At 31.9% G+C, this 57671-nt stretch carries 53 protein-coding genes, 1 other RNA gene and 2 pseudogenes (1 of these 56 running past the window's edge); 8 read left to right on the forward strand and 48 right to left on the reverse strand.

Going from position 1 to position 57671, the window contains the following annotated elements:
- Positions 1 to 126: 126 nt before the first annotated feature.
- The 10 genes from HGPT_RS06725 to HGPT_RS06760 all read right to left on the reverse strand — a co-directional run bounded on the left by HGPT_RS06725 (position 127) and on the right by HGPT_RS06760 (position 6400).
- Positions 127 to 651 carry a ClbS/DfsB family four-helix bundle protein gene (locus HGPT_RS06725; protein WP_019139079.1) on the reverse strand — a complete coding sequence of 175 codons (525 nt, stop codon included), beginning with the start codon at positions 649 to 651 and terminating at the stop codon, positions 127 to 129.
- Positions 652 to 683: 32 nt separating this feature from the next.
- Positions 684 to 1466 (reverse strand): putative ABC transporter permease, encoded by a 783-nt coding sequence (locus HGPT_RS06730; protein ID WP_019139080.1) that lies wholly within the window; start codon positions 1464 to 1466, stop codon positions 684 to 686.
- A 136-nt stretch (positions 1467 to 1602) separates the two neighbouring features.
- A complete protein-coding gene (locus tag HGPT_RS06735; RefSeq protein ID WP_019139081.1) occupies positions 1603 to 2130 on the reverse strand; it encodes a LuxR C-terminal-related transcriptional regulator in 528 nt (175 codons plus the stop codon).
- A complete protein-coding gene (locus HGPT_RS06740; RefSeq protein ID WP_019139082.1) occupies positions 2127 to 3137 on the reverse strand; it encodes a LacI family DNA-binding transcriptional regulator in 1011 nt (336 codons plus the stop codon). Before HGPT_RS06740 ends, HGPT_RS06735 begins: the two co-directional genes overlap by 4 nt.
- A 10-nt stretch (positions 3138 to 3147) precedes the next feature.
- Positions 3148 to 3573 (reverse strand): diacylglycerol/lipid kinase family protein, encoded by a 426-nt coding sequence (locus tag HGPT_RS10095; RefSeq protein WP_245544175.1) that lies wholly within the window; start codon positions 3571 to 3573, stop codon positions 3148 to 3150.
- Entirely contained in the window at positions 3557 to 4042 is a 486-nt protein-coding gene (locus tag HGPT_RS10100; RefSeq protein WP_245544176.1) for a diacylglycerol/lipid kinase family protein, read from the reverse strand. The genes HGPT_RS10095 and HGPT_RS10100 overlap by 17 nt, the downstream gene beginning before the upstream one ends.
- A 59-nt stretch (positions 4043 to 4101) precedes the next feature.
- Entirely contained in the window at positions 4102 to 4596 is a 495-nt protein-coding gene (locus HGPT_RS06750; RefSeq protein ID WP_019139083.1) for a hypothetical protein, read from the reverse strand.
- Between the two features lie 18 nt (positions 4597 to 4614).
- Positions 4615 to 5172: a YtxH domain-containing protein gene (locus HGPT_RS06755; RefSeq protein ID WP_019139084.1), complete on the reverse strand. Its 558-nt coding sequence runs from the start codon at positions 5170 to 5172 to the stop codon at positions 4615 to 4617.
- Between the two features lie 111 nt (positions 5173 to 5283).
- Positions 5284 to 5469, reverse strand: a non-coding RNA gene (ssrS, locus tag HGPT_RS08915) — 6S RNA.
- Positions 5470 to 5503: 34 nt separating this feature from the next.
- The gene (locus HGPT_RS06760) at positions 5504 to 6400 is read right to left on the reverse strand and encodes an RluA family pseudouridine synthase (protein WP_019139085.1); all 897 of its coding nucleotides are present in this window, start codon (positions 6398 to 6400) and stop codon (positions 5504 to 5506) included.
- Between the two features lie 75 nt (positions 6401 to 6475).
- Here HGPT_RS06760 and HGPT_RS06765 point away from each other — a divergent pair, with 75 nt between their 5' ends.
- A complete protein-coding gene (locus HGPT_RS06765) occupies positions 6476 to 7276 on the forward strand; it encodes an NAD(+)/NADH kinase (protein WP_019139086.1) in 801 nt (266 codons plus the stop codon).
- Between the two features lie 38 nt (positions 7277 to 7314).
- On the opposite strand, the gene HGPT_RS06770 is transcribed toward HGPT_RS06765, so the two are convergent.
- The 4 genes and pseudogenes from HGPT_RS06770 to HGPT_RS06785 form a co-directional block, all read right to left on the reverse strand.
- The gene (locus HGPT_RS06770; RefSeq protein WP_019139087.1) at positions 7315 to 8913 is read right to left on the reverse strand and encodes a CTP synthase; all 1599 of its coding nucleotides are present in this window, start codon (positions 8911 to 8913) and stop codon (positions 7315 to 7317) included.
- A gap of 8 nt (positions 8914 to 8921) precedes the next feature.
- Complete coding sequence (locus HGPT_RS06775; protein WP_019139088.1) at positions 8922 to 10994, reverse strand: glutamine synthetase III domain-containing protein; 2073 nt, start codon at positions 10992 to 10994, stop codon at positions 8922 to 8924.
- Positions 10995 to 11114: 120 nt separating this feature from the next.
- Positions 11115 to 12332 (reverse strand): sensor histidine kinase, encoded by a 1218-nt coding sequence (locus tag HGPT_RS06780; RefSeq protein WP_019139089.1) that lies wholly within the window; start codon positions 12330 to 12332, stop codon positions 11115 to 11117.
- Positions 12332 to 13023: pseudogene (locus HGPT_RS06785) on the reverse strand (response regulator transcription factor). The gene HGPT_RS06780 and the pseudogene HGPT_RS06785 overlap by 1 nt, the downstream one beginning before the upstream one ends.
- Positions 13024 to 13104: 81 nt before the next feature.
- On the opposite strand from HGPT_RS06785, the gene HGPT_RS06790 reads away from it, so the two are divergent.
- Positions 13105 to 14028 (forward strand): YihY/virulence factor BrkB family protein, encoded by a 924-nt coding sequence (locus tag HGPT_RS06790; protein ID WP_019139090.1) that lies wholly within the window; start codon positions 13105 to 13107, stop codon positions 14026 to 14028.
- Here HGPT_RS06790 and HGPT_RS10105 read toward each other — a convergent pair.
- From HGPT_RS10105 to HGPT_RS06840, 11 genes and pseudogenes are all read right to left on the reverse strand, one after another.
- Positions 14025 to 14342: a ComF family protein gene (locus tag HGPT_RS10105; RefSeq protein WP_019139091.1), complete on the reverse strand. Its 318-nt coding sequence runs from the start codon at positions 14340 to 14342 to the stop codon at positions 14025 to 14027. The two genes, HGPT_RS06790 and HGPT_RS10105, sit on opposite strands and share 4 nt — an antisense overlap.
- A 22-nt stretch (positions 14343 to 14364) precedes the next feature.
- Positions 14365 to 14628 carry a hypothetical protein gene (locus HGPT_RS10110; RefSeq protein ID WP_019139092.1) on the reverse strand — a complete coding sequence of 88 codons (264 nt, stop codon included), beginning with the start codon at positions 14626 to 14628 and terminating at the stop codon, positions 14365 to 14367.
- A complete protein-coding gene (gene recD2, locus HGPT_RS06800) occupies positions 14609 to 16804 on the reverse strand; it encodes an SF1B family DNA helicase RecD2 (RefSeq protein WP_019139093.1) in 2196 nt (731 codons plus the stop codon). Before recD2 ends, HGPT_RS10110 begins: the two co-directional genes overlap by 20 nt.
- A gap of 105 nt (positions 16805 to 16909) precedes the next feature.
- Entirely contained in the window at positions 16910 to 17212 is a 303-nt protein-coding gene (locus tag HGPT_RS06805) for a PspC domain-containing protein (RefSeq protein WP_019139094.1), read from the reverse strand.
- Between the two features lie 63 nt (positions 17213 to 17275).
- Positions 17276 to 20702: pseudogene (locus HGPT_RS06810) on the reverse strand (pyruvate carboxylase).
- A 131-nt stretch (positions 20703 to 20833) separates the two neighbouring features.
- Entirely contained in the window at positions 20834 to 21127 is a 294-nt protein-coding gene (locus tag HGPT_RS06815) for a type II toxin-antitoxin system RelE/ParE family toxin (RefSeq protein ID WP_019139095.1), read from the reverse strand.
- Positions 21120 to 21455 (reverse strand): AbrB/MazE/SpoVT family DNA-binding domain-containing protein, encoded by a 336-nt coding sequence (locus HGPT_RS06820; RefSeq protein ID WP_019139096.1) that lies wholly within the window; start codon positions 21453 to 21455, stop codon positions 21120 to 21122. Before HGPT_RS06820 ends, HGPT_RS06815 begins: the two co-directional genes overlap by 8 nt.
- 219 nt (positions 21456 to 21674) lie before the next feature.
- On the reverse strand, positions 21675 to 22067 hold the full coding sequence (gene rpsI / locus HGPT_RS06825; protein ID WP_019139097.1) for a 30S ribosomal protein S9: 393 nt from the start codon (positions 22065 to 22067) through the stop codon (positions 21675 to 21677).
- Between the two features lie 12 nt (positions 22068 to 22079).
- Positions 22080 to 22508 (reverse strand): 50S ribosomal protein L13, encoded by a 429-nt coding sequence (rplM, locus tag HGPT_RS06830; RefSeq protein WP_019139098.1) that lies wholly within the window; start codon positions 22506 to 22508, stop codon positions 22080 to 22082.
- A gap of 104 nt (positions 22509 to 22612) precedes the next feature.
- Entirely contained in the window at positions 22613 to 24118 is a 1506-nt protein-coding gene (locus tag HGPT_RS06835; protein ID WP_019139099.1) for a 4Fe-4S dicluster domain-containing protein, read from the reverse strand.
- Positions 24119 to 24131: 13 nt separating this feature from the next.
- The gene (locus HGPT_RS06840; protein WP_005957852.1) at positions 24132 to 24404 is read right to left on the reverse strand and encodes an NAD(P)H-dependent oxidoreductase subunit E; all 273 of its coding nucleotides are present in this window, start codon (positions 24402 to 24404) and stop codon (positions 24132 to 24134) included.
- 116 nt (positions 24405 to 24520) lie between these two features.
- Between HGPT_RS06840 and HGPT_RS06845 the strand changes: the two genes are divergently transcribed.
- On the forward strand, positions 24521 to 25180 hold the full coding sequence (locus tag HGPT_RS06845; protein WP_245544177.1) for a Crp/Fnr family transcriptional regulator: 660 nt from the start codon (positions 24521 to 24523) through the stop codon (positions 25178 to 25180).
- On the opposite strand, the gene HGPT_RS06850 is transcribed toward HGPT_RS06845, so the two are convergent.
- The 8 genes from HGPT_RS06850 to HGPT_RS06885 all read right to left on the reverse strand — a co-directional run bounded on the left by HGPT_RS06850 (position 25165) and on the right by HGPT_RS06885 (position 37626).
- Positions 25165 to 25671 (reverse strand): phosphatidylglycerophosphatase A family protein, encoded by a 507-nt coding sequence (locus HGPT_RS06850; RefSeq protein WP_172633951.1) that lies wholly within the window; start codon positions 25669 to 25671, stop codon positions 25165 to 25167. The genes HGPT_RS06845 and HGPT_RS06850 overlap by 16 nt on opposite strands.
- 14 nt (positions 25672 to 25685) lie before the next feature.
- Positions 25686 to 26183, reverse strand: a complete 498-nt coding sequence (locus tag HGPT_RS06855; RefSeq protein WP_019139101.1) for a hypothetical protein — start codon at positions 26181 to 26183, stop codon at positions 25686 to 25688.
- Between the two features lie 8 nt (positions 26184 to 26191).
- A complete protein-coding gene (locus HGPT_RS06860) occupies positions 26192 to 27313 on the reverse strand; it encodes an FAD:protein FMN transferase (RefSeq protein ID WP_019139102.1) in 1122 nt (373 codons plus the stop codon).
- Positions 27314 to 27443: 130 nt separating this feature from the next.
- Positions 27444 to 32945: a G5 domain-containing protein gene (locus tag HGPT_RS06865; protein ID WP_019139103.1), complete on the reverse strand. Its 5502-nt coding sequence runs from the start codon at positions 32943 to 32945 to the stop codon at positions 27444 to 27446.
- 809 nt (positions 32946 to 33754) lie between these two features.
- Positions 33755 to 34762 carry an electron transfer flavoprotein subunit alpha/FixB family protein gene (locus tag HGPT_RS06870; RefSeq protein WP_019139104.1) on the reverse strand — a complete coding sequence of 336 codons (1008 nt, stop codon included), beginning with the start codon at positions 34760 to 34762 and terminating at the stop codon, positions 33755 to 33757.
- A 14-nt stretch (positions 34763 to 34776) separates the two neighbouring features.
- Entirely contained in the window at positions 34777 to 35577 is an 801-nt protein-coding gene (locus HGPT_RS06875) for an electron transfer flavoprotein subunit beta/FixA family protein (RefSeq protein ID WP_019139105.1), read from the reverse strand.
- Between the two features lie 18 nt (positions 35578 to 35595).
- Positions 35596 to 36738, reverse strand: coding sequence for an acyl-CoA dehydrogenase (locus HGPT_RS06880; protein WP_019139106.1), 1143 nt, complete (start codon positions 36736 to 36738; stop codon positions 35596 to 35598).
- A gap of 453 nt (positions 36739 to 37191) precedes the next feature.
- Positions 37192 to 37626 carry a universal stress protein gene (locus HGPT_RS06885; RefSeq protein WP_019139107.1) on the reverse strand — a complete coding sequence of 145 codons (435 nt, stop codon included), beginning with the start codon at positions 37624 to 37626 and terminating at the stop codon, positions 37192 to 37194.
- A gap of 344 nt (positions 37627 to 37970) precedes the next feature.
- Here HGPT_RS06885 and HGPT_RS10115 point away from each other — a divergent pair, with 344 nt between their 5' ends.
- The 3 genes from HGPT_RS10115 to HGPT_RS06900 are packed head-to-tail and all read left to right on the forward strand — an operon-like array spanning position 37971 to position 39550.
- Positions 37971 to 38324, forward strand: a complete 354-nt coding sequence (locus HGPT_RS10115; protein WP_019139108.1) for a TetR/AcrR family transcriptional regulator — start codon at positions 37971 to 37973, stop codon at positions 38322 to 38324.
- Positions 38317 to 38529: a hypothetical protein gene (locus HGPT_RS10120; RefSeq protein WP_019139109.1), complete on the forward strand. Its 213-nt coding sequence runs from the start codon at positions 38317 to 38319 to the stop codon at positions 38527 to 38529. The genes HGPT_RS10115 and HGPT_RS10120 overlap by 8 nt, the downstream gene beginning before the upstream one ends.
- Complete coding sequence (locus tag HGPT_RS06900) at positions 38516 to 39550, forward strand: DUF2871 family protein (protein ID WP_019139110.1); 1035 nt, start codon at positions 38516 to 38518, stop codon at positions 39548 to 39550. Before HGPT_RS10120 ends, HGPT_RS06900 begins: the two co-directional genes overlap by 14 nt.
- A gap of 373 nt (positions 39551 to 39923) precedes the next feature.
- On the opposite strand, the gene HGPT_RS08750 is transcribed toward HGPT_RS06900, so the two are convergent.
- From HGPT_RS08750 to HGPT_RS06915, 4 genes are all read right to left on the reverse strand, one after another.
- Complete coding sequence (locus tag HGPT_RS08750; protein WP_019139111.1) at positions 39924 to 42362, reverse strand: InlB B-repeat-containing protein; 2439 nt, start codon at positions 42360 to 42362, stop codon at positions 39924 to 39926.
- Between the two features lie 349 nt (positions 42363 to 42711).
- Positions 42712 to 43224: a PP2C family protein-serine/threonine phosphatase gene (locus HGPT_RS10125; protein ID WP_245544178.1), complete on the reverse strand. Its 513-nt coding sequence runs from the start codon at positions 43222 to 43224 to the stop codon at positions 42712 to 42714.
- Between the two features lie 73 nt (positions 43225 to 43297).
- Positions 43298 to 43828, reverse strand: a complete 531-nt coding sequence (locus tag HGPT_RS10130; protein WP_245544179.1) for a PAS domain-containing protein — start codon at positions 43826 to 43828, stop codon at positions 43298 to 43300.
- Positions 43829 to 43884: 56 nt separating this feature from the next.
- Entirely contained in the window at positions 43885 to 45015 is a 1131-nt protein-coding gene (locus HGPT_RS06915) for a THUMP domain-containing class I SAM-dependent RNA methyltransferase (protein WP_019139112.1), read from the reverse strand.
- Between the two features lie 120 nt (positions 45016 to 45135).
- Here HGPT_RS06915 and HGPT_RS06920 point away from each other — a divergent pair, with 120 nt between their 5' ends.
- Positions 45136 to 45489 (forward strand): desulfoferrodoxin family protein, encoded by a 354-nt coding sequence (locus HGPT_RS06920; RefSeq protein ID WP_019139113.1) that lies wholly within the window; start codon positions 45136 to 45138, stop codon positions 45487 to 45489.
- Between the two features lie 110 nt (positions 45490 to 45599).
- Here the strand turns inward: HGPT_RS06920 and HGPT_RS06925 are convergent, their stop codons facing one another.
- The 5 genes from HGPT_RS06925 to HGPT_RS10140 form a co-directional block, all read right to left on the reverse strand.
- Positions 45600 to 46772 (reverse strand): iron-containing alcohol dehydrogenase, encoded by a 1173-nt coding sequence (locus HGPT_RS06925; RefSeq protein WP_019139114.1) that lies wholly within the window; start codon positions 46770 to 46772, stop codon positions 45600 to 45602.
- An 8-nt stretch (positions 46773 to 46780) separates the two neighbouring features.
- Positions 46781 to 48313: an ABC transporter ATP-binding protein gene (locus tag HGPT_RS06930; protein WP_425357428.1), complete on the reverse strand. Its 1533-nt coding sequence runs from the start codon at positions 48311 to 48313 to the stop codon at positions 46781 to 46783.
- Positions 48270 to 48527, reverse strand: a complete 258-nt coding sequence (locus tag HGPT_RS10135) for a hypothetical protein (RefSeq protein ID WP_245544181.1) — start codon at positions 48525 to 48527, stop codon at positions 48270 to 48272. The genes HGPT_RS06930 and HGPT_RS10135 overlap by 44 nt, the downstream gene beginning before the upstream one ends.
- Complete coding sequence (locus HGPT_RS06935; RefSeq protein WP_019139115.1) at positions 48514 to 50226, reverse strand: ABC transporter ATP-binding protein; 1713 nt, start codon at positions 50224 to 50226, stop codon at positions 48514 to 48516. The genes HGPT_RS10135 and HGPT_RS06935 overlap by 14 nt, the downstream gene beginning before the upstream one ends.
- A 211-nt stretch (positions 50227 to 50437) precedes the next feature.
- Complete coding sequence (locus HGPT_RS10140) at positions 50438 to 50731, reverse strand: ATP-binding protein (RefSeq protein WP_342626073.1); 294 nt, start codon at positions 50729 to 50731, stop codon at positions 50438 to 50440.
- 264 nt (positions 50732 to 50995) lie between these two features.
- On the opposite strand from HGPT_RS10140, the gene rd reads away from it, so the two are divergent.
- Positions 50996 to 51157 (forward strand): rubredoxin, encoded by a 162-nt coding sequence (gene rd, locus HGPT_RS06945; protein ID WP_019139117.1) that lies wholly within the window; start codon positions 50996 to 50998, stop codon positions 51155 to 51157.
- 127 nt (positions 51158 to 51284) lie between these two features.
- Here rd and HGPT_RS06950 read toward each other — a convergent pair whose 3' ends face one another.
- The 6 genes from HGPT_RS06950 to trkA all read right to left on the reverse strand — a co-directional run.
- Positions 51285 to 52145 carry a polyphosphate kinase 2 family protein gene (locus tag HGPT_RS06950; RefSeq protein WP_019139118.1) on the reverse strand — a complete coding sequence of 287 codons (861 nt, stop codon included), beginning with the start codon at positions 52143 to 52145 and terminating at the stop codon, positions 51285 to 51287.
- Complete coding sequence (locus HGPT_RS06955; RefSeq protein ID WP_019139119.1) at positions 52145 to 52918, reverse strand: alpha/beta hydrolase family protein; 774 nt, start codon at positions 52916 to 52918, stop codon at positions 52145 to 52147. The genes HGPT_RS06950 and HGPT_RS06955 overlap by 1 nt, the downstream gene beginning before the upstream one ends.
- 122 nt (positions 52919 to 53040) lie before the next feature.
- Entirely contained in the window at positions 53041 to 53712 is a 672-nt protein-coding gene (locus tag HGPT_RS06960; RefSeq protein ID WP_040542847.1) for a uracil-DNA glycosylase, read from the reverse strand.
- Between the two features lie 4 nt (positions 53713 to 53716).
- Positions 53717 to 55084: an NAD-binding protein gene (locus HGPT_RS06965; RefSeq protein WP_019139121.1), complete on the reverse strand. Its 1368-nt coding sequence runs from the start codon at positions 55082 to 55084 to the stop codon at positions 53717 to 53719.
- Entirely contained in the window at positions 55084 to 56538 is a 1455-nt protein-coding gene (locus tag HGPT_RS06970) for a TrkH family potassium uptake protein (RefSeq protein WP_019139122.1), read from the reverse strand. Before HGPT_RS06970 ends, HGPT_RS06965 begins: the two co-directional genes overlap by 1 nt.
- Positions 56528 to 57671 carry the 3' portion of a Trk system potassium transporter TrkA gene (gene trkA / locus HGPT_RS06975; protein ID WP_019139123.1) on the reverse strand. The gene runs 257 nt beyond the window's last position, so the window shows 1144 of its 1401 coding nt (coding positions 258-1401); its start codon lies off the right edge, out of view; it ends in the stop codon at positions 56528 to 56530. The genes HGPT_RS06970 and trkA overlap by 11 nt, the downstream gene beginning before the upstream one ends.

The raw sequence follows: 57671 nt of genomic DNA on the forward strand, positions 1-57671 counted from the left end.
TTTTTTAAATCTTTTTTTGTCTTAAAAATTAAAAACAGCTGTCTTTTTTGACAACTGTTATATGATACTATTTTCTTTTTTGTCTGTCAATAGTATTTACTATTATTTTTTTATTTTTTGTTTTTTCTATTTAAGTTTAGATAATTTCTTCCACTTTCTTATTTTTGTCCTAAAGGTCTTAAAGGGTGCCACAGTATTTACATGTATAAACTTATAGACTTCCCAGACTGCAGTTTTTGTTGCTCCATCAGCCCATTTTCTCATGTGTGGTCTAAATAGTTCTTCTTCAGTCATAGTATCTATAAGTTTCTGGATCTTATTTATATTTTCGTCTAATATGTTTTTAAGTTCTTCTAAGGACAAATGGGAATAAGTTTCATTAAACCATTCATATAATTTTCCAAGTTCATTCCATTTAAACTTATCCGATGGAGTTTTTACTTCCAAGCCTTTTTTCTCATCTTCTTCCCACTTTAACAAAAGGCTTGTCCATCCCACTTGGTAAGATAGATTTTCAGCAGGACTTCTATCTACTCCATCAAATTTTTGATCCTTTAACTTTTCATCAATATCACTAAATTCTTCAATATACTTTTTATAGGCTTTAGTGATTTCTTCTTTTAATTCTTCTTTACCTGTGTATTCTTTCATATTTATCCTTTATAGGTGTTCGTTATCTCTAATTAATTTTTTATTTCCGCAAATTCTTCTTGCGCTTCTTCTATATTCTTTTTCAAGTTAGGAAAGGCCTTTAATATTCTCTTTTCTTCTAGTCTTTCTCTTCTTTCTCTAAGCTCCTTAACTCTTTCTTCAAGTTCTATATATTCTGCTTTCTTCTTTAATTCTTCTTGTCTATTTTCTATTTGAACAGTTCTGTCGTAGACTCTAACTCCAATTCTGTCAGAAACTTTCTTTATATCTTTACTTATTTTATCTATTGCCCTAAATTCTTTGTTTAGTCCTATAAGTGTATTTACTGTTGCTATTACATCTATTAACATAACTATTGCTAGGACTATATCTATATATTTTAAAGCAGTCAATGGTATTAAATTTACTAAATCACTTATAAGTGGATGAACTGCTTCATATAATAAAAAGCAAAACATACCCCATATCACTGAAAATTCAAGACAGACATATCCACCTATATTTAGTTTCTTTTGAGAGTAATCCCACCATCTTTCGTGGAATATTTTTTCTAACAAGAATCCTGCAACTAGTTCTATCAAGGTTGCGATTAGCATTGAGCCAAAAAATAAAACAAATTTATTTTTTTCAGCTATATCTGTTAAGAAAATTATTACTGATATTGCTCCAAATCCATATATAGGACAGTAGGGACCAGCTAAAAATCCTCTATTTATAAATTTCCCCACAGTTACGGCATGATAAGCCACTTCTACCACCCAGCCTATGAAGGCGTAGATAAAGAAGTACATAAAAAACAACAAGTATTTTTCCATTTTTCCTCCACTTCTAAATTCTCATTAGTGCCTTGATTTTACTGATATATTTCTTAAATTATTTAGACTTTCAATTTTCTATTTTTAATTTTTTGTAATAAAAAATATGTTAGCCTTACTAACATATTATAAACTATTAATCTTTTATTTGACTGTATTTTTTTACAATTTCTCTTCTGCCACTTACATTTAATTTTTTGTAAAGGTCTGTGAGATTATTCTTTATAGTCTTTTCACTGACAAAAATTTCTCTGGAAATTTCTTTATTTGTCTTTCCCAAAATTATTTCCTCTAACAAGTACTTTTCTCTTTTGTTAAGAGTCTTTATCTTTTCAAATTTTTCGTTTCTTTCTCTCTTTACTTTTTTAAGTCTTTCTTCTATATATAGATATCCTCTCAATGTCTTATCTACAGCTTCTAGAACTTCTTCTTCTGATGCCCAAAAACTCAAAAAGGAACACTCTATTATCAGTGGAAGATTTTTTTCATCTACTAAAGCTATTTTATCTATGTTTAGTTCTTGATATTTTAAGTCTTCAAATATAAGAAGATCAAAATCCTTATCTTTATCTTCATAAAAATCAAGGACTTCATATCCCTCTAGGATATTCTGAAGTCCTCTTTTTATAATTTCACTTTTTGTCTCGAGAGCAATTTTTATCATTTTAAACTTTTTACACTTTCTCTTTCAAGAATTTCTGATGGAAGGACAAGATTTTCTGATAAATCACTTTCCTTTTTAGCAATTTTCTTTAAGATTTTTCTAATTGAAACTGCCCCAATATCGTAGTAAGGAACCTTAACTGTTGTAAGTTTTGGTCTATAAATATTTGAAATATATGATCCGCCAAAACCTGTAACAGAAATATCATCAGGTGTCTTGTAACCATTGTCCAATAAAATATTCATAAGATGAATAGCAAGAGTATCATAAGATGTAAAGACGGCTGTAATATTTTCTTTTTTCACAGTTTCAAGAATGTTAGCTTCTTCATCTTCTACATCACTTGCTTCTAAACCTTCAACAAAAAGATTTGTTTTCTTTAAACCAGCTTCTTCCATAGCCTTGTTGTATCCTTCGATTTTTTTCTTTTCAAAAGTTCTGTCGAAGTCTTTTCTTATAGCAAGAGAAGCAATATTTTTATGTCCCTTTTCTATTAAAAGCTTAACCATTTCGTAGGATGCTTTTTCATAGTCAATTTCTGTTGAGAATTTTTCAATTTCATAGAAATTAGAGATTATTACATAAGGAATCTTACTTTCTTCGAGTTTATATTCAAGTTTAGGATTATGTAAATTTGAAATTACAATTATACCCTCAACTTGTTTTTGTGCCAAAAGGTTGGCAAATTTCATTTCAGATTCAACATCACCATAGGAGCTTGATAGAAGTATGTCGTATTTGTACATTCTTCCAATTTCTTCTACTCCTCTAAGGATTTGAGAAATAAAATTAGATCCAATGTCTTCTACAATTACACCTATTAAATTTGATTTTTTTGTAACTAAACTTCTCGCTACTTCATTTGGTTTGTAGTCTAAAACGTCAATAGCGTGTAGGACTCTTCTTCGTGCCTCAGGGCTAACAGGTTTTGAGTCATTTATTACCCTTGATACTGTAGAAATGGACACATCTGCCATTTTTGCTACGTCTTTAATTGTAGATGCCATAGTTTCCTCCTTATGGTACTATTATTTTTAATTTATTTTCTAAAACTTTAAAAGTCATAGGAAGTGTTGAAGCCTTTTCTCCGTCCACATCTATCGTAAGTTCTTCATCACTAGATATTTTTATATTTTTTGTCTTTAAGTACATTACCTTGTTGTGATCCACATGTCGTCCGCCCATTAGAGATGTAAAAAGTTCTGGTACATCAGAAATCTTAATTCCCTTAAAAATTAAAACATCTAGATATCCATCTGAAATATCAGCTAAAGGTGCCATTCTCTTAAAACCACCAACTGAAGTTGAATTAGTAATTAAAAATAAAAGCCCTTCTACTGTCCCAGTAAATTCTTCACTTTCAACATAAAAATTTAAACTTTTTTGATATCTGAAAATTTTCTTTTCCAAAAGTTCTCTGGCGCCTTCAAGATAATATGCCATATCTCCTAGAGTTGCCTTTTTTTTCTGCAGGAACTGTGTATGCAATTTCTGTTAACATTCCACCAGCAGCAACATTTATAAAGGCTCTATCTCCAGCAAGCCCAAGATCAATTGTCTTAGTCTTATAATTTTTTATCATTTTATAAAAAGCATTTGCAGATGTTGGCAAACCTTGGGCATTTGCAAAATCATTTACAGTCCCACTTTGAAGAATTCCAAGTGGAGTATCCCTTCCTGAAAGATAGATTCCATTTACAACTTCATTTACTGTTCCATCTCCACCAGAACATATAATAAAGTCTTCGCCAGAATAATTATAGGCAAACCTAGTTCCATCACCCTCTTCATGGGTGAACAAGAGCTCAATTTCATACTTGTCCCTACTCATTAACTTTATAAGATCTAATATTTTGCCAAGCGCTGTCCCTCTACCTGAATTGGGATTAGCAATAATTTTAACTCTCTTCATCTTTTCCTCTGTCCTAATATAAAAATAAAAGGAGACGAAGCAATAACTCCGTCCCTAGATTATCTTAGAAAGACTTCTTTAACAGTCTTTGCAACTTCTCTTAAAATATAAAAATAGTCGATGGCGTTATTTGAACTAAGTGAAATAGTTTTTGCTGTATCAGAAATAACATCTGATATATTCATAACTGTATTTGACACTCTTAAAGAAGTATCATCGACTTGTCTTGTAATACCATTGACAGTGTCTGAAACAGTTCCAACTGTTGACACTAATCTTTCAACTTCTGGTTTTACATCATTTACAAGTTTTGTAGCATCAGTTGAAATTGAATTCACATTTGTAGAAATGTCCTTGGCATTATCCATAATTGTAGGGACAGTCTTTATAGTGTGATCAATTTCTCCTTGGTTTCTCTCAACAATTTCATTAACATTTTTTAAAACTTTAAATACATTAATAAGCACTAAAAACAGTGCCACTAGTGCAGCTATTCCAGCTACATAAAGTAAGAAACTAAGTAGGCCACCTATAGTAAATGCTTGATCTAACATACTATATACCTCCTATTCTTATTTTCTTTTTTCTTTTTCTACCTTATATTTTGTTTCTTCAACAGAATCTTTTACATTGTCAGCAGATTTTTTTGCTTCTCTTTTAACGTCTTTAGCGCCTTCTTTTACATCTTCTTTAACGTCTTCTGCAGTTTCTTTAACTTCATCTGTTGTATTCTTTACATCATATTTAATATCTTCAGCACCAGCTCTAACAACTTCTCCAATTGCTTTAGCTTTTGCCTTTGCTACTTCAACATCTTCGTCAAGTTCATATTTTTTAAGTGTAGCTTTATCTCTTAAATCAGCATAAGTTTTTTTAGCTTGTTCGCCAGCTTGGTAAGCCTTAAATTCAATAGTGTCTTTTGCGTCATTAGCTGCATTTAATGCTTGGTTAGCTGCTTCTTTAGACTTATTTGCAATTTCTTCACGAGTTTTTTTACCTTCTTGTGGTGCAAATAAAATACCACCTAGTGCTCCAAGAGCAAGTCCAGTACCAACTTTTGAAATTTCTCTAAGTCTTCTTCTTCTAACTGCTTGATTTCTTTTTTCTTCTAAATAATCGAATAATCCCATAATAATTCTCCTTTGTATTGTTTATTTTATAATATCTTACCCCACAATACTCAAATTAATCACATCATTTATGTATTTTTGAAATAAAATAAAAAATCTAAAATAATAATAGTAAAATCCGCAATGCCGACACCTAGTTAATTCACACCCGCCAGTTACCATGGTGGGTAAAAAAACTTGATAGCGTATTCTGACTTCCGCTCAAAGACGGCTTGTCATAGGACGCTTATACACAGTTTCCCGTGTGAAATTTGTCGGTTGAATTAAGTAGGCATTCTTCGCACATCGCAGAATTTACTTAATTAAATTATAACGCAATGAAAGTGCTTTTTCAATAAGTAGAGGGGAAAAATGAAAAATCCTTGGGAAGCTTTGCACAAATTTCTATCTCTTTATTATTTCTTGGAAGCTTGAATTTTAAAGAATAAGAATGAAGGGCCTGTCTATTTATTAAATCAGATTTAGATCCATAAAGACTATCTCCCAAAACCGGATGAGAAATGTGTGCCATGTGAACTCTTATTTGATGAGTCCTTCCAGTATGAAGAGTAAGAAGAAGAAGGCTCATATTTTCATATTCTTCTAAAACCTTATAAGATGTGAGAGATTTTTTTCCTATTACATAATTAACTTCTCTTTTTATACCATCTTCACTTGTTGCTATTGGTCCATCAATTGTGCCTTCTTTTTCATCAAGAATTCCTTCAACTATTGCAATATATTTTTTCTCAACATTTTTCTCGAATTCACTTGTCACTTTATCTTGAGCAAAAGCATTTTTGGCTACAAGGACAATTCCAGAGGTGTCTCTATCAAGTCTATTTATGAATCTCACTTTTCTTTTTATATCATTTTTTTCAAAATATCCCAACATATAATTGAGAAGGGTTCCCTCACTGTCGTCCTTTGCTGTATGAGTAACCATAAAGGGCTCCTTATTTACAAGAACAAGATCTTCATCTTCATATAAAATATCAAGATCTTTATATTCTACTTTACCATTGGGCTCTTCATCTTGAAATCTAAGGGATACAATATCATTTCTTTTTAAAACTTTATTTTTCTTATTTAGCCTAGAATTTAGATAAATATTTTCAGCTTTAACAGACTTTCTAATTAATCTTGAAGAAACTCCCTTTTCCTTTAAAAAGTCATTAACTTTTACTTTGTCAGCTGAATTTCCGCTGAATTTAAAATTTAAAAAGTCTTTGGAATTTAATCTATACATTTTACACCTCTAGTCAACGTGACTTTATTCGTTTATAATATAAATAATAGAGAAAAAAATCAAGGGGGTTTAACCTTGTCAAAAATTATAAATATTCTTACAAATGCAAATTATGAATCTAAAAAAACTGCCACAAATTTGCACAAAGTTTTAACTCAATATGGATACGAACCTTTCAACGGTTTTAAAAAAAATGCAGAACTCTCTATTTGCATAGGTGGTGACGGATCTTTTATAAAAGCCATTCACAAAAATGATTTTCCTGAAATGCCCTTTGTCGGCATCAATACAGGACATCTTGGTTTTTATCAAGAGATAAAGCCAGAGGAAATCGAAGAGTTCGTAAAAGATTACAAAAACGGAAACTACAAAGTTGACGATATAAAACTACTTAGATCTGACATTTATACCAAAAATAAGGTCTACAAATTTTATTCTGTAAATGAAGTTGTATTAAAAGCAGCACATTCAAAAACTATTCACATGAATGTTTTTATTGACAGAAATCATGTTGAAAAATTTTCTGGAGACGGCATCTTAGTTTCAACTCCATCGGGATCCACTGCCTACAACTTTTCTTCAGGAGGAGCGATAGTATATCCAAGTCTTCACGTCTTGCAGATGACTCCCATATCTCCAGTTAACTCTGCAGCCTACAGGTCTCTTGGTTCTTCAGTAATAGTGCCTGGAGCTCACACAATTTCCCTAGTCGTCGAAAAGAGATATAAGGATTCTAATCTGCTTTTAGTTGACGGCTCAGAATATTTTTTCAACAACTTGCACAGAGTAAATATTAGACTGTCAAACAAAACAATAAAAAAACTTGTCTTTTCAAATAATTCCTACTGGGATAATTTAAAAGACAAGTTCCTATAAGAAAAGTCCTAGTTCAAAACTTAGGACTTTTTATTTTTTTATTTATTTTTCTTTTTTATTGCTGCTTTTATAAAGCCATTAAATAGTGGATGAACTTTTGTTGGCCTTGACTTAAATTCTGGGTGGAATTGACATGCAAGGAAGAAGTCGCTGTCCTTTAATTCAATTATTTCAACAAGGTCCTTATCTTCATTAATGCCTGAGAATACAATACCAGCTGATCTAATCTTTCCTCTGAAGTCATTATTAAATTCATATCTATGTCTGTGTCTTTCCTTAATTTTTTCTTCTCCATAAAGATCATAAACAAGAGAATCTTTTTCTATAGTACAGTCATAATTTCCAAGTCTTAATGTTCCACCAACATTTTTTATATCCTTTTGATTTTCTAAAAGGTCAATTATTGGATAATTTGTATTTGGATTTATTTCTGTTGAGTTTGCATCTTTTAGACCAAGTTTGTTTCTAGCTATGTCAATAAGAGCAACTTGCATTCCATAACAAATTCCAAAATAAGGAATATTATTTTCACGAGCATATTTACTTGCCAATATCATTCCTTCAGTTCCACGAGAACCAAATCCACCTGGCACAATTATTCCATCAAGTCCTTCGAGAACTTTGTCATCTTTTTCAATATCCTCTGAATTTATCCACTCAATATTTACCTTGTAGCCATTTTCACATCCTGCATCAGTTAAAGCTTGAGTTACAGAAAGATATGCATCATGAAGACTGACATATTTGCCAACAAGACCAATAGTTATTTCGCCCTTTACGTCCTTAAATCTTTCCACCATTTCTTTCCACTTGCCTTTGGAAGCTGGTCTATCTTCTAAATCAAGTTCTTTTAAAATATAATCATCTAAGTGTTGATTGTGGAAAACTAGGGGAACTTCATATATAAGTTCAACATTTGTAGATTGAATTACTGCTTCTACTGGAACGTCGCAGAATAGAGAAATTTTTTCTCTTAAATCATCTGTAACAATGCCATTGGATCTTACTATTATTACATCTGTTTTTATTCCATTTGACATAAGTTCCTTAAAGGAGTGTTGAGTTGGTTTAGTCTTTAATTCATCTGAACCAGGAATATTTGGAACAAGAACTGTGTGAACAAATAATACATCAGATTTTTTGTTTTCTGAGTGAATTTGTCTTATTGCTTCTAAAAATGGAAGAGATTCGATATCACCTACTGTTCCACCAATTTCAGTTATTACAACATCTGCTCCTGATTCCTTTGCAGCTTTATAAACTGCATTTTTTATTTCGTTTGTTATGTGAGGAATTACTTGCACAGTTGCACCATCGTAGTCTCCTCTTCTTTCCTTGGCAATAACTGTTGAATATACTTTACCAGTTGTAATTGATGCTCCCTTAGTAAGTTCTTCGTCAATAAATCTCTCATAGTGACCAAGATCAAGGTCAGTTTCTGCTCCGTCCTTTGTAACAAAAACTTCTCCATGTTGGTAGGGACTCATTGTTCCTGGGTCAACATTTAGGTAAGGATCGAATTTTTGCATAAATACAGATAAACCTCTGTCCTTTAAAAGTCTTCCTATACTTGCTGCAGAAATTCCCTTTCCAATTCCTGAAACAACTCCACCTGTAACAAATATAAATTTAGTCATAGTTCCTCCTAGCTTAGTGAATTAAAAATATCTTCGTAAGACGGCAAAGTCATGTTCTTTCTTGAGATTAATTTTTCCATTTCATCTGCAATTTTTCTAGTAGCAAATAATTTTGTGGCAATATTTCTCTCAACATACTCTGCCTTTTTATAAATATCATCTATTTTATTTGAATGTTCAAGAAGAAGCTCTATTTCATCTTCTGATTCAAGTAAGTCTGTAATCATCTTATCTATTTTATCATACTTGGCACTTAGTTTTTCATTGTTTTTAAATTTTAAAATTTCTGAAATGTCTTTTAATTCAGCCATTCCCATGGGAATAATATCTTTATTTATCATAGATGACATGACTTTTGCCTCAAGATTATGATAATTTACAACTTCTTCAAGGTTAACATCATAAGACGCTTTAATTTCCTTTTCTGTGTAAATTCCTCTCTTGATAAAAATATCATTAAAATCAAAATCCCTTAGAGAAACTAAAGCATCAAAGTAAGTCTTGTGATTTGCAAGTCCCCTTCTCTTGGCTTCCTCTTTCCAATCCTCAGAATAATTATCTCCATCACAAATTATTCTGTCGTGATTTTTCATAACATTTCTTACAAGTTCAAGAGTTTTTTCTCTAAGTTTTAATTTATCATCTTGAAAATCTTTCAGACTTTCATAAAAATTTGAAAGAGAATCAGCCATGGCACAATTAAGAGCAATATTTAAATCTGAACCTGTCTTTGAAGAACCAAGCATTCTAAATTCAAACTTATTGCCAGTAAAAGCAACTGCTGCAGTTCTATTTCTGTCACTTGAATCCATAGGAACGCTTAAAAGATTGTAGCCCCTAAAAATATTGTTGTCTTCATTTTTGTATTCAATATCTTCTTTTATATCCATAAATAATTCTTCCAAGTCAGAACCTAAAAATAAAGAAATTATTGCCGGTGGAGCTTCATCTGCACCAAGCCTAAAATCATTAGAAGTTGAAGATGCGCTTACCCTAAGTAGACTTTGGTACTTGTCTGTGGCTTCAATAATTGCTGCAACAAATAATAAAAAGACATTGTTATTATAAGGTTCATCCCCTGGATCAAAAACATTTAATCCATAATTTGTGACAATAGAATAATTGTTGTGCTTACCTGATCCATTTACTCCATCAAAGGGTTTTTCATGAAATAGACATACCAAATTATTTTCTAAGGCAGTTTCCTTTAGAATATTCATGAGGAGTTGATTATCATCAATAGCAACATTTACATTTTCAAATAAAATTGCCATTTCAAATTGATTTGGGGCAACTTCATTGTGCTCTGCTTCAGAATAAATGCCTAGCTGGCAAAGTTTCTCATCAACATTTTTATAAAATTTTTCTACTCTTGCTGGTATTTGACCAAAGTAATGATCTGATAATTCTTGTCCCTTTGGTGACAAAGCTCCAACAATAGTCCTGCCTATATTTTTAAGGTCACTTCTCTTTTTACAAATTTCCTTATCAACTAAGAAAAATTCTTGTTCAAGACCAACCTTGACTCTCATCCTGTAAGCATACTCATCTTTTTCAAACAAGTTTACAATTTTTGTGCCTTCATCACTTAAAATTTTTGTAGAATCAATTAAGGGTCCTCTCTTGTCAAGTTTTTCTCCCTTATAGGACATAAAAATAGTGGGAATATAAAGAACATTTCCAATAATAAAAGAATTTGCTGTTAAGTCCCAATAAGTGTAACCTCTTGCTTCAAAAGTAGACCTCATTCCACCACTAGGAAAAGATGAAGCATCAGGTTCGCCCTTTACAAGTTCCTTGCCAGAAAATCTATTAATTGGTTCATTATCAGAAGTCCTAGACAAAAAAGCTTCATGTTTTTTTGCAGTGTGACCTGATAGGGGCAGGAACCAATGGGCAAAATGAGTCGCACCATTTTTCAGTGCCCAATCCTTCATGGCGTGGGCAATAGCGTCTGCCGTTTCTCTGTCCAGGTCTTTTTCATTCCTAAGGGCATCCTTCCACTTTAAGTAAATTGGATAGGGTAGTGATTCTTTCATCTTCTTCTTATTAAAACTTTTAATTCCAAATTCTTCTATCATACTTCCCCCTATTTAAAAATAAAAACAAAAAAATGGCAATTAATTAAAATTGCCATTATGAAAAACCTGTGGTTTCTTTTTATTTTATTTCAAATTAAGTTCTTTGTCAATAAAATATAATTAGTCAGAATCTCTCAAAAGTAGGACGTGAACATCAAACCACTGACCATGAATTGAAACTTTTACTTCGCCTCCAAGGATTTCTGCAAGGTTTTTTACTATGTTAAGTCCAAGACCTGACCCTTCAGAATGTCTTGATCTGTCTGCCTTTAAAAGTTCTTCAAAAAGTTCATCAGAATTCATGTTTAATTTTTCATCTACAATATTTTTTACATAAAATTCAATTGTAGATTCAGTTTCTATTACTCCTGCAAGGACTCTTGTGCCTGCTCTTGCATGTTTAGCTGCATTAGAAAATAAGTTTTCAACGATTCTTACAAATAAATTTACATCAGTATAAATTAGAATTTCATCATTTGCTGACTTATAAGAAAAATCCAAGTCCTTCTTTTTGAAAAGAGAGTCGTAATCTCCATAAATTTGCAGAATCATTTCATTTAATTCCACCAAAGATTTCTCCACAGAAAGATTTCCCGTACTAGTTTTTGATGCAAAGACTAAATCCACTATTAAATCCTTTAATCTTGTAGAATTTCTCTTTAAAATCTCCACAAACTTTTTTGCTTCGTCATCAAATTCATCTTTTTTAGACAAGAGATCTGCATAATTAATTATAGAAGTAAGGGGTGTTTTTAAATCGTGAGAAATATTGGTAATTAAATCTACCTTAAATCTTTCAGACCTAAAATTTTCCTCAAGTCTTATTCTGTCACGTCTTTTGAAATCTTCCATTAAGACAGTAATTTTATCTAGATATTCATTTTCAAAGGGTTTTGGAATTTCAAAATCATAACCATAGAGAATTGATTCCACAAGTTCAATAGATAGGGTATTTTGAGCAAACTGAACTTCCATAATAATAACTGCACGAAGAATTATAAAGAGAAGTACATTTAAGAGGATAATATCTCTTGTTATTAAACTATAAAAAAGTATGTATAAAATTATTAAAGTTACATTTAAGGTCCCAAAAAGTCTAAAATTTTTAAATCTTCTGTATTTATAGAGGTTGTAAGTAAAAATTGTATCTATAAGTTTTTTTCTTTTTATTTTTAAGAAAATAAATAAAATAGTCACAGACCAAGATAGAATAAAATACTTATTTAGGTTAAAAAGTTCAAAAATAATTACAGAGGATACAAAAATATTTTCCACAAAAACCCTATCAGTTAAATCTATTATTAGACTTTTTAAAAAATCCCAAAAATCTGATATCATCACTTTGCCTCAATCTTGTAACCCATGCCATAAACTGACTTTATAAGATCTGGCTTTCTTGGATTGATTTCAATTTTGTCACGCAAGTGAGAAATGTAAACAGAAATAATTTTCCTAACATCAATAGCTTCCTCTTCCCAAACTCTCTCATAAATTTCATTAGAAGAAAAAACTCTTCCAGGATTTTTTACAAGTAGATATAAAATTTTGTATTCATAGGGAGTTAAGCTAACTTTTTCGTCTTCAACATAAACTTCTTTTGATTCATCATAAATGCTAAGCCTTCCAATTTTTAAATCACCTTTTTTTATATCAGATGCTCCTAGAGAAAAATATCTCCTAATAAGAGAATTAACTCTTGCAGTGAGTTCTACTGCATTAAAAGGTTTTGTTATATAGTCATCTGCACCTACATTTAAGCCCACAATTTTATCTGTAACTTCACTTTTTGCTGAAAGTACAATAATTGGAATATTAGTAGTTTCTCTCATCTTCATAATCAGAGAAATCCCATCCATTACAGGCATCATTATGTCAATTATGGCAAGGTGGATTTCATTTTTTCCATTATTTCTAAAGCTTCCTGTCCATTTCCTGCAGTAAAAACTCTATAGCCTTCTGCCTTTAAATATATTTCTATTGCATTTAGAATATCTCTTTCGTCATCTGAGACTAATATGTTATAGTTCATAGTATCACCCTTATTTCTATTTTATCATTTAATTAATTGTTATCATATGACATTTAATATATAATACAAAAGAGGTGTTTAATGAAAGTTATAAATAATTTTATAGACAAAGCAAAAGACAATAAGGTCTTTACTTTTTTTGACAAACTAATATATAGGGTTTTAGACCATGACACACTCTCTTATGGAGGAAGCCTAACTTATTTTTTAGTTTTATCAATATTCCCCTTTTTGATTTCTTTAATTAATGCTATTAATTTTTCAGGAATCTTAGATCCGGAATATATTTATTCTCTCCTAAAGGTCTTGCCAAGTGAAATTCAAGAAATCGTCGGAAATTTTTTAAATGAACTTCACATGTCCTCTTCCGGCTCATTTTTCACTATATCCTTTGTGGCAGGTCTTTTTACTGCCTCAACAGCAGTTTTTAAGCTTATTAAAATAATAAACTCATCCTATGGATTTGATGAAAAAAGAGGCTTCGTAAAATTAAGACTAATTGCTCTTTTCTTTACATTCTCTCTTATAATAATGTTTTTTATGCTAATATTTACACAAATTTTTGGCGAAATTATTTATCAAAATGTAATGAATTATTTGGGCATAGGAAATAATTATTTTGACAAAATTTGGAGAATAGCAAAAAATGCCATACCTCTTATTTATATGTTGGTAACTTTTATGCTTTTGTATAAATTTTCTCCCTCAAATAGTAGAGAAAATATGGTGACTTTTAAGGGAGTTCTTCCTGGAGCTATTTTTTCCACACTGGGACTTATTATAGTTTCTATTGTATTTGGATTTTATGTATCAAACTTTGGAAAATACTCCATAACTTACGGATCCCTTGGAGGTATTATAGTTTTTCTTATTTGGATATATTTATTGTCAATAATTATCTTAATTGGTGCAGAGATAAATGCAACTCTTTATTCCATGAAAAACTTTAAGAGTTTAAGCCTTTGGCCAAGACACGATTCAATCTTTAAAAATCTACAAATCTAAGCAATTTCTGTGGCTGCAATTAGTGCAGTCACTTTTTTTATGCCAGCCTTTTTCGCCATTTTTGTCAGTTCAGCAATAGTTGCCCCAGTGGTTATGACATCATCAACTATAATTATTTCTTTTGGAGATGATTTTACGACAAAAGCATCTTTTAAGTTATCTTCACGTTCTAATTTCTCAAGACCCACTTGAAATTTTGTATCCACTACTTTTTGAAAAACATCTATGCAGTCTAAATCCAAAGACTTTGCTATTTTTCTAGCCAAAATCTCTGACTGATTGTATCCTCTTTCCCTCTCTTTTTTCCTGTGCATGGGAACAAAGCTTATGACTTCTTTATTTAAATTTTTTTCCTAGAATTTTTTCAAGCATTATTTCTGAAATTATTTCTCCATAAGAAAGCTTGCCCTTAAATTTAAAATCTATTATTAATCTTCTCATAAGACCAGAATAAGTTGATGCAACTATTAAATCATCAAGTCCATCAATATCATAATAATAGTGAGGATCTTTATTTATTAAATTCATACACTCATCACACAAGCCATATTCTTCAGTTACTCTTCCGCAAAGAGGACAGCTAATTTCTCTTAATTTCATTTTGTTCCCTCAACTTCTTAGAAAGATTAGAATATCTTTTTACTGTCCTGTTGTTTTCAATCATCTTAACTAGATAATCACTTATTCCCACGAGTACAACTGCCTTTGATGCCCTGGTTATAGCTGTGTAAATTAAATTTCTGGTAAGTAGCATTGGTGCTGCCCTGTATACTGGAATTACAACTACAGGAAATTCACTTCCCTGTGACTTGTGTATTGTCATGGCATAAGCAAGTGCAAGCTCGTCTAAGTTGTCTTTTGAATATTCCACACTTCTTGCATCGTCAAAAATAACAGTGACTTTTTTATTTTCTTTATCAATTTTTGAAATATAGCCTAAATCACCATTAAATACACCTTTTTGCTTGTCTTCATAAAATTCATTTTCAAGTTTTGATTCCAATTCATAATTATTTTTTGTCTGAAGAACTCTATCTCCAAGCTTAAATTTTTTCCCAAGAAATTCTATATATTCTTGACTTTCATTTAAATGATCTTGAAGAACCTCATTTAAATTAATAGTCCCAAGTCTTCCCTTTTTAGTAGGTGTTAAAACTTGAACATCAGAAGTCGAAACATTAAAATAATTTGGCAACCTAGTTTTTACAAGGTCCTTTATAATCCCAAGACCCTTTACCTCTCCTCTTTCGGAAATCATAAAAAAGTCGCCAACATTTAAAATAGGCATATCTCCCTTATTTATTAAGTGAGCATTTTTTACTATCATTGACTCTTCGGATTGCCTAAAAATTTCTTCAAGATTTACCGATTCTATAACTCCAGAATCTAAAATATCAGCAAGGACATTTCCTGCTCCTACAGATGGAAGTTGGTCTTTATCTCCTACTAAAATTAATCTTGTGGGACTTTCTATTGATTTTAAGAGAGTTTCCATCAAAATAATATCCACCATAGAAACTTCATCTAAAATCAAGACATCACAATCAAGCTCTTCAAGGCTTGAAAAAGCAATATTTTCTCCAAATCCAATTTCCAAAAGTTTGTGAATTGTAAAGGCTTCTCTTCCAGTTTGCTCCTTCATTCTCTTTGCTGCTCTTCCTGTTGGTGCAGCCAATTTTATTTCTTTATCCATGGACTCAAAAATATCAATTAACACTTTTAGAGTTGTTGTCTTTCCAGTTCCTGGTCCACCAGTTATAACAAAGACTCCCTTATTTATTGCATCTTTTACAGCTTTTCTTTGAGTTTTTGACAGCTTAATATTTCTAAATTTTTCAGTGTCTTTAATTTTTTTATCTATATCAATTTCTTCATCAATTTCTTCCTCAAAGGAAATGTTTAAATCATTTAACTTACCAGCAACATAATTTTCTGCAGCAAGAAACCTAGCTATATAGCAGTTGTAATTGTCCCCATCTCTTTCAACAAAAAAATTTTTCTCCAAAGTTAAAGTTCTTGCAATATCAGCTGTGTCATCAAAACTTGTTCCAAGAATTTTTTCTCCAACTCTAATTAACTTTTCTAGAGGAAGATAAGTGTGACCATCTCTATTTGCAAGCATTAGGGCATATTTTAATCCTGCAAGCTTTCTAAAATCAGAATCTTTTTCAATTCCAATGGACTCAGCAATTTCATCTGCCTTCTTAAATCCAAGACCTCTCACTCTTCCAATTAAATCGTAGGGGTTTTTCATGACTATATCTATGGATTCGTCTCCATATTCTTTATAAATTTTTAAAATAACTGAAGCTGGCAAATTATATTTTGAAAAGTGAAGAAAAATCTTTCTCATTGCATACTGCTTGTCCAAGGCTTCTTTTATATCCTTGTATTTTTTTCTTCCAATTCCCTTAATTGATAAAAGTTTTTCTGGATGATTTTCTATTACATCTAGAGTTTCGTCTTTAAACTCATCGACGATTCTCTCTGCCATTTTTTCTCCCACATGAGGGATCATTGCACTTGAAAGGTAAGAAATAATAGCAGCTTCTCCCTCTGGCAAAACTTCTTCCAATTCTGTAAAGGCAAATTGTTCGCCATACTTATTGTGATATGTAAAATCTCCAGTAAATTTGTATTTTAAATTTTCCTTAAAGATTGTGGCAGAGCCCACTATTACAAGGTCTCCATCTGTCGAATTTATTTTTGCAACAGTGTAGCCATTTTCTTCATTTCTAAAAATAATTCTTTCCACAATGCCTTCAAGAATAATCAATTAAAACACCTCTTAATAATTGTACCAAGTAATTGAATTTTTATACAGAAATATTTCTCTAGACCTTTAAATTGCAATAAAAAAGAGGCCCCTGGGACCCCTTTCTCAATAAAAATCTTCGTCAGATTCTTTGTTTTGTCTTTGATACTCTTCTGTATAATTTTCGTAATCGTCACTGTAAGTATCCTTAAACTTTTCTCCATAACTTTCATCAATACTTCTTCCATAAGGTTCATTTGGAATTATGATGGCAAGGGCAATATAAGCCCAAATGCTAAGTCCACCTGGCACAATTAATAGAAAAGTTATAATTCTTACAATAGTAGAGTCTATACCAAAGTATTCTGCAATACCGCCACAAACTCCAGCTAAAATTCTGTCATCTCTAGATCTGTAAAGCTTTTTCATATTACACTTCCTTTATAATTTGTGGTAAATCTATTTATAATAATTTACCCAAGGAGAGGTCTTTTATTCAAAGTTCAAAAGAAGTTCTCCACTTTCAACCATGTCGCCTTCTCTTACTGTGATGTCTTTAACTTTTCCAGCTATATTTGCAACAATATTTGTTTCCATCTTCATGGCTTCTGCAATAAATAAGCTGTCTCCCTTTTTGACTTCATCGCCTTCAGCAACAAGAACTTTTACGATTTTTCCTGGAATAGATGATCCAACTTCTTTTTCATTCTTTGGATCAGCATAAATTTTTTCTTCTGCAAATTTGTCTGCAGCTTTTACAGTTTCGTCCTTTATGTTTAAAGTTCTTCTTGATCCATTTATTTCGAAAGTTAGATTTCTAGTACCATCTTCCAAAAGTTTTCCAATTTCAATTAGACTTACGATTAAAGTTTTTCCTTCTTCTAGAGAAATTTCTGTGGATTCACCTTCCATTAAACCGTGGAAGAAAACATCAGATCCAATTCTTGTGACTTCTCCATTTTCTTTTATATAGTCAATGTAGTCATCAAAAACTTTTGGATAAAGAGCTGAAGAAATTATATCTTCTTCACTAGGATCTATCCCCTTTTCTTCTAAGTGTTTTTTAATTGCATCAAAATCTTCATCTTCTAGAAGTTCACCAGGTCTTTTTGTAATTGGCTTTTCTCCCTTTAAAATCATATCTTGGAGATCTTTTGGGAATCCTCCATAAGGTTGACCCATCATTCCCTTAAAGTAAGTCATTACAGAATCTGGATAGTCTAAATTTTTTCCCTTTTCTAGGATGTTTTCTGGAGTAAGTTCATTTTGAACCATGAAGATTGCAAAGTCACCAACCATTTTTGAAGATGGCGTTACTTTTACTATATCTCCCACCATTTCGTTGACACGCTTGTACATTTCCTTTACATCCTTAAATTTGTGACCAAGTCCAAAACTTTCAACTTGTGGTTTTAAGTTTGAATATTGTCCACCAGGAATTTCATATTTATAAATTTCTGTAGTTCCAGATTTTAAATCAGATTCAAAATTTGCATAAACTGGTCTTACTGCAGCCCAATATTTTGAAATATCTTCTGCCTTATCAAGGTCTAATTCTGTATCCCTTTCAGTATTTTTAAGAGCAGCTACAACAGAGTTTAGGGCAGGTTGTGAAGTAAGTCCACTCATGGAATTAACTGCAGTGTCAACTATATCAACACCAGCTTCTGTAGCTTGCAAGATTGTGGCAACACCATTGCCAGTTGTATCGTGAGTGTGAAGGTGAATTGGAAGACCAACTTCTTCTTTTAAGTTCTTAATTAATTTTTTAGCTGCATAAGGTTTTAATAAACCAGACATATCCTTTATTCCAAGAATTTGTGCACCAGTTTTTTCAAGTTCTTTTGCAAAATCAACATAATATTTTATAGAATACTTATCTCTATATTCATCTAAAATATCTCCAGTATAACACATTGTTGCTTCAGCAATTTTTCCATTTTCAAGAACTTGATCTATGGAAAGTTTCATTCCATCTAGCCAATTTAGCGAATCAAAAACTCTAAATAAATCCACTCCATTTTTTGCAGATTCTTTAATAAATTTAACTACAACATTGTCTGGATAATTTTTATAACCAACTGTATTATTGCCACGAATCAACATTTGCAAAAGCATATTTGGCATTTTTTCACGCAATATCTTTAGTCTTTCCCATGGATCTTCGTGAAGGAATCTGTAAGCAACATCAAAAGTTGCTCCACCCCACATTTCAACAGAGAATAATTTATCCATGTTGTAGTTTAGTGCTTCAGCAATTTTAACAAGATCAATTGTCCTCATTCTTGTAGCCATAAGTGATTGATGAGCATCACGCATAGTTGTATCTGTCAATAAAAGTTTTTTCTTCATTTAAAATATGATCCTTTATTCCGTCAGGTCCAAGTTCATCAAATATTTGCTTATATCCTTTAAATTCTTTCTTTTCAAAAGATGGAACTTGTGGAACATCAAAGTTCTTTTCAAGAGCCTTGGAGTCATTTACAACTCTATCGCCAATAATCTTCATAAGTCTTAATTCTTTATCCTTAGAAGATTTTATTTCAAATAATTCTGGATGTTCTTCTATAAAACCAGTATCGCAAGTTCCCTCTTCAAATTCCTTGGTATTTAAAACATTTAGTAAGAAACCTATATTAGTTTTAACTCCACCTACTTTTAATTCAGAAAGAGATCTCTTTGCCTTTCTTATAGTGTCCTTCCAAGTTCTTGCTTCAGTTATAACTTTTACAAGAAGTGAATCATAATAAGGAGAAATTACTGCTCCTGTAAATCCATTTCCACCGTCAAGTCTAACACCAAAACCTGAAGATGATCTGTATAAGTTAATTTGTCCTGTGTCAGGCATAAAATTATTTAGAGGATCTTCTGTAGTCACACGACATTGGATGGCAAATCCTCTGTGATCAATTGCATCTTGTCCACTGATGCCAATTTCTTCACTATCAAGTCTATAACCCATGGCAACAAGGATTTGTGACTGAACTATATCAATATCTGTCACCATTTCTGTTACAGTGTGTTCAACTTGAACCCTTGGGTTTACTTCAATGAAATAGTGATCGCCCTTAGAATCTACTAAAAATTCAACAGTACCAGCATTGGAATATCCAATAGATCTTGCGATCTTTAGTGCATCTTGGCAAATTTCTTCTCTAAGTTCCACAGGTAGAGAAAAAGCCGGAGTGTATTCTATAACTTTTTGATGACGTCTTTGGATTGAACAGTCCCTTTCATAAAGGTGAACAATATTTCCAAATTCATCTCCCAAAATTTGTACTTCAATGTGTTTTGGCTTGTGAAGATATTTTTCAATAAACATTGAATCATCTCCAAAAGCTTTTTTTGCTTCATTTTTTGCAGATTGGAATTTTTCCAAAAGTTCATTTTCACTTTCAGCAATTCTCATTCCTCTTCCGCCACCACCTGCAGCTGCCTTAATCATTACAGGATAGCCACAAGATTTTGCAAATAAAAGAGCTTCTTCTTCATTTCTAATTGGTTTTTCAATACCTGGAATAGTGGCAACACCAGCTTCTTTTGCCACAATTTTAGAAGTTATTTTATCTCCAAGTTTTTCCATAACTTCTGATTTTGGTCCAATAAAGGTAATTCCTTCTTCTTCACATTTTCTGGCAAATTCAGGATTTTCAGACAAAAATCCATAACCAGGGTGAATTGCGTCTACACCTTTTTTCTTAGCAAGCTTTATAATTTCATCAATATCTAGATAAGCATCTAAAGGTGATTTTCCTTTGCCAATTAAATAAGATTCATCAGCTTTAGTCCTAAAAAGTGCGAGTCTATCTTCTTCAGAATAAATAGCAACTGAGCGAATCCCCATTTCTCTTGCTGCTCTAAATATTCTAATTGCAATTTCTCCACGATTTGCTACTAAAATTCTTTTGAACTTCTTCATAATTTCCTCCCTTTTAGTTTTAGTTATTATACAACAAATATAGACTAAAGTGTAGAAGTAATGCATAAAGTTTTGAAAATCAAAAAAGGACCTGACATGGTCCCTAAAATTTATATTATTTAATTTAAAAATTAATCTCTAATATATCGTTTTAACTCTTTATAAAAATTTTCTCTCGTGCCAATCATGACAACAATAATAACAAGGTCATCATCTTCTATTACTTCATAACAAATTTCATAATTAGTCTTGTTGTAAAAAACATCCAAAGACCAAAAATTTTTTAAGTCTCCTGTTTTTCTTTCTCCTACTTTGTAATCATCTTTTATTCTGTCTAAACCATTTTTGATCTTATTTTTTAGACTCTTGTCCTTTAATTTCTTTATGAATTTTTGACTGGATTTAGAAAGTAAAAGTTTAGTCATTAAAAAGTTCCTCGTAATCTAACATTTCTCCAGATTCATATTCTTTTAATAAATCTTTCTTAAGATTTTTTATAGCTTCAGGAAAATTATTTTTAATTCTTTTAAATTCCATCAAAAGCTCATCGCCCTCATAACCTTCTTTTATTAAATCTTCAAGAATTAAATCAGAAAAATCTTCAAAGTTTTCTCGAGTTTTGGATAAAACTATTTTGTTGTTTTGAATTTCTAGATCCAAATTATCATCTATGCCAAAGCCAAGGGAATCTAAAACTAATTTAGGTAAAATAATTCCTTGAGAATTGCCCCATTTTTTTATAGTTATATTCATAATATCACCTAAGTTTAGTATAAACATTGTTTAACTTTTTGTCAATTAATTCCTTTTTAAAAATTTAGGGCAAGAGCAGACATCTGCTACAAATCGAAGTTCACTATGCTCTTTTTCTTTGGCAAATGGTCGCATAACCAACCATCAATTTGCAAATAAAAACTTTTTAGGGCAAACAAAAAGACCCTGTTTCCAGAGTCTTTGTAAAATGATATAAAATTATCTCTTTGAGAATTGAGGAGATTTTCTAGCCTTTTTAAGACCGTATTTCTTTCTTTCCTTCATTCTTGGATCTCTTGTCAAGTATCCTGCTTTTTTAAGAACTGATCTGTATTCAGGATCTACTTCTAGTAGAGCTCTAGCAACGCCGTGTCTTACAGCTCCTGCTTGTCCTGAGTATCCACCACCAATTACTTTAACAATTACATCAAAAGATGCTTCTGTATCAGTAAGTTCAAGTGGTTCTTTTGCAACTGTTCTTAGAGTTTCAAAATCAAAATATTCTTCAATATCTTTTCCATTAATAGTAAATTTTCCATTGCCAGGTAGAAGTCTAACTTGGGCGATGGATTTTTTTCTTCTTCCAGTACCTCTGTATTGTATAGTATCCATTCTTACCTCCAATTAAAATTCATAAACTTCAGGTGATTGGGCTTCATGTGGATGTTCATTACCAGCATAAACCTTTAGTTTCTTAATCATCTTTCTGCCAAGTCTGTTTTTAGGTAGCATACCCTTAACAGCTAGTTCGATAACTTTTTCTGGTCTTTTTTCCATCATTTCAGCATATACAATTTCTTTTCTTCCGCCTGGATATCCAGTGTGATATGCATGAATTTTTTGATTTAGTTTGTTTCCTGTCAATACAGCCTTGTCAGCGTTAATAACAATAACAAAGTCTCCACAGTCCACATGTGGTGTAAAGATAGGTTTTTTCTTTCCTCTTAAAATACTTGCAACTTCTGATGCTAGTCTACCAAGGACTTTTCCTTCAGCATCGATTACATACCATTTTCTTTCAATTTCATCTGCTTTAGCCATATAGCTTTTCAATGAATTTTCCTCCTAAATAGTTTAAAAATTATTCCGGGGCTTTTTAAACATGACACATATTTTAGACTATAGAGTCTAATTTGTCAATATTTATGGGGATTTTTTTAAATACTTTCTCTTTCTTTTTCGATGTGAATATTTTCAAGTGGAGTAGGATATGTTGACTCTTTCTTGAACTTTTCAATTTGCTTCTTAACTCTATTTACAGAAGCTATTGTTCCCACACCTGCTACGCATCCACCAGGACATGCCATACCTTCTAATAGATATCCATCAAGCTTTCCTGCCTTGGCTATTTGTAACATTTTTTTACATTCCGAAAGTGTATGAGCACCTTGAATGTGAATATCTTTTTCTGGTTCTAATTTTTCTGCCACTGTCTTTACAGATTCAGCAACACCACCAGCTATTGGATAACCTCTACCAAGTGCTGAACCATCATCAACTTCTTCTTCAACAACAATTTCTGATGGTTCAATATTTTTTGCAACAAACATTCCCATTAATTCTTCAAAAGTAATTACAAAATCTACATCAGATTTTACTTTTGTATCTAGGGCTTCTAATTTTTTAGATGTGCAAGGTCCAATAAATACAACTACTGCATCTGGATCCTTTGCTTTTATGTGATTTGCTGTATATCTCATTGGTGAACCAGAGTCAGAAACTTGTTCGAAAAATTCTGGGAACTCATTTCTTATCATGAGAGTCCATGAGAAACAACAACTTGTACCCATGAAAGGTATTTCATTAGGCACTCTTTCTAGATATTCTTTTGCTTCATGTAGAGTTGTAAGGTCAGCTCCAAGAGCTACTTCAATTACATCTACAAAGCCAAGTTGCTTTATTGCTTCTATTATTTGTTTTGCAGAAGTGTTGGCACCAAACTGTCCTATGTATGAAGGTGCTATGGCTCCGTAAACTTTTTTGCCAGACTTTATTGCCTTTATAAGTTGGAATATTTGTGTCTTATCAGATATTGCTCCAAAAGGACATTCTGCAATACATCTTCCACAAGCAACGCACTTGTCATGATCTATGTCTGCTCTGCCAAATTCATCTGAATCTATGGCATTGACCCCACAAGCAGCGGCGCATGGTCTTTCATATTTTACAATTGCGTTATATGGACAAGCTTCTTTACATCTTCCACACTTTACACATTTATCTGTATCAATAATAGTTCTATTTTTACCCATAGAAATGGCATTTACAGGACAAACATTTATACAAGGATGTGCAAGACATTTCCTACAATTATCTGTTGTATAAAAAGCCTTAGTTGGACAAGCTTCGCAACCAAACTTTATAACATTAATTAGTGGTTTTTCATAAGCATTTGTATCAATATCAACCTTATCAAAACCGTCAGTTACATTTTTAAATACGCCAATCTCTCTAACATCTAGCCCCATTGCTAGTCTAAGTCTTTCATCGACAACTGCCCTTTCTCTAAAGATATCAGATCTGTATTTCGCCACTTCGCCAGGTACAATTTTGTAGCTGGACTCTTCTAAGGCAGAAATATCTAAATCATTATAGGCAATTCTTGCAACTTCAGCAAAAACTCTTCTTCTGATGTCGACAAGTGTTCCATAAATTTCTTTCATCTTTTCCCCTTACTTATATTCTTAATTTATCAATTATTTTTGCACTTACTTCTTGTGCAGTAGCCTTTAGCATAATTTCATCATCTACAATGACAACTGGTGATGCTTCGTTGTTGTGAATCTTGCAATAATTAAGACAATGTGCAAATTCAACTTCCAAATTTTCAGCAGAACATAGTTCGGACTCTGGTCCGCACAAATGATCTTGTAAGTACTCTACTGCATCATAAATAGCATTTGCTCCCATAAGAGTGCACCTAGCACCCATACAAATAGTAACTTTCATATATCCTCCTCTTCACTCTATAATGATAGTTTAACATTTAACAATCACATCTTCAATCATTATAATTATTTTATAATAATCTTATTAATAGTGTTACAATATAGTCGAGGTGTGACATGGAAGACCTAAAGATTTTACAAAATTTAAAGCTATTTAATAACTTTGATGAAGACCAATTAAAAGAAATAGAAAATTTTTTATCGGATATAAAAACTTATAAAAATAGGAAAATTATTTTTAATATTGGCGATGAAATAAATTATTTTGGAATTCTTTTAAGTGGTCAAGTTGATTTAGCAATAGAAGATGCCTTTGGCAATAAAACAATTTTATCAAAACTATCTGCACCTGCTCTTTTCGCAGAGTCAGTTCTAATAAAAAATGTAGACGAAATTCCCCTTTCAGTTATCTCTAGCTCGGATGCAAAAATTGTCTTCTTTGACTATTTATCTTATAAGTCATCAAATTTATCTTCAAAGGAAAAACTTCAAGATAATCTAATTAAGATTTTGGCTAACAAAAATTTATTTATGCGTGACAAATTGAACCTCTTGAGTTTACCAGATTCTCGTTCGAAAATACTCTACTTTTTGTCCAATGAATCTAGGAAAAATAATTCAAAATACTTTACAATCGACTTTAATATAACTGAGCTTGCACAATTTTTGAATCTAAACCGTTCATCTCTTTCTCGTGAACTTTCCAAATTAAAAAAGAAGGTCTCATTGACTATGACAACAAGACCTTCCGTATTTTATAATTATTCTCTATTTTGATGGGCTATTCTTGCAGATGCAGCTGCAGCAATTGCTGCCACCAAGTCGTCTGCAAAAGTAGTTACCCTTTCCACTTTTTTCTTTTCATCTAAATCCTTGATTATCCCAATTTTTTTCTTGTCAAGATAACCAAAATTTGTAAGACCAATAGTTCCATACATATTTACAATTCCAAGAGTTAAAATTTCATCTATCCCATAAAGACCTTCGTCATCAGAAATTATAGATTGAATAGGTTCTGGTAATTTTCCGTCATTTGCCAAGTCATCAAGAGCAAGACCTGTTAAAATTGCGTGAATGGATTCTCTTTTTCTTATTACACTTTCTACACTTTCAAGACATCTTTCTAGGCTTAAATCTTCAATATAATTACCTTGCAATTCTTTTACAAGCTTTGCTATCTCTATTAATTCAACACCAAAATCCTTTAATCTAGAAATTGTGTGCTGATAAAGTTCTTCACTATCATATTTATAAATTTTATTTTTCATCATCTCAAATTCTCCTATCTTCTCCTCATTTTTGCCCTATTTCTCTTTATCATTTTTGCCCTAGAAATTTTTATAGAAAAAGCATAAATAAATCCAGGGATTATTGTAGCTATTAAAAGGCTCAAGGGATTATATTTTATGCCCAAAAGCTTAATTGCATAGACTTGAGGCATTAGGAAAAACTCTAAGGGAAACTTCCAATAAGATCCGCCAACAGAGCTACTAAAGACTTCCCTTCCCAAACCTACAAAAGCAAAGGCAAATAAAATTAGGGCAATTAACCATATTAAATTTCCCGCAAAAAAATCTAAACTCTTAGCATTTTTCTTGGAAAGTCCTTTTCCAAAATTAAAGTACAAGATAAAGATAAAGGCAAGTAAAATTATCTTAAAAAAAATATTTCCATAGACCAAATTTCTAACCTGAGCACTTAAATTAATAAGGCTCGCTATGGCAAAGGTAATAAAAACTATTAAAATGTGAAAAATTAAACCTCTAGTGTTATTTCTCATAAGATCCCCTACATTTCCATGAATTTGTTGGCATTTTCAGTGTTTTTCATGTTCATGTCCTTGTCTATCCAAATAATTGCCGCTCCAGTTTTTTCTGAAAGTTCTTCTATTTCTTCATCAGTAGAATTAAAAGCAGCTGTTGAAAGGAAATCACAAAAGCCTGAATCCTCTTTTATAACAGTTGAAGACTTAACTTCTCTTGCAGGTTTTAATGTTTCTGGATCAATTACGTGGCAATATCTCACTCCATCAAGATCAAAATATCTTTGATAATCGCCACTTGTAACAATAGAAGTATTGGCAACATTTACTGCAGCAATAACTTGATTCTCGCTTTCTATATCAGGATTTTGAATTCCTATTCTATAATTTTCACGTCCATCTACTGGCTTGCCAATAATCCTGACATTCCCACCAGCAGAAATCACTGAAGATTTAACTCCTCTTTCTTGGAGTTCTCTTGCCACAAGTTCTGTTGCAAATCCCTTGGCAGTTGCACCCAAGTCAAGTGCCATGCCCTTATCTATTTCAACAGATTTTTTCTTTTCATCTAATTTTACATTTTCAATATTTGTAAGAGGGCGGAGTTTTTCTAGCTCTTCATCACTTGGTAGAGCCTGACCCTTTAGGGCAATGACTTCTTCTTTAGTCTTTCCAGATTCATAAAGTTCTCTGTACTCATTCCAAAGCTTTGTGACAGGTCCAAGAGCTATGTTGGTATTGTCAGAAACATTTTTATTATGATCAATAGAGTCTTTTATAAGTTTAAATAAAGTTTCATCAACAACAACTGGTTTTACTCCAGCCTCATCGTTTATTGTCTTTACATTAACTAGACCATCATAATTTTTATAATTGTCAAAAAGTTTGTGAAGTTCCTCGTATCTAGATTTTGCATATTGCAAGTTTTCCTCTGCAAAATTTTCATCATCAGAAAAAATGGAGATAGTTACAAGAGTATCAAAAGTATCGTAAAATTCAATGTCATACTTTTCAGCTTTTTTAGTAACTTCTTCTGAGGAAATTTTGCTCTTATTTTCTTCATTTATATTTTTATTTGTAGTCTTGTTATTGCAGCCTGTTAAAAACAAAAGACCGCCAAGGGCAAAAATAACTATACTTTTTTTCATAATATCACCTCCTATATAATATCATTTAAATCTCTATTTTTACAATAAATAATAATCTATAAATAACTTTTAAATTTCAAAAAAAGACAGCCTCATGGACTGTCTAAAAAATTATTTTTTATTGTTTATCTTATTTTCTTCTCTTAAATCTTCTTAATAGAAGAAGTAAAGCTGATGCAAGACCAGCTGATGCAGTTTCTAGTGCGATACCAGGATCATTTGTCTTAGGAGCTCTTCCTTCCTTTGTAACTTCTCTTTCGTCATCATTGTCTATGACATTGTTTTCTTCTTCAGTTTCTTCTATTTGATCTTTTTGATCTTCTTCAAGAGCTTTATTTTCTTCAGTTTCTTTCAATTCTTCATTTTCAGAAACTTTAACTTCTTCCTCTTCCTTAATTTCAGGATCCTTATCATCCTTTTTAACTTCAATTTCAAACTTTGGTTTTTCATGAGAAACTAGTGGTGGATTCTTTGGATCTTCTTCTCTTGGTGTCCAAGGCCAATTTTCGCCTGGTTTTTCAGGTTTTTCATGATCTTCATGACCTGGTTTATCATGGTCCTTTGGATCTTCGCCGTCTGGTCTTTCTGGCTCTGTTGGATCAGTTGGATCTGTTGGATCGGTTGGGTCCTTTGGATCAGTTGGGTCAACTGGCTTATCTGGATCTTCAGGATCTACTGGTGGAATTTCGCATACATTCTTAGTTCCAACTTTTATAATCTTCTTAATTGGTTCTTTAATTATATCTTCTTTCCTAGAAACTTCCTCACTATTTACTACAGTAATTGTTGTTTCTTTCTTACCTAATTCACCTTCTTGAACTGTTTCAGTTTTGCCAGCTTCCATTTCAGGATCTTCTATGATTTCAACTTCAAAAGGAATTTCGCTTTCTACTTTAACTTTTCCATCAGTCTTATAACCAATTTCTACAATCTTATTTGTAGGTTCAGTTATCTTTTCACTTACTTCAATTTTTCCTTTTTCTTTGTTGAATGTTATAGTGTACTCAACTTTTCCATTAGAACCTTCTTCGATAACTTTTTCTTCGCCTTCTTTAAGGTTTGGATTGTATCTGTACTCTGTATCATGTCCAAGTTCAGTTTCCTTAACAACTGGTTTAACACCAACTCTTACTATCCTATCTTCTTTTTCAGTGATAGTCTTAGTAGTTTCTGTTGGATCACCAACTGGCTTAGAATCTTTTATCTTTTGAGTGATAGTAACTTCTTCCTTACCTGGCTTACCTTCTTTTTCAATCTTTTGGAATCCAGCTTCAAGAGTATCGTCATAGATCACCTTAGTTTCATAAGGAATTTCTCTTTCAATAGTCTTAGTGTATTCGCCATCAGTTGGCTTTCTACCAATCTTTATAAGTCTTTCTTGTGGATCCTTAGTTGTCTTGAATTCACCTTCTTGAACTTCAACTACCTTGCCATCCTTGATAACTAGTTTGTTAGTTCTTTCTTGTTCTCCTGGTGAACCTGGAGTAACCACTTTTTCTTCGCCTGGTTCTAATGAGTCGTCATATTCATATCTAGTTTCGAAAGGAATTTCTTTCTTTTCAACTATATCGTGAGTTCCGTCATTTGTTCCTTTGCCTACTTGGATAAGAGCATCTTCTGCTTCAACTATTTCTTCAGTAGGTTCGCCTACTACCTTTGAGTTTTCTATTGTCCAAGTTGTTGTCTTTGTTCCAACCTTACCAGGTTTTACAATTCTGTATTCGCCCTTCTTTAGGTCTTCTACTTCTTCTACCTTGTAACCAAATGGTATTTCTTCTACGTGTTTTACTTCTCCGTCAGTATTTCTACCAACTTTAATAATTTTATCTTTAGGTGCTTTAGTTTGAGTAAATTCGCCTTCTTCGGTATTTGTTACCTTACCATCTTGGATTGTAAGTGTTATGTCTCTACTCTTCTTACCTGGTTCACCTTCTTGTGTTACTTTTTGTTCACCTGGTTTTAGAGAGTCGTCAAATTCTATTTTTGTTTCAAATGGAACGTCTACTTCTTCTGTAATTGTATGAGTTCCGTCGTTAACACCTTCACCAACGTGGATTACACGGTCTTTTGCTTCTTTTATAACTTCTTCTTTTGTCTTTGTTTCGTCGACTTTTGAATCCTTAATAGTGTAAGTTACTTTCTTAGAACCTTTTTCGCCTTCAGTGATAACTTTGATTTCACCTTTTTTAAGTGTAGGATCTTTTTCTACCTTAGTTTCAAAAGGAATTTCTTCTATCTTTTCATAAGTTCCATCTGTTGTTCCAGGTCCAACTTCCACAATTCTCTTAACTGGAGCTTTTGTTTGTTTAGTTTCCCCTTCTATTGACTCTGTTACTTCACCATTCACTATAGTGTGAGTTACCGTAGTTTCTTCTTCACCAAGTTCGCCTTTTTGTATTTCTCTTACTTCGCCTGGTTTTAATTCATTATTAACTCTGTATTCTGTATCAAATTCAATAGCTTTAGTCTTTTTAGTTTCAAGAGTTCCTGTGAAGTCTTTCTTTCCAACTCTAATTACGGCATTTACTGGGTCTGTAGTTTCAACTTCTGGTTCTCCAACTACTTTAGAATTCTTAATAGTCCAAGTTGTCTTCTTTGTTCCTTCAGTTCCTGGTACATCTATAACATATTCACCTGATTCAAGATTTGGATCATAAGAAATTTCATACTTAAATGGAATCTTTTCTTCGTGAACAACCTTACCTTCAGTGTTTGCACCTACTTTTATAATTTTCTTTTGTGGTGCTTTGGTTTCGGTATATTCGCCTACTTGAGTATTTGTAACATTACCATCTTGGATTGTGATAGTTGTAGTTCTAGTTTTTTCTCCAGGTATACCTTCTTGGAATACAACTTGTTCACCTGGTTTTAGAGTGTCGTCAAATTGGATTTCAACTTCAAATGGAACTTCAACTTTTTCTTCAATCTTGTGTTCTCCGTCTTCAGTTCCTTCACCAACGTGGATTAGGCGTTCTTGAGGTTCTTCTAGTATTTTTTCTGTAGTCTTTTCTTCATCAATTTGAGAATCCTTGATAACATAAGTTACTTCTTTAGAACCTAGCTTACCTTCAGTGATAACTTTGATTTCGCCTTTTGCAAGCTTTGGATCCTTTTCTACCTTAGTCTCAAATGGAATTTCTTCTGTTTTTACATAAGTTCCATCAGTGCCTGATGCAACGAATTGGACTTCCGTTTGTCTTGTTCCCATTGAAACTTGTTGTCCATCTTCCATTTCATAGTAGTGGGCAGTTACAGGAACGTTTAAAAGAGCTCCATCAATTGACTGACCTTCTTGAGGATTTGGAACTGTTGCAGTAACTGTACCTGTGTTTTCATCAATACTTACATTCCAAGTATTGCCCTTGTCATCTACAAAAGTATCATAATCTAAAGTAAACTTAGTAGGTCTTCTGTTGTATGTGTCTTCTTCATTTAAGATAATATCTGATGATAAGACATCTCCAGATCTACCTGCCTTAGCATTGTAACGAGCAGTCATGTTAGCTTTTTCTTTGATAACAAAGTAAGCATTTACATCTTCAGTGATATCTTCTCCCGGTTTTTGTTCATCTACATAATGAGCAATTACACGTACTGTTAGCTTTTCTCCACCATTAAAGTCCTCTGGTTTTACTGGTTGAGCAGTTACCTCACCTGTTGTTTCATCAATAGTTACAGTCCATTTATTACCTATATCGTCTGTAATAAGCTTATTTCCTTCTCCATCAGTTTCTAAAGTATCTGGAAGAGTAAATTTACTTGGTGGAATTCTCTTTCCATCTTCCGTCCAAGTAGCTGGTGATGTTTGTTTTCTACTTGGAAAGTTAACTTGTGTTTCATATTCTGGTATTATATGATTTGACTCTTGGACAACAAAGTGGAACCAGTGAAGGTCTGTAGATCCGTTTGTATAAGTGTATTTTACAGCTACAGCTACAGAATCTCCTGCCTTAGCTGATTCTGGAGGAGTGATAGTAAATTTAGAAATATCGTTGCCTTCAACATCTATCTTCCATTGGTCTTCTGGTGCCTTGCCCTTGTTTTCTTTATCAAATAAGGTCAAGTTAAGTTCACCGGAAGCTTCTCCCCTATCTTGAGCATCATTCATATCTTTAGCTGACTTGTCAGTTTTCCCAGGATTAGCTGGTTGAACGATTTTAACCGCAAAAGGCTTGCCTGGTTGTACATCTGATATATCTACTTGTGTAGTATCATCGCCATTACCATCTTCAAATCTTTGGTCATAGTACATAGTGTCATCAAGGTTTAGCTTAAATTCACCTACTTTATTGTAGTGGTCGTAACGAGGAATGCCTTGCTTGTCGATTACTACATCATTGCCCTTATGATTGATGGTTTCTGTGCCAGCACCTGTTGGTGTGTAATTGTCTGCGCCATAATTTGCTTCTTCGCCAATAGCTCTAAACTCTGCTTCTGTTCTTGGACGGGCAAAGAATTTAACATCTAGGCTTTGAATATTTTTGTATCCAGTTTTGCTAAAAATAGATTCATTATTGACTATAGTCTTGCCATTTGCATCCGTCTTTAAAGCTCCTTCTGGCATTTTAACTACAACCATATCATTTTCGTCTATATAGGCTTCTGCTCCTGGGACTACTTCGCCTGAAACCGGATGATAAACTTGACCTACTAGTCTTTCTCTAGCATTAGCATCTAGGTTTTCTACCTTTATTCCTGTTTCAATAGTTTGACCTTTGACAAATACTTTCTTATCATAATCTCCATTTAAATATATTAAATCAAGTTGATCATTTTCATTTGGCCATGGGTTAACTGTAATATCAAAGGTAACATTGCCTGTTCCTTGGGTAGCTTTAAGTTTTTGACTACTTGCATCTTTTGAATAGTCACTCTTCCATCCTATGGTAGTATTCTTGTTTTCGATACTGTTGATATGCTTAAGGTCTTCTACAGTAGCATAAAGATTTAAGTTTCTTTGAGCCCTAGAGGCAGTTATGTTTATATCTGATTCAGCTTTATAATTAGCCTCCTTAAAGCCTTCATCTTCTGCAATTTTTACTCCTACATCATTAGCAGAAATAATCCCAGCATCAAGATAAGCACCCATGAGACCTGAGTTGGTAAATCCAAAATTAGTATATGTCCTTTGACCTTGTTCTCTATCAAATTCCATCTCTATGCCCCAAAGAGTTTTAGACTTACTTGTAGCAGATGGTTCTAAGGTAGTGTAACGGAATCCATCTAGATAGTCCATACTAGGCTCATTAGGAATAGAAAAGGCCGGACCATTTCCTCTTTCCAATTGGGTATCTTTATAGAAACCTACATTTTGTTCATCTTTTAAATAGTTTGGATCAGTAGCTTCTTGCGGTGCTTGTAGAACTTCTGGTATTATTTCATCTCCAAGTTCTAATCCATTTCCTAAACCTATAAGATCTGTTGCCTTTAATTCTTGAGTACCTTCTGCTAAAGCAGCATATCTACTTGTTGTTATATCATTTATAATCGTTGCTGTATAAGCGTTTTCTGCAGCTAAATCTATTTTAGATTCTGATGCTGCATCTGTTTTTACAGACATAGATAATGACATTACTGTAGCCATAGAAAGTACGGCAAAGACCTCTTTACCATTCTTAATTGGTTTTTTCATCTTTTACTATCTCCTTTTTAAAATTCTTTATAAGACTTTATGCATAATAAATAATTTGAGCAATTAAAAAAATCCGTAAACTCCAAAATTTAAATATACGGTTAATGTTTACTTATATCGTCTTTTATATAGTGTATTATAACATTTATTCCGTAAAAATACCTATTTTTATGTGATTATTGCAAACTTTTTCTCAAAATTTTTGTCTTTTTTTCTTCTTATTGTTTTTTTATTTTTATCATTTCATCTATGTAATAAATTATTGTTTTAATTCTATGACTTTAGACTTTTTTAATTTTATAAAATCGCTATTTTTAAGGTTTCCAAAGCCATTGCTATTTTTTTATTTTTATAATTATTACTTTATCTTATGTAAATTTGTATTTTTATTTTTATTTACTTTTCGAAAAACTTTTTAGAGTTAGTTCAAATCACTTTATTTTATATGTTCTTGAGTATTTATTTTTTCCCTGATCTTAAAATTTTTAAAATTTACTTGTATAATTTTTATTTTTAATTACAAAGTTATCTATTTATATCTAATAATTTTAATATCCCAATAGATTTATTTTTATTATTAATTTTAATTTATAATTTTATTATCCTTAAATTTTTATAATTTTAATAATTATGATCCTAATTTTTTCATCTTTTACTTTAAAATCTAAAATTTTTCTAATTTTTATTAAACCTTTTGCTAACTTTTAAAACATCCTAATCTCTTGCTAATTTCATTTTATAAATTTTTCCAAAGAAAAAGAGACTACAAATGTAGTCCCTTATTTCTTGATTTTAAATTTAATTTAAAATTAGATTTCTGCCTTAATTTTTTGTTCTCTTTCAATTGATTCAATTAGTTTTGGAACAACAGCGTTAATATCTCCAACTACTCCTAAATCAGCTATTTCAAAAATTGCTGCTTCTGGGTCTTTGTTAACTGCTATGATTAAATCAGAATCTTCCATACCTGCAACGTGTTGGATAGCTCCAGAGATACCCATTGCGAAGTAAAGTTCTGGTCTAACTGTTTTACCAGTTTGTCCAACTTGGTGATCTTTTGTGATCCATCCAGAGTCTACTGATGCTCTTGATGCAGAGATTTCTGCTTCTAGCTTGTCAGCAAGTTCTTGAAGAGGTTTGAATCCTTCTGGTCCACCAATTCCACGTCCACCAGATACAAGGATCTTAGCTTCTGTGATATCTTTCTTGTGAGATTCTTCTTTAGCGATGTCAACAATTTTAACATTCATATCAGCATCTGTGAAGTCAACTTTAATTTCTTCAACTTCGCCTTTTCTTGAGTCGTCAGAATCAAGTGCTTGCATAACGCCTGGTCTAACTGTAGCCATTTGTGGTCTAAAGTCTTCGCAGATGATAGTAGCCATTAGGTTACCACCAAAAGCAGGTCTTGTCATCATAAGGTTTTTAGTTTCTTCGTCTATTGCTAGTTTTGTACAGTCAGCAGTAAGTCCTGTGTGAATTCTTGCTGCAAGTCTTGGAGCAAGGTCACGACCTATTGATGATGCACCGTAAATTACGATTTCTGGTTCTTTATCTTTTATAATTTGTGTTATTGCCTTTGCATAAGGTTCAGTAACATATTCTTTTAGCATAGGATCTTCAACAACAAGAACTTTGTCAGCTCCGTGCTTAATAAGAGTTTGTGCATGGTCTTTAACTTTTTCGCCAAGGATCATTGCAACAACATCTTGATTTAAAGCGTCTGCAAGTTCTCTTGCTTTTCCTAAAAGTTCAATTCCAACTTTTTCAAGTTTATTGTCTCTTTGTTCTATAAATACAAATACATCTTTACTCATTTTTAAACCCCCAATTAGATAATATACTTTTCTTGAAGTTTAGCAACGATAGCTTGAGCTGCTTCGTCAGCAGTAAGGTCAGTTAAAAGAACGCCTTTACCTTTACCTTGTTTAGGGAAAGATTTTTTAACTTTTGTAGGTGATCCTTTAAGACCAATGTTAGCCATGTCGATTTTGTCTTTAATATCTTCAAGACCCCAAACTTTGATTTCTTTTTGGTAAGATTCAAAAACTTTACCAATTGTCATATATCTAGGTTCAGCTAATTCTGCAATTGCAGTAATTAGGCATGGGAATTTAGCATTGATTGTGTGGTATCTGTCTTCGAATTGTCTCTTAACAGTAATACCTTTTTTATCTTCATCAAGTTCAAGTTCTTCTACATAAGATACTTGTGGAACTCCAATGTGTTCAGCAATTTGTGGTCCAACTTGTGCTGTATCACCATCGATAGCTTGTCTACCACAAACAATTAGATCAAAGTCTAAGTGTTCAAGAGCTGCAGTAATTGTACAAGATGTAGCCCAAGTGTCAGCTCCACCAAATGCTCTATCACTTACAAGGATTCCTTCATCAGCGCCCATTGCAAGAGCTTCTCTTAAAGCATTTTCAGCTTGTGGAGGTCCCATTGATAATACTGTTACATGAACATCATCTGGATTTTCATCTTTAAGTCTAAGTGCAACTTCTAGACCTGATTTATCATCAGGGTTTATAATACTTGGCACACCGTCTCTAATAAGAGTGTTAGTAACAGGGTCAAGTCTAACTTCATTAGTATCAGGTACTTGTTTAATACATACTACTATATTCATCTATAATACTCCTTCCGATTATTTTACGCCCATCCAGCCAGATACAACCATCTTCATTACTTCAGATGTACCTTCGTAAATTTCTGTAATCTTAGCATCTCTCATCATTCTTTCAATTGGATAGTCACGAGTGTAACCATATCCACCGAATAATTGTAGACATCTTCTAGTAATATCACTAGCTGCATCAGCTGCAAATAATTTAGCCATTGCTGCAAAGTGTCCGTAAGGAATTCCTGATCCCTTAGCGTCAGCTGCTCTATAAACTAATAGTTGAGCTGCTTCTGCAGTTGTCTTCATATCTGCAAGTTCAAATTGAGTGTTTTGGAATTGAGAAATTCTTTTTCCGAATTGTTTTCTTTCAGTAGTGTATTTTACAGTTTCATCGATTGCACCTTCAGCGATTCCTAGTGCTTGAGATGCGATACCAATTCTACCACCATCAAGAGTCTTCATTGCGATAGCAAATCCTTTACCTTCTCTTCCAAGAAGATTTTCTTTTGGAATTCTACAATCTTCAAAAATAAGTTCGCAAGTAGAAGATCCTCTGATACCCATTTTGTCTTCTGGTTCACCAACTGTGAATCCTGGAGTTCCTCTTTCAACTATGAAAGCAGAAATTCCGTGGTTACCCTTAGATCTGTCAGTCATTGCGATAATTACAAATACATCAGCAAATCCTGCGTTTGTTATAAATATTTTTGAACCATTAAGTACATATTCGTCTCCATCAAGTACAGCAGTTGTTCTTTGACCACTTGCATCTGTACCAGCACCTGGTTCAGTAAGTCCGAAAGCACCAAATTTTTTACCTGCTAGTAAATCTGGTAAGTATTTTTTCTTTTGTTCTTCTGTTCCATTTTCATAAATTGGAGCACAGCAAAGTGAAGTGTGAGCTGAAACAATTACACCAGTAGTAGCACATTTCTTTGAAAGTTCTTCTACTGCCATAGCGTAAGCTAGATAGTCAGCACCTTGTCCACCGTATTCTTTAGGAAATGGTATTCCGAAGAATCCGTATTTGGCCATCTTTTTAACATTTTCCATAGGAACTTCTTCAGTTGCATCTACATCAGCAGCAACTGGTTCTACTTCGTTTTCAGCAAAGGCACGATACATTTGTTGTAATAATAGATGTTCCTTATCCAATTTTAAATCCATTTAAAATCCCCCTAACAATAATTTAAAGAATGTTATTTAATTAACATACGTTGTTTCTATTATAACATTATGTGCTTGTTTTTCAAGACTTTCTTTATTTAAAAACTTTTATTAGAAGAAAATCCCCTCCTCAATAAGTGCTAACTAATAGTAAATTATTTCTTTGATTTATTTATATTTTATAATTTTTTCTCCTCTTTCTTTACTCAATCCCAAAATTAAAAATTTTTCCACATAAATTCACGGCAATTTATGATAAGGTTTTTACAAAAAATTAATTTTATATCCAAAAATTTTACAAATTAATTTACGGATTTTTAAAATAAAGAATTGATAAATGCTTTTACAAATAAAATTTATTGTTAAAATTTGCAATAAAAAAGGACCCTTAGTGTACTGACTCCATAAGCCTTTTTAAAATCAACTTATGGAGCCAACACATAATTGTCCTTTTTAGATATCTGCCTTAACAACAAGAACAGATTTCTTTGAATGATTTATAACCTTATTTGAAACTGAGCCAAGTAGAGTTCTTGAGAAAGCTCCTAGACCTCTATTGCCCATGATAATAAAATCTACATCTTTTTCATCAGCAAATTTACAAATTTGTTCGCCAGGATTTCCTGAAGTGTAAAAAGTTTCTACATCGTAAGGATATCCGTTTAAATCACTTTCAGCATCTTTAAGTATCATTTCAGCTCTTTCAACATTTGCCTTGTCTATTTCAAGTGTAAAATTAAAATTTGCTGGGTATTGTTCAAAAATAGAAGTTTCTGGTGTCACTGTGAGGATTAGTAGTTCAGCCCCTAGTTTTTCTCCCATATCTCTTGCTACATCAACTGATTTCTTTGAACTCTTTGATCCATCAATAGGTACTAATATTTTCATGTCTTACCTCCTATTTATTGTAAGTATATTATCTTCTATTTTTATTATACCCTAAGAAGAGAACATTTAACACATCAAGTTACTTCTTTATTTAATTAAATTAATTTATTTGTAATCCTTTATTGTTTATAAAGCCTTTTTTTTGGAATAATCTTTAGATTAAGATTTAAAAATAATTTTACCAATGTTTTTTTAACTTTCTAAATTTTTTAAATAATCTATTCAAATTGAAGTTCTTCCCATTAAAACAAAACTAAAAATTTTTTTAAAATAATATTTGACAAATATACTTTAAAAATATAATATTATTTTAGATGACACCTTGTCACTTTTGGAGGGATAATATGGCAAAATCAACTTTTAATAACTTAGACAAAAGAAAGAAAAACAAAATTTTTAAAAGCTTAAAGGAATACTTTGAAAAAGAGGACTTAGAAAATATTAGCATCTCTGGCATAGTAAGAAGACTAGGAATAGCTAGGGGATCATTTTATCAGTATTTTGAAGATCTAGAAGATTGTTATTTCACTGTACTTAAAATTGAAACTGGCGAAATTCACCACAAATTTTTCAATTTATATAAAGAAAACAATAAAAACTTAGACCTAACTCTAAAAGCTTACAGAGATTTTTTGGCTGAAGAACTCTTTGACAAGAAACTAAAGAATCTTTATAGGGCAAAATTTTTTTATGTTTGAAAACTCTTTTATGCTTCACGGCAAAAAGTTTTTGGAAGAAAATTTATCCCATCTCGACTATAATCTAACTATTTATATTATGGCAATTTTTCACGAACTAATAAAAGAATGTATAAGTCGAGATTATGATAAAGAGAAATTTTTGGAAGTTTGCAACTTGTATATTAACTGGACTTTAGGAGGTATAAATAATGCATCAATTTGAAATTTTTTTTGACGCACTTTATCTTGCTTTTGCAATCTTTCTTGGCATAAGAATGTTATTAATAGAAGATAAAAATAGTAAAATATTAGGTTTCATGACTTTACTTCTTGGTCTTGGAGATTCCTTTCACCTTGTCCCAAGAATTCTAGCAAACACAATGACAAATGGCTTTGAAGTAAATAGTTTTGGCTTATTCTTAGGAACAAGAGTATCAGCTATCACAATGTCTGTTTTTTATCTACTATTTTATTTTTACATCAAGAAAATAAAAAGAGAAAGCAAGAAAAGCCTAGATATAACTATATTAGTCCTATTTGCTATTAGATTTGCAAGTGTGCTTATTAGCTTTAATCACGATCCTAAAATGGACTTAATATCAAATATTCCTTTTCTAGCAATGGGACTTATTGATATTTTTCTACTATATAAAGATAGAAATCTTGAAGAATTTAAACATTTGGCAATTTATGTATTCTTTAGCTTCTTATTTTATATTCCAGTTGTTTTATTTAAAAACACTTACCCAAGCCTTGGGGCTCTCATGATTCCAAAAACTCTAATGTACATTTTAATTGTAATTAAGCTTTACAATAATCTAAAAAAAGAATTTGTAAAAAAAGATATTATGGAATTTGCAGTTGCCTACTTGTTCTCAGGAATCCTTGCAGGTGCAGTTTATCGTGAACTTGGAAAAATTTATACACTTGATGTTAAAATGGTATTTGTCCACACACACTTGATTGTCCTTGGTTTTGCAGTTTCAGCAATTTTTTACTTGTTAGTTAAAAAATTGGACCTTGCAAATAAAAGTGTAGAAAAATTTTATAAGGTTTATAACTGCGGAATTTTCCTAAGCTTTACTACAATGTTCCTACACGGTTTAGTAGACAACAACGAAGTTCTCAATGCAGTTAAGATGGCAATGGCTGGAGTAAGTGGAATTGGTCACATATTAATTACTCTTGCCGTCATTGTAATTTCTGTAAAGGGACTTAGAGCTAGACAAGTAGTCGAATATTAACTTGCCGTTTTTTCATAAAATATAATAAGAAAAGACATCTGTTGGATTATTAAGTCCAGCAGATTTTTTTGTATAAATTTTTTTGCAAATAATTATTAGTGGGAATTTATAAGTAATTATTAGACTTAAAATTATGGATCAAATTGATAAAAATAAAAATTAAAAAAAGAATTAAATCAAAAATCAAATAATTAATAAACTAAAATATAAAGTCTAAATTAATAATTACTATAAATTTTTAAAAGTGGCAAGACTTTAAATTAATAAAAGTATGAGTTTTAAAAAAAGAACTTATAAATACAAAAGCGACAGGTAAAACCCGCCGCTTTTATTAAAATTTATTTAATTTTAAATAAGTTTTTAAAATCAAATCTTATTGCCAAACACTTACATCGTCAGACTTGTCGCCTTTAACAGCATTGTGTCCATTAGAAGCATCTAGAATTTCATAATATGCCCAGTGGCTCTTAGATACGTCTGAGAATTTCTTTAATCCACTTTCGCTAACATTTGCAAAAGATGTGGATTTAGTATTTCTACCGAAAACAGAATTTAGAATTGTAACAGCTTCTGCTCTAGTAAGTTTTTGATTTGGTTTAAATGTTCCATCAGGGAATCCCTTGATGTTTTTATTTCCATAAAGTTCATTGATTGCATCAGATGCCCAGTGACCCTTTACATCCTTGAAGTTTGAGCTTCCTGGATAACCATCCTTAACAAATACAGAAATCATTTGTGCAAATTCTGCTCTTGTTATAGTTTGATTTGGTTTAAATGTTCCATCAGAATAACCTTTTATAAATCCCTTAGATACTGCATAGTTGATTTCATCAGAATACCATTTATTGTTAGCATCTTTAAACTTAGTAGTTGGATTCTTTGGAAGTTCTGCTCCATTGTTTACAAGTTTAACAAACATTCTAACTGCTTCAGCTCTAGTAACTTCTCTTCCTGGTTTAAATGTTCCATCAGGATATCCTGCAATATAAGAAGGTTGATTTACTTTTGCTTCAGCATTTGTAGAAACTCCGCCAACTTTATATTCAGTAGATCTTGCAATCTTGCCTGATTCCTTTGCTTCAACTTTTATAGTTTCGCCAGCTCTTAATGCTCTATTTAAAGTGATATTGTAAATACCAGTGCTTCCTGCAGTTGTGCTCCCAAGCTTAACTCCATTTGAATCATAAACAGTTACACTTGCATTGTCTCCTGCATTACCTCTAAGATATTTTGCTCCAGCAGAAACTGTGTTAACAGTTGGGATAATTGAATATCCGCTGTCATTTACATATTTGCCATTTACATAATAGTCTAGAGTTCTTGAAGTTGAAACTCTTGGAGAATTCCAAGTTACCTTGAAGTATCCATCACTGTCAATTGTGTCACTACCAAGATAAGTTCCATCGTCATAAACATAAACAGTTCTATTTTTGTAGCCCTTTAGGTAACCACTAGTAGAATAGTTTGTTCTATCAACATCTGTTGGATAAACTTTGTGATCGTATTTATTGTCATACCAGTCACGTCCATAGTATCTTCCATTATTATAGTAATATCCATCTTTCCATAGGTTCTTTTCTGCTGAATAGTAACCATCTTTTTCTGCTATTAAATCAGCTGAATAATCTCTACCCCTTCTATAATATCTAGATGAATAATTTATATAGTGTTTTCTTCCATTTTTGTAGTAATACCATCCGTCAGAATCACTATAAACTCTGTAACCATCATAGTAAGTGTAGCCATCTCTATAATAGTAGTCGTCATAATAATATCTGTAGTCGTCGTAGTATTTGCCTAGATAAACTTTAAATCTACCATAAGAATCAGTTTTATCTTTGTAAGAAGTTTTGTAACCGTCAATCTTTAGTGTAACTGTTACACCATCAACAGCCACTCCCTTAGATGTAACTTTACCAGTTACATAATCTCCATCATATTCAATATCAGAAATATAAAGATCTTCCTTAGCTGGAACAACTGGCTTATCTTCTTTCCATTTTGCATAAAGAATTGTATCTTCAGTTACTGGATTTGAGAAATCAAATCTATTTACAAATTTACCATCGTCTGTGTACCAAGCTACGAAAGTATAACCTTTTTTAGTTGGGTCTGTTGGTTTTGTTGCAGTTTTTCCTTTTTCAATAGTTTGTGTTGCTACTGAACTTCCACCCTTTGAATTAAATGTTACTGTGAATTTTTCAACTGCTGGTGTTTCAACCTTTTCCCATTTTGCTTTTAATGTTACATCTTTTGTCACTTCATATGGAAATGTAACTTTTGTACTTCCATCATACCAACCTAGGAATTTATATCCCTTTTTTGTTGGAGCAGTTGGTTCTTTTATTTTACCATCATTATCTTTTTCAACTTTTCCGTCAAAATCTCCACCATTTGCTTCAAATATTACTGTATATACTTTAGTTTCTGGTGTTTTAGCTTTCCATTTTGCATAAAGAATTGTATCACTAGTTAACTTCGTATTAAAATCGAATACTTTTGTTAGTCCTTCATCTGTGTACCAGCCATCGAAAGTATAACCGTCTTTTGTTGGGTCAGCTGGTTTTGTTACAATTCCATCTACTGTTTTGGCATCTTCAACTTTTGAGCCTTCATTAGAGTTAAATGTTACTGTGAATTCTTCAGCTTCTGGTGCTCTTAAAGGAGTTTTTTCTTCCTTATCTAATGTTTCTCCAGAAATTACTTGTTCTTTCGAATCCTCAGTCGTAGCATCGTCTGCAAATACATTAAATGGAATTGATGTTACCATCACTCCTGCTAGCAATAATGATAATACTTTTTTGTTTTTCATAATAATCCTCCTAACTTACTTATTTTTCGATAAAACATTTTCCTTAACCCTATTATACCCAAATCCTTGTATAATTCCCTATATTTTTCAAAATTTTAATAAATTTAATAATTTTGTAACATTAATGAGGTAAACATATGCAATTATAAATTTCTGGTAAACTTTTTTGCTTTCTATGCAAAATTTCTAAAACACTTCAGACTTCTTTGTCAAATTTTATATTTAAATCTAGCTTTAATTTAAAATCTCACTTTAAATCCAATTTAAATATTATTTTTAAAATATTTCCAATAAAATTCCCAAAAAATAGACAAGAAAAAAGACAAGCCTGAGCTTGCCTCTTAAAAATTTACCATACGCTTATAAGTAGCATTGAAATATCATCTACTTGTGGAAGGTCGCTAAATTCTTCCAATTCATTATTTAAGTTTTCCAAAATATCGCTGTTGTACTTTGATATTATTTCAAAAATCCTATCATTTCCAAAAACTTCCTTTTCAGCATTTCTAGCTTCCACAACTCCATCTGTCATAAAAAGAAGATAGTCACCTGCAAAAAGTTTTATTTCTTTTTCTTCATAATCTGGCTTTGCGAAAAATCTAGAAATTGGATAGCCTCTAGATTCTAGACTTAGACCCTCTCTATTTCTAACCCTTATAGGAAGAGGAATGTGTCCTGCATTTGAGTAAGTAAAAGTTTCTTTTTTTAGATTGTAAACTCCATAAAAACAAGTGAAATAATTTTCGATTTCAAGTTTTAAGCTAGTGAATCTCTCACAAAGTTCTGTCAAGGTTTCTTTTGGCGAAATTTGCACAAACTTATCAAGAGTTCTAACCATGGATTTTATAAACATAGTCACCATTGATGCTGCAAAACCATGACCTACTGAATCTGCAATATAAATCCCAATGTGATCATCGTCTATTTGAAAGACATCAAAGATATCGCCACTTAAAATTGTGGAAAGGTTTGTAAAGATAATTTACCTTTAAGTTTTTTATAAATCCTTTTTCTGGAAGGACTTTTTTCTGAATAAGTGAAGCTGCCATAGTTTCGTCAGTCATAAACCTATTCTTGTCTATGATTTCCTTTTGGAGTTTCCTTGCCATAGTTACATTTCTAAAGACTTCCACTACTCCAAGGATTTCTCCACTTTTTGAGATAATCGGTGAACATTTTACGGAAAAAACCATGCTGCCAATATTTTCTTCTCTTTGGATAACTTCACCACTCATGAGGGCACGCTTAGTTATCTCTGGATCAAATAAATCTTCTCCAAGGATACAGACTTTTTTATTGGGATCATAGCCCAAGAGATCTTCCATTGCCTTATTTACAAAGACAACTTTTTCGTTGTAGTCAAGAACTCTTACTAAATCTGCAATGGCATCTAGGACTTGAAAGTCAATATTCTCGTCAATTTTCCCTTTTTCTATTGTATTTATTGTCTTTGTTGTTTTTTCCATGAGTCACCGCCTTCACTTGCTGCTTTCAGTATAGCAAATTAAAACTTACTTAACAATTATCTTTTTGGCTTTGGACCATAATATTGATAGTAATAAGTTTTTAATCTTCCGTTGTATAATTTCCTATTTCTATCAGCTTTTTTACCAAAGTTCTTTTCAAAATTTTCATTGGCTGTAATTATATAATAGGACCAAGTTTTAAGTGATTTTGCAAGTTTGCCCAATTCTTTGTTTAATTCGTCCACATCTTCTTTTCCAATTCTTTCTCCATAAGGAGGATTTGTTATTATAATTCCATAATCGTCTGGAAGATCCAAATCCCTTATGTCTTTTTGGAAGAAGGATATGTCCTCTTCTAGACCCAATATTTCTGCATTAGCTCTAGCGATTTTTATTGCCTTATGAGATAGGTCTGATGCCAAAATTTCTAATTTTTCATCGTATTTTATCTCTGAATAACACTTTTTCTTTTCTTCTTTAAATATTTCTTGGTCAAAAAATTTAAAGTTTTCAAAATCAAAGTTTCTCATTAGTCCAGGAGCAATGTTTTTTTCTATCATAGCTGCTTCTATAGGAATTGTGCCAGATCCACAGAAAGGATCTGCTAAGATTCTATCTTTATTCCAAAAAGTTAACTTTACAAGACTTGCAGCAATAGTTTCTGATAAGGGAGCCTTATAATTTACTTCTCTATAGCCTCTCTTGTGGAGTCCATCTCCTGATGTATCAATCGTTATTTCTGCAATGTCATTTAAAAGTGAAACTTCAATTTTAACTCTTGGACCAGATTTTTCAAACCAAGAAATCTTATATTTCATTTTTAATTTCTCGATTATTGCCTTTTCTGTAATTCTTTGACAATCTGAAATAGAAAATAGTTTTGATTTTCTACTTCTTCCTTGGATGATGAACTGATCATCTTCATTTATGTAGTCACACCATCTTATTTCAAAGACCTTGTCAAAAAGTTCTTCAAAAGTCTCTGCCCTAAAGGAGTCGATTAATAATAAGACTCTTTCTGCCGTCCTAAGTCTTAAATTTAAAATGGCAATGTCCTTTAATTGGCAAGATATTATTATTTTACCATCGCTAACTTCTAAATCTTCGTATCCAAGGTCAAGGAGTTCTCTTTTTGTAACTGCCTCCAGCCCCATATTAGTAGTTGCGATTAATTTTATGTTTTCCATTTTACACCTCATAACCATTATACTAAATAAGAAAAATTTTTTCCTTATTTTAAAATTAATGGGTTAAATAATTTAAATGGGGTATAATATATTCGTAAAATATTTATTGGGGGTAATAAAATGAAATTAACTGAAACAGTACAAACTGCTGATTGGAAATCTGAAAAACACGTTCCTGTAATCCACGTTGAAAAAGCTGATGGACTACTTAAAATTAAAGCTGTGGTTGGAGAAGAAATCGAACATCCAAACACTTTAGAACACCACATTTCTTGGATCAAAGTATTCTTCAAGGCTGAAGGAGAAAAAGCTCCAGTAGAAGTTGGTTCTTATGAATTTAATGCACATGGCGAAGCTGACATCTTTACAGTTCCTGCAGTTGAAGCAACAGTTAAAACTGACAAGGGCGGAGAAGTTTATGCACTAAGCTATTGCAACATTCACGGACTTTGGGAAAATTCAGTAGAAGCATAATAAATTTTTATAATATTAAAGAGCTATGATTGATTTCATAGCTCTTTTTTTCTTGCTTATTTTTATTTAATTTTTTCTTTATACTTTTTTTAATTCTTTTCTTCTCAAACTTAAAGTGAAGCCTTATAAATTTCTAATATGTCATCTTTTGTAAGCTCTACTACACCCTTGATTGATCCACCAGCGTGTCTTGCTGCAGCTTCTGCCATTTCTTCTAACTTTTCGTCATCAATTCCAACTTCTCCAAGAGTCATCGGTATATTCATTTCATCTTCAAAGAATATGTGAAGGCTAGCAATTGCCTTTTTGGCGTCATTAAATTTATCATCTGTTGCTTTTATGCCAAATACATTAATTCCAAAATCTCTAATCATATCAACTGTGTCATCATTTAAAATGTGTTTTAAAAATCTTGGAGTCAAGATTGCAAGGCCTATACCGTGAGTTATGTCATAAAAAGCTGAAAGTTCGTGTTCCATTGCGTGGACTGACCAAGGAGTTGACTTTCCTGTGGAAAGAAGTCCATTGATTGCCCAGCTTGATGCCCACATTATATTTGCTCTTGCATCATAATCTTCTGGATTTTCCATTGCAATTGGTCCAAAGTGAATACAAGTTTTTAATATTCCTTCAGCAAGTCTATTTTGCATATAAGCTCCATCATTTAATGTGAAATAATTTTCCATAGTGTGGCTCATAATATCAGCAATGCCTGCTGCTGTATGTTTAACATTTACAGAATAAGTTGTTTCTGGGTTTAAGATGGAAAATTTTGGAAGAGTGTAAGCTGATCCAAAGCCCAACTTTTGATTTGTATCTGGGTTTGTTATAACTCCACCTGCATCCATTTCTGAACCAGTTGCTGATAAAGTCAAAACAGTTCCAATAGGAAGAGCTTTTTCAATTTTTGCCTTTTTAATTACAATATCCCAAGGATCATTTTCAAGATAAACTGCTCCAGCAACTAATTTTGAAAGGTCAATTACAGATCCACCACCAACTGCCAAGATAAAATCCAAGTCGTTTTCTCTTACGATTTTAACTCCTTCTCTTGCAGATTCAACTCTTGGGTTTGGTTCAATGCCAGAAAGTTCCTTGTAAAAAATATTATTTTCTTCTAATATTTTTACAATTTCATCGTAAAGTCCAATTTTCTTTATTGACCCACCACCATAAGCCAATAGAACTCTTGAACCATATTTTTTTATTTCAGATGCCAAATTTTTCATTTGATCTTTTCCAAAAAGAATTTTCGTACTTACATTAAAAATAAAATCTTTCATAATTCCTCCTAGTTTTTAAACTGTGAATTGTAAAGTTCTGCATAAAGTCCATTTTTTTCAAGTAACTCTTTGTGATTACCCCTTTCAACTATATCGCCCTTATCAAGGACCAAAATTACATCAGAATTCACAATAGTAGAAAGTCTGTGAGCAATGACAAAATTTGTCCTTTCTTTTAATAGATTTTTCATTGCCTTTTGAATTAAAGCTTCTGTCCTGGTATCTACTGACGAAGTTGCCTCGTCTAAAATTAAAATTTCTGGATCGGACAAAAGAGCCCTTGCTATTGTAAGAAGTTGTCTTTGTCCTTGAGAAATATTAGATGCTTCTTCATTTAATACTGTATCATAACCCTTTGGAAGTTTCTCTATAAAAGAGTGACAGTAAGCTTTTTTAGCTGCGTCAATAACTTCTTCTCGCGTGGCATCTTCTCTTCCATACAAGATATTATCATAAATTGTGCCCCTAAAGAGCCAAGAGTCTTGCAAAACCATGCCAAAGAGTGATCTCAAGTTTTTCCTAGACACATCATTTATATCTATTCCATTAATTTTTATACTTCCCTTATCAATATCATAAAACCTCATCAAGAGATTTACAATAGTCGTCTTTCCAGCTCCAGTGGAACCAACTATGGCGACAGTTTTATTTTTCTTGACATTAAGATTTAAGTTGTTGATGACAGGATTCTTTTTGTCGTAGGAAAAATAAACATTGTTAAAGTCAATATCTTCAACAGGTCTTTCTATTTTATCTTTTACAATTTCTTCTTCAGGCTCTTGATCCAAAAATTCAAACACCCTTTCAGCTGCAGCAATAGATGCCTGGAAAATAGAAGCCATTTCCGCCAATTGTTCTATTGGATTTGCAAGTCTTCTTACATATTGGATAACTGCTTGAATATCTCCAACAAATAATTTGCCTGACAACACCAAAAGTCCTCCTACAATAGAAAGCATTACATAACCAAGATTTGAAATAAAGGTCATAATTGGAAGCATGATTCCCGTCATAAAAGATGCTTTGTAGCTAACTTCATATAAATTTTCATTTATTTCTAAAAATTCCTTTTCTGCCCTTGTTTCATAATTAAAAGCCTTAATTAATTCTGATCCAGAAAAGTTCTCTTCTACAAATCCAACCATAGATCCTAAGCCTTGAGACTTTCTCCTAAAATATCCCTGAGATTTTTTTGAAATAAATTTAGTAGAAAAATAAGTCATTGGCAAGGTAAATAAAAATACCAAAGTTAAAGTCAGAGAAATCTTTATCATAACTGTGAAAATCCCAACTATTAATACAATTGATGAAAGAATAGATGAAATAGTTTGTTGCAAGTTTTTCCCCAAGGTTTCAACATCATTGGTCATCCTAGACAAGAGATCCCCAGTTTTATTTTTATCATAATAAGAAGTTGGAATGTACTTTACCTTTTCAGAAATCTCTCTTCTAAATTTTGCAATTAAATCTTGAGTTACATCAACTAAAATTCTTCCCCTAAAAAAATTCAAATAGACCTTGGAAGAGATAAACAATCCCAAGAATTATACAAATCTTTATCACATAATCAAAGTCGATTCTCGTATTCATCTTTAGATTCTCAAAAATCCTCGTAGTAATATTTCCCATTAATTTTGGTGAAATTATTTCAAAAATCGAAGATCCAATAGTGAGAAAAATAGAAAGAAATAGGAAAAACTTATAATTTTTGAGATAGGACATTATCCTAATTACTGTGTTGTTATTCTTCTTCATAAGCTTGCCCCTGACTAATTGCTATTTCTCTATAAACTTCATTTGTCCTCATCAAATCTTTGTGATTACCATATCCAGCAACTTGTCCATCTTCTAGGACCAAAATCTTGTCGGCATTTAAAATTGTCGCCACTCTTTGTGCAACTACAATTACAATTTTATCGTCTAACTTTTTCTTCAAAATCTGTCTAAGTTCGTAATCTGTCTTGTAATCTAAGGCAGAAAAAGAATCATCAAAAATATAAACTGAAGCATCTCTAGTGAGAGCTCTTGCCATGGCAAGTCTTTGTCTTTGACCACCAGATAGATTTTTTCCGCCTCTTGAAATTTTCTTTTCCAGTGGATTTTCACCTAAAAATTCTTCAGCCCTTGCATTTTTAAGGGACTCTAACATTTTATCATTCTCTGCATTTTCCTTTGCATAGGATAAATTTTGAGAAACAGTTTTTGAGAAAAAGAAATTCTCCTGAGGAACATAAGAAATTTCTTCTCTCACATCATAATTATTTAAAGTTTTTATATCTCTTCCATTTATGAAAAGTTCACCATCTCCCGGCTCATAAAATTGCAACAATAATCTCAAAAGGCTGGATTTTCCAGATCCAGTACCTCCAATAATGCCTAGAGTTTCTCCCTTTTTGACATGAAAACTTATATCTCTTAAAACTTTCATGCTTGCATCAGGATAGGCAAAGGAAAGATTTTTTGCTTCAATTTCATAAATTTCTTTAGACAAGATTTCTTCTCCACCAGTTTTTGTAGATTCGTAGTCTAAAACTTCGTTGATTCTATCCATAGAAGCATAAGTCCTAGGAATAAGTGACAAGAGAAAACTCATCATAATCATTGCAGATAAAACTTGAGTGATGTATTGAATAAAAGCCATTAAATCTCCTATGCCCATCTCTCTAATATCAATAAGCCTTGCCCCAAAATAGAGGACAAAAATTATGCCAAAATTTAAAATTGTTCCAAGCATAGGTCTAACATTTACAAGAAGTTTATTTACCTTTGTCGCCATTTCTTGATAAGAAATATTTGCATCATCAAAAATTTCCTCTTCATATTGATCCTTAGAAAAAGCTCTTATTACACGAAGTCCAGTTAGTCTTCTCCTAAAAAGTTCATTTAATTTATCAAGTCTTTTTTGCAAAATTGGAAAATAAGGAATTCCCTTTTTAAAAACAAAATAAATTCCAAGACCAATAAAAGGAATAGTTATGGGAAAGACAAGAGAAAGCCTCACGTTAGTGGAAAGTGCCATGATTAGACCACCGATAAACATAAGTGGACCCCTAATAAGAGGTCTAAGTCCCATTAAAACCATCTGTTCCACTTGATTTACATCATCTGTTGTTCTAGTGATAAGTGATGAAATAGAAAAATGTTCCACATCATCAAAGCTCAGATAATTTATTTTTTTAAATAGTTTGTATCTTAAATCCCTAGAAAAAGCCATAGTAGTTTTTGAAGAATGGTAGGCAGCAGAAGCTCTGCACATAACAGTAAAAATAACCACCAAAATCATAAGACCACCAATTTTTAGAACATAATCTGTATCACCATAAGCCACACCCTTATCAATGACAAGACTCATAAGCTTTGGAAGAAAAAGTTCCCCAAGAGCATTGCCAAAAGTAAGGAGGATGACCACAATTATTCTAATTTTATATTTATTTAATCCTTTATATATACTCATAAATCCTCCATATAAATATTTTAACATATATAATTTTAAAATAACATCTAGTGAAAACAGCTTACTTTTTCATCTTTTCCTAAATTATTTCTGGGTTTGTCTACAATCTGATCTTTAGGGTTTCTTTTGCTATGTTTATTTTTAAATGAAAAGAGAGACTCGAGTTAACGAGTCCCCCAATATTTGACATAGAGCCTAAATTAATAAAGTCTCAAAGATTTTTTATTGCGATTACTTCATTTTGATTTAGGATAAGTTCATCTGTCAAGGATTCAACAATGAGTAAACCTCTTCCATTGCACTTTTTTTCTCCGCAATCATATAAGGAGGTGTCAAAATTCACTCCCATGCCTTCATCACAAACAATAATTTTTAAACAGTCGTTATTTAAAACTAAATTTAAAGAAACTTTTTTATCCAAATCTTCTTGATTTCCATGAATAGCTCCATTTATAACCAGCTCGTTTAATATAACTTTTATGTCAAAAAAGTTTTTCTTGATCAGCTATGTAAGAGTATAAATCTGTCATGGCTGAATCCAAAAAACTTTTTAATCAAAGATATATCGCTGTTTACAGAACCATTAAATCTATATAAAGTATCCATAATTCTCACTCCATCTATTTAAAAAGTACCCATAACTTTGTCCATTTAAACTCCAAAACATTGAGATTTATTAATTTTAAATTTTTACTGTATTATATTTATCAATTTGTTATAATGATAATAAGCTTGCATAGCAAGTAATTTTATTAGGAGGAAGATAAACATGAAAAAATATGAATGTACACTTTGTGGATATATCTACGATCCTGAAGTAGGCGACGAAGAAAACGGAATTAAAGCTGGTACTGCATTTGCAGATCTACCTGAAGATTGGGTTTGCCCAATGTGTGGAGCTGAAAAATCAGACTTCGAACCAGTTGAATAATTTCTTGAGGAAGGCCTTGTGCCTTCTTTTTTTGTGAATTTTTAAAAAATGAAATGCAATAGTTGATAAAAATATAGAAAAAAGACTTCAAATGAGTGAAGTCTTTTTTAAAATAAAATATTTATTTTTAATTTTCTTCCAATATTTTCTTCCACTTGTCTAAACTTTCTAATTCTTCTTTTGAAAGTTCAGGATATTTTGGATTCATTTCCTTAAATTTTTCAACAATAACTTCTGAAACAAGATATCTCGAGAACCACTTTCTGTCCGCTGGCACAATATACCAAGGAGCAATTTTTGTGGAAGTATTTATTAAAACATCTTCATAAGCCTTCATATAATCGTCAAAATACTTTCTCTCTGTTATATCTGAAGATGCAAATTTCCAATTTTTTTCTGGCCTTACGATTCTCTCCATAAGTCTTTCTTTTTGCTCTTCTTTAGAAACATGGAGGAAAAATTTTACAATTTTTGTCCCATTATTTGAAAGATACTCTTCAAAATTATTTATTTCTTCAAATCTTTTTTCCCATATATCCTTAGTCACTAAATTTTTTGGGAAAGGCTGATCTAAGACTAAATTGTGAACTCTTGACACAAGGACATCTTCATAATGACTTCTGTTAAAGATTCCAATTTCTCCACGAGGAGGCAATTCTTTTTCCACTCTCCAAAGATAGTCGTGGTCCAATTCATTTTGACTTGGTTTTTTAAAAGAAACAACTTTTGTGCCCTGTGGATTTACTCCAGTCATTATATTTTTTATTAAGGAGTCCTTACCTGCAGCATCCATAGCTTGAAGAACTATTAAAAGTGATTGATTATTTTCTGCATAGAGCTTTTCCTGGAATTCTCTAATTATCTCAATGTTTTTTGGAATTAAAACTTTCTTAACTTCTTTTTTTTCAAGTTTTCCATTATAAGAAGTTGGAACATCATATAAGTTTAGTTTTTTCTTTTCCTTAACTAAATATTTTTCTGTTTTCATTAAAATCTCCCGACTTCCTTAGAAAATTTAATTGATGATTCAATCATTTGAGTAGTAACTTGATGAGCTGTCATTTCAAAAATTTGAAAATCTAAAAGCTTTTTATCTTCATAAACTTTTTCAATTTCTTTTGCAAAAGATTCTTGCCCAGATGGGTCAATTACGTCATCATCTTTTCCATTGTAAAGTACAATAGGTCTATCCTTAAAGGCTTCTGGACTTTCCATTGGATCCATATCTAGGAAAAATTCATTTATCCTAAATTCCCTTTCATCTATTTTTTCTTGATTTTTTAACTCGTTTACACCCCTTACAAGTTCATGCCAATTATTTATGCCATTGTAGATAAATGCCATCTTCAAATCTTTTTTAAAGGCGTAAAGACCACCGGCAGTTATGGCTCCCATAGAGTGACCTCCAACTGCAATTTCTGTTCCAGGATAATTTTCTTCTACAAATTTAAAAACAGAAGGCGCTTCTTCGATGTTGTGCATGATGACTTTTAAAATATATTTTCCTTCCACTTCTTCATCTTCATAATCGAGATCTATATCTTTTCTTTCACCGTGATAGCGAGCTTCTGGAAGGATTACCCTATATCCATAGGAAGCAAAAATATTGCCCCTAAAAATTTGTCTTTCCACATCTGAACCCCAACCATGATAAAAAACAAGTGTCTTATTTGTTTTTTCTTTAGGTTCAATTATGACAAGAGGAATTTCCCCAATTTTAATTTCTTTTATATCTGAACAATTTGATTTTAAATACTCCATAATTCACCTCAAATACATTATATCAAAGATATATAAAATTTCTTGAAGAGTAAAGATAATTCCAATAAAAAAGCAAAGAATTTAATAAAACCAAAAATTCTTTGCTAAAATATTTTTTAATTTTATTTAACTTCCCAACTTGGAGGAGTAATTCCATTTTCTCTTAAAAATTCATTGGCTCTAGAAAAAGGTCTAGATCCAAAAAATCCTCTATTTGCAGAAAGTGGAGATGGGTGAGGTCCTTCTATAATTAGATGATTTCCATCTTTTATAAATTTTTTGCGGGCCTTTGCATGATTGCCCCAAAGTATAAAAACTACTGGATCTTCTTTTTCACTAATTTTTTCTATAACAGCGTTTGTGAAAATTTCCCAGCCAATTTTTGAATGACTCATTGGTTGATGAGCTCTTACTGTTAAGGTCGTGTTTAAAAGCATAATCCCTTGATCTGCCCATGATTTTAAATAACCTGTATTTGGAATTTCAAGTCCTAAATCAGAATTTAGTTCCTTATAAATATTTTTAAGAGAAGGTGGAATCCTAATGCCTTCTTTTACAGAAAAAGCAAGTCCATGAGCCTGCCCCACATTGTGATAAGGATCTTGTCCCAAAATTAAAACCTTTAAATCTTTATAAGAAGTATAGTGAAAGGCATTAAAAATATCCTCTGCCTTTGGAAAAATTTTATAATTTCTATATTCTTCAATTAAAAGTTTTCTTAGATCTTTGTAATAATCTTTTTCAAACTCATCTTGCAGGATTTCCTGCCAATCATTTTTAAAAATTTCTTTCACAAAATCATCTCCTGAAGAAATCAAAGATGCTCTTCTTTAAGCTTGGATCGATTAATTCTTCCAATTCTTTTCTGCTCTCATTTGTTGAGAAAATTACGAGCCTGTCGCCCTTTTCTATCCTAGTATTTCCCCTTGGTATTACTGCTGAATTGTCAAACCTAATTATACCTCCAATAATTATTTCTCTGTGAAGGTTAATTTCAGACAATTTTTTGCCAACGTAAATAAAATCATCTGGGATTTTTATTTCATAAACTTGTGCCTTTCCACCAAACATATAGTTGACTGCAACTTTCATGTCAGTATTTATGGCTTTTATTATTTCATTGGCAACAATAACTTTTGGATCTATTACCCTATAAATCCCAAGACTTTCTAAGACTGTATCGTAATTGTTGTCCTTTTGTATAATAATATTTTTAGAAATCCCATGATTTCTAGCTAAAAGACCAAGAACAATATTTAATTCATCTGATCCAGTCATAGAAATAAATACTCCATCTTTTGAAATATTTTCTTCTTTAAAAATTTTATCGTTTCTCAGCTTTTTATTTACAACAAAAGCTCTATTTAAATTTCTTCTGTATTCTTCAAATTTTTCTCTGTTGGGTTCAATTATTTTTAAATTTATATTGTCAAGATTTGAGATCATCCTGTTAAAATTATAATCTCCAGATGCAATAACAACATCCCTTTGGTCTTTCTTTTCTTTGATTTCAAAGTGAGCGTGTTTGAAATTCCTTATATCAAAGGAAAGCCCCATTAGATAAATATAATCTCCTGTTTTTAAAACTGTTTCACCATCTGGTACAATTAATTCCCCTTCTCTTAGGACGCCAACTACTAGAATTGTGGATAGAGAACCAATGTCTTTTATTTTTTGATTCTCAAATTCTTCATCCATATCAATATAGTGACCAGTTACTTCAATTTTTCCCTTGCCAAAATAATCTGCTTCATAATAATCAGAAGATCCAATTAATTTTGTAACAAGTTTTGCAGTTTCTAAACTTAAATTAAAAATATTTACAATATTGGGAAGAGTGTTTTTTATAATTCCTATTTCAGAAATATTTTCCATTTCATCAAGACGAAGAATTATTTTTACATCTAAACCTTTAAATATAGATGCCATTATAAGATTTGTCTTGTCACTGTCTGTAGCAATAATGGCATAATCATACTTCTCTAAATCATTATTTAAAATAAAAGTTTCTTCTAAAACATCTGCCTTTATTTTATTTACAGTATTTGTTATATTTTCAAAGTTTTTTTCGTTTCTATCTACTATATCAACTTCATATTTTTCAAGACTTAGGGTGTTGGCAATAGTTGATCCAACTTTTCCTGAACCTATAATTAAAATTTTCATTATAATTTAATAATTTCCTTTCTGTGTCTTCCCCTTGAGAAAAGTGCCAAAATTGTAAAGAATTCAAGCCTTCCTAAGAGCATAAGTGCACTGAAATACAATTTATAAAAGTCGCTGTAAAAGTAAAAGTTCTTTGTGGGACCAATATCTCCAAATCCTGGACCAACATTGGATAAGGTTGTTGCCACTGAAGAAAATCCTGTAATTACGTCTACTCCAGATAAAGTTACAATAGCTGTAGAAAATAAAGCAATTACAAAATAAGTTCCAAGATAAGCATTTATTCCAAGGACAACTTCATCAGATAGTGACTTGCCATCTGCTAGTACTGGCAAAACTGCCTTTGGGTGAGTTGCTCTTTTCATTTCTCTTTTAATTAATTTTAGCAAAATAGAAATTCTTGTTATTTTTATTCCACCGCCAGTTGATCCTGCACAACCACCAAATAACATAAGTATTAGCAAGATGAACTTTGAAAAACTTGGCCACAATTCATAGTCTGCATTGGCAAAACCAGATGTTGATGAAATTGAAGTTACTTGAAAGGCTGAATCTCTAAAAGCCATCAAAGTTGAAGTATAACCATTTAAAAGTAAGTTTATTGTTATTAAGACAATTGATCCAAAAATTATACAAATCCAAAGCTTCAACTCATCGTTTTGACGAACTTCCTTAAATTTCTTTTTAGAAATTAGAGCATAAATTACAAAATTTGTCGAACTTAAAAACATAAAAATTGAAAGAATAAAGTGAACTGCATTTCCTTCATAGGACATAAAGGAATCATTGTAAGATGAAAATCCACCTGTTCCAAGAACACCAAAAGCGTGAACTAATGAGTCAAATATAGACATTCCAGCAATTTTTAAGGCTACAAATAGGGCTAAGGTTAAAATAATATAAATTATGTAGAGCCTTTTAGATGATTGAGAAATTCTTGACTCTATTTTTCCTGCCACAGGCCCTGGTGATTCTGCCTTAAAAATTTGAAAAGCACCAACTCCAAGTTTTGGCAAAAGTCCTACTGTAAAAACCAAAATCCCCATACCGCCAATCCAGTGAGTTATGGATCTCCAAAGTACGACAGATCTTGGAAAAGATTCTATGCCAGATATAACTGTAGCTCCTGTTGTAGTAAAACCAGAAACTATTTCAAAAAAAGAATCTACATAAGTCATATCAGCAGAAACAAAAAGTGGAATTGCTCCAATAATTGACACCAATATCCACGATGCTGTTACTGTCAAAATTCCATCTCTTGGCGAAAGAGATCTCTTTTTTATTTTCAAATTAATTAAAATTAATCCCAAAAAAACTGCTATAGCCATTGGGATTAAAAAACCTTGTGAGGACCCATCCTTTTCTACTAGGCTTAGACCTAGAGATGGGGTCATAAAGGCCGTTTCTATTAACAAAATATATCCAAGTATTTTCGCAATCAGCTTATAATTCATCTTTCTTTCCTCGATTCTTAATTGACTTTATTGCGTCCTTTAACTTTCCTTCAGATGAAAAAATCTTTTGAACTCTTGGAGCTACTTGGTGCATAGAGAATAAAATAATTCTATCTCCTGATTCAAGAACTGACTTACCATTTGGAACTAGCATCTTGTTATCCCTTATTATTGCAATAATTAATATTCCGTCTGGAAGATTTAATTTTTCAAGAGCCTTTCCACAGACAAGTTGTTTTTCTTTTATCATAAGTTCCACACACTCAACTTGACCATTTAAAAGTAGGTGTAGGGCAAGGGAACTCTTTCCCCTAATTTCTTTTAGCATCTCTGCAGCAGTTATATAAGACGTGTTAAAAACTGCATCAATGTCAAGTTTATCTAAGACCTTGTCATAATTTGTCCTAGAAATTTTGGCAACTGACTTATAAATTCCACTTTGCTTTGCCACAAGACTCATAAGTAAATTTGCTTCATCAATTCCAGTTGCTGCAACAAAGGAATCATAAGTGTGGACCATTTCTTCTTCGAGAATTGCTATGTCAGTTCCATCACCATTTATAATATTGGCATCTGGAACCATTTCCTTTAACTCAAGACATCTTTCCTTGTTTATTTCTACAATAGTTACATCTATATTTTCTTTTAAAAGTAACATTGCAAGGTAAAGTCCAGTCTTTCCTCCACCAAGGATCATTGTACTCCTAAGAGACCTAGTCCTATTTACACCTGTGTGATCCTTGTCAAAAAGCTCTATTTTTTCAGACTTTCCTGCAAGAATTATAACATCATTTTCTTCTAGAACAGTACGACCATTTGGGATAATTGCTTCTCCATTTCTAGAAATTGCTGCAATTAATAAATCATTTATATTTTGAATATCCATAATCTTTCTATCTATAAAGTTTGGATCATTTCCAATGTTAAATTCAACAAGAGAAACTTTTCCACCAGCAAATTCATCAGAATAAAGTTGGTATCTCTTCATCAAATACTTAACTATAGACCTTGCTGTTGCATTGTCAGGATTTATTATCTTGTCAATTTCTAGTTCCTCTGATATAAAATCAAGATGCTTTCTATATTCAGGATCTCTTACTCTTGCAATTGCATATTTCGCACCAAGTTTTTTG

The organism is Peptoniphilus timonensis JC401 (assembly GCF_000312025.1).
GTDB classification, from domain to species: domain Bacteria; phylum Bacillota; class Clostridia; order Tissierellales; family Peptoniphilaceae; genus Peptoniphilus_A; species Peptoniphilus_A timonensis.

Coding starts and splice junctions, on each gene's coding strand:
- HGPT_RS06860 (WP_019139102.1), bottom strand. CDS start 27,313: ATGAAAAAAAGTATAGTTATTTTTGCCCTTGGCGGTCTTTTGTTTTTA.
- HGPT_RS06735 (WP_019139081.1), bottom strand. CDS start 2,130: ATGATAAAAATTGCTCTCGAGACAAAAAGTGAAATTATAAAAAGAGGA.
- rpsI (WP_019139097.1), bottom strand. CDS start 22,067: ATGGATACTATACAATACAGAGGTACTGGAAGAAGAAAAAAATCCATC.
- HGPT_RS06730 (WP_019139080.1), bottom strand. CDS start 1,466: ATGGAAAAATACTTGTTGTTTTTTATGTACTTCTTTATCTACGCCTTC.
- HGPT_RS10110 (WP_019139092.1), bottom strand. CDS start 14,628: ATGAAATTAAGAGAAATTAGCTGTCCTCTTTGCGGAAGAGTAACTGAA.
- HGPT_RS10135 (WP_245544181.1), bottom strand. CDS start 48,527: ATGAAGAAGAATAACAACACAGTAATTAGGATAATGTCCTATCTCAAA.
- HGPT_RS06950 (WP_019139118.1), bottom strand. CDS start 52,145: ATGAAAACAGAAAAATATTTAGTTAAGGAAAAGAAAAAACTAAACTTA.
- HGPT_RS06920 (WP_019139113.1), top strand. CDS start 45,136: ATGAAATTAACTGAAACAGTACAAACTGCTGATTGGAAATCTGAAAAA.
- HGPT_RS06820 (WP_019139096.1), bottom strand. CDS start 21,455: ATGAATATAACTATAAAAAAATGGGGCAATTCTCAAGGAATTATTTTA.
- HGPT_RS10130 (WP_245544179.1), bottom strand. CDS start 43,828: ATGGAAAAAACAACAAAGACAATAAATACAATAGAAAAAGGGAAAATT.
- HGPT_RS06760 (WP_019139085.1), bottom strand. CDS start 6,400: ATGTATAGATTAAATTCCAAAGACTTTTTAAATTTTAAATTCAGCGGA.
- HGPT_RS10095 (WP_245544175.1), bottom strand. CDS start 3,573: ATGGCATATTATCTTGAAGGCGCCAGAGAACTTTTGGAAAAGAAAATT.
- HGPT_RS06815 (WP_019139095.1), bottom strand. CDS start 21,127: ATGACTAAACTTTTACTTTCTAAATCCAGTCAAAAATTCATAAAGAAA.
- HGPT_RS06900 (WP_019139110.1), top strand. CDS start 38,516: ATGCATCAATTTGAAATTTTTTTTGACGCACTTTATCTTGCTTTTGCA.
- HGPT_RS08750 (WP_019139111.1), bottom strand. CDS start 42,362: ATGAAAAACAAAAAAGTATTATCATTATTGCTAGCAGGAGTGATGGTA.
- HGPT_RS06725 (WP_019139079.1), bottom strand. CDS start 651: ATGAAAGAATACACAGGTAAAGAAGAATTAAAAGAAGAAATCACTAAA.
- HGPT_RS06750 (WP_019139083.1), bottom strand. CDS start 4,596: ATGTTAGATCAAGCATTTACTATAGGTGGCCTACTTAGTTTCTTACTT.
- HGPT_RS06935 (WP_019139115.1), bottom strand. CDS start 50,226: ATGAGTATATATAAAGGATTAAATAAATATAAAATTAGAATAATTGTG.
- HGPT_RS06740 (WP_019139082.1), bottom strand. CDS start 3,137: ATGGCATCTACAATTAAAGACGTAGCAAAAATGGCAGATGTGTCCATT.
- HGPT_RS06790 (WP_019139090.1), top strand. CDS start 13,105: ATGAAAGTTATAAATAATTTTATAGACAAAGCAAAAGACAATAAGGTC.
- HGPT_RS10100 (WP_245544176.1), bottom strand. CDS start 4,042: ATGAAGAGAGTTAAAATTATTGCTAATCCCAATTCAGGTAGAGGGACA.
- HGPT_RS06780 (WP_019139089.1), bottom strand. CDS start 12,332: ATGATATCAGATTTTTGGGATTTTTTAAAAAGTCTAATAATAGATTTA.
- HGPT_RS06845 (WP_245544177.1), top strand. CDS start 24,521: ATGGAAGACCTAAAGATTTTACAAAATTTAAAGCTATTTAATAACTTT.
- HGPT_RS06770 (WP_019139087.1), bottom strand. CDS start 8,913: ATGACTAAATTTATATTTGTTACAGGTGGAGTTGTTTCAGGAATTGGA.
- HGPT_RS10115 (WP_019139108.1), top strand. CDS start 37,971: ATGGCAAAATCAACTTTTAATAACTTAGACAAAAGAAAGAAAAACAAA.
- HGPT_RS06925 (WP_019139114.1), bottom strand. CDS start 46,772: ATGAAAGATTTTATTTTTAATGTAAGTACGAAAATTCTTTTTGGAAAA.
- HGPT_RS06835 (WP_019139099.1), bottom strand. CDS start 24,118: ATGAAAGAAATTTATGGAACACTTGTCGACATCAGAAGAAGAGTTTTT.
- HGPT_RS06965 (WP_019139121.1), bottom strand. CDS start 55,084: ATGAAAATTTTAATTATAGGTTCAGGAAAAGTTGGATCAACTATTGCC.
- HGPT_RS06885 (WP_019139107.1), bottom strand. CDS start 37,626: ATGAAAATATTAGTACCTATTGATGGATCAAAGAGTTCAAAGAAATCA.
- HGPT_RS06850 (WP_172633951.1), bottom strand. CDS start 25,671: ATGAAAAATAAAATTTATAAATATGATAGTGAAGAACTTTATCAGCAC.
- HGPT_RS06970 (WP_019139122.1), bottom strand. CDS start 56,538: ATGAATTATAAGCTGATTGCGAAAATACTTGGATATATTTTGTTAATA.
- HGPT_RS06865 (WP_019139103.1), bottom strand. CDS start 32,945: ATGAAAAAACCAATTAAGAATGGTAAAGAGGTCTTTGCCGTACTTTCT.
- HGPT_RS06855 (WP_019139101.1), bottom strand. CDS start 26,183: ATGAGAAATAACACTAGAGGTTTAATTTTTCACATTTTAATAGTTTTT.
- HGPT_RS06775 (WP_019139088.1), bottom strand. CDS start 10,994: ATGATAGAAGAATTTGGAATTAAAAGTTTTAATAAGAAGAAGATGAAA.
- HGPT_RS06915 (WP_019139112.1), bottom strand. CDS start 45,015: ATGGAAAACATAAAATTAATCGCAACTACTAATATGGGGCTGGAGGCA.
- HGPT_RS06805 (WP_019139094.1), bottom strand. CDS start 17,212: ATGAAAAAGCTTTACAGATCTAGAGATGACAGAATTTTAGCTGGAGTT.
- HGPT_RS06870 (WP_019139104.1), bottom strand. CDS start 34,762: ATGAGTAAAGATGTATTTGTATTTATAGAACAAAGAGACAATAAACTT.
- HGPT_RS06755 (WP_019139084.1), bottom strand. CDS start 5,172: ATGGGATTATTCGATTATTTAGAAGAAAAAAGAAATCAAGCAGTTAGA.
- HGPT_RS06875 (WP_019139105.1), bottom strand. CDS start 35,577: ATGAATATAGTAGTATGTATTAAACAAGTACCTGATACTAATGAAGTT.
- HGPT_RS06880 (WP_019139106.1), bottom strand. CDS start 36,738: ATGGATTTAAAATTGGATAAGGAACATCTATTATTACAACAAATGTAT.
- rd (WP_019139117.1), top strand. CDS start 50,996: ATGAAAAAATATGAATGTACACTTTGTGGATATATCTACGATCCTGAA.
- HGPT_RS06840 (WP_005957852.1), bottom strand. CDS start 24,404: ATGAAAGTTACTATTTGTATGGGTGCTAGGTGCACTCTTATGGGAGCA.
- HGPT_RS10120 (WP_019139109.1), top strand. CDS start 38,317: ATGTTTGAAAACTCTTTTATGCTTCACGGCAAAAAGTTTTTGGAAGAA.
- HGPT_RS10125 (WP_245544178.1), bottom strand. CDS start 43,224: ATGGTGACTATGTTTATAAAATCCATGGTTAGAACTCTTGATAAGTTT.
- HGPT_RS10105 (WP_019139091.1), bottom strand. CDS start 14,342: ATGCACAGGAAAAAAGAGAGGGAAAGAGGATACAATCAGTCAGAGATT.
- HGPT_RS06955 (WP_019139119.1), bottom strand. CDS start 52,918: ATGGAGTATTTAAAATCAAATTGTTCAGATATAAAAGAAATTAAAATT.